Source organism: Vibrio minamisatsumaniensis, assembly GCF_050337445.1.
Lineage (GTDB): Bacteria > Pseudomonadota > Gammaproteobacteria > Enterobacterales > Vibrionaceae > Vibrio > Vibrio artabrorum.
The window spans coordinates 1-41,051 of sequence record NZ_JAKJSY010000039.1; the positions used below are offsets into that span (position 1 = coordinate 1).

37 protein-coding genes, 4 tRNA genes and 3 pseudogenes are annotated in these 41,051 nt (G+C 44.2%); 15 read left to right on the plus strand and 29 right to left on the minus strand.

What is annotated here, in order from left to right; translation table 11 throughout:
- A pseudogene (locus L4B77_RS10330) lies at positions 1–189 on the minus strand (IS91 family transposase); the annotation flags it as partial.
- A gap of 97 nt (positions 190–286) precedes the next feature.
- Positions 287–929 (minus strand): annotated as a pseudogene (locus L4B77_RS10335) (outer membrane protein OmpK); the annotation flags it as partial.
- A 300-nt stretch (positions 930–1,229) separates the two neighbouring features.
- On the opposite strand from L4B77_RS10335, the pseudogene L4B77_RS10340 reads away from it, so the two are divergent.
- Positions 1,230–1,490: pseudogene (locus L4B77_RS10340) on the plus strand (DUF4397 domain-containing protein); the annotation flags it as partial.
- A 95-nt stretch (positions 1,491–1,585) separates the two neighbouring features.
- Here the strand turns inward: L4B77_RS10340 and L4B77_RS10345 are convergent.
- The 4 genes from L4B77_RS10345 to L4B77_RS10360 form a co-directional block, all read right to left on the minus strand.
- Positions 1,586–2,944 (minus strand): AmpG family muropeptide MFS transporter, encoded by a 1,359-nt coding sequence (locus tag L4B77_RS10345; protein ID WP_261839059.1) that lies wholly within the window; start codon positions 2,942–2,944, stop codon positions 1,586–1,588.
- A gap of 54 nt (positions 2,945–2,998) precedes the next feature.
- A complete protein-coding gene (locus L4B77_RS10350; RefSeq protein WP_261839060.1) occupies positions 2,999–3,547 on the minus strand; it encodes a peptidylprolyl isomerase in 549 nt (182 codons plus the stop codon).
- A complete protein-coding gene (locus L4B77_RS10355; RefSeq protein WP_261839061.1) occupies positions 3,547–4,116 on the minus strand; it encodes a YajG family lipoprotein in 570 nt (189 codons plus the stop codon). The genes L4B77_RS10350 and L4B77_RS10355 overlap by 1 nt, the downstream gene beginning before the upstream one ends.
- Before the next feature lie 65 nt (positions 4,117–4,181).
- Positions 4,182–5,333 carry a methyltransferase gene (locus L4B77_RS10360; RefSeq protein ID WP_429750283.1) on the minus strand — a complete coding sequence of 384 codons (1,152 nt, stop codon included), beginning with the start codon at positions 5,331–5,333 and terminating at the stop codon, positions 4,182–4,184.
- A 173-nt stretch (positions 5,334–5,506) separates the two neighbouring features.
- On the opposite strand from L4B77_RS10360, the gene L4B77_RS10365 reads away from it, so the two are divergent.
- The 10 genes from L4B77_RS10365 (at position 5,507) to dinB (ending at position 14,897) form a co-directional block, all read left to right on the plus strand.
- The gene (locus L4B77_RS10365; protein ID WP_429750285.1) at positions 5,507–5,818 is read left to right on the plus strand and encodes a BolA family protein; all 312 of its coding nucleotides are present in this window, start codon (positions 5,507–5,509) and stop codon (positions 5,816–5,818) included.
- Between the two features lie 519 nt (positions 5,819–6,337).
- Complete coding sequence (locus L4B77_RS10370; protein ID WP_372092836.1) at positions 6,338–7,678, plus strand: Na(+)-translocating NADH-quinone reductase subunit A; 1,341 nt, start codon at positions 6,338–6,340, stop codon at positions 7,676–7,678.
- A 5-nt stretch (positions 7,679–7,683) separates the two neighbouring features.
- Entirely contained in the window at positions 7,684–8,931 is a 1,248-nt protein-coding gene (locus L4B77_RS10375) for an NADH:ubiquinone reductase (Na(+)-transporting) subunit B (protein WP_261839065.1), read from the plus strand.
- Positions 8,918–9,685, plus strand: coding sequence for a Na(+)-translocating NADH-quinone reductase subunit C (locus tag L4B77_RS10380; protein WP_429750288.1), 768 nt, complete (start codon positions 8,918–8,920; stop codon positions 9,683–9,685). The genes L4B77_RS10375 and L4B77_RS10380 overlap by 14 nt, the downstream gene beginning before the upstream one ends.
- On the plus strand, positions 9,685–10,317 hold the full coding sequence (locus tag L4B77_RS10385) for an NADH:ubiquinone reductase (Na(+)-transporting) subunit D (protein ID WP_261839067.1): 633 nt from the start codon (positions 9,685–9,687) through the stop codon (positions 10,315–10,317). The genes L4B77_RS10380 and L4B77_RS10385 overlap by 1 nt, the downstream gene beginning before the upstream one ends.
- Before the next feature lie 7 nt (positions 10,318–10,324).
- Positions 10,325–10,921, plus strand: coding sequence for an NADH:ubiquinone reductase (Na(+)-transporting) subunit E (nqrE, locus tag L4B77_RS10390; protein WP_009848375.1), 597 nt, complete (start codon positions 10,325–10,327; stop codon positions 10,919–10,921).
- Positions 10,922–10,950: 29 nt separating this feature from the next.
- Positions 10,951–12,177, plus strand: a complete 1,227-nt coding sequence (gene nqrF / locus L4B77_RS10395; protein ID WP_429750292.1) for an NADH:ubiquinone reductase (Na(+)-transporting) subunit F — start codon at positions 10,951–10,953, stop codon at positions 12,175–12,177.
- A 172-nt stretch (positions 12,178–12,349) separates the two neighbouring features.
- On the plus strand, positions 12,350–13,354 hold the full coding sequence (locus L4B77_RS10400; RefSeq protein WP_261839068.1) for an FAD:protein FMN transferase: 1,005 nt from the start codon (positions 12,350–12,352) through the stop codon (positions 13,352–13,354).
- Between the two features lie 16 nt (positions 13,355–13,370).
- Positions 13,371–13,625, plus strand: a complete 255-nt coding sequence (gene nqrM / locus L4B77_RS10405) for a (Na+)-NQR maturation NqrM (RefSeq protein ID WP_261839069.1) — start codon at positions 13,371–13,373, stop codon at positions 13,623–13,625.
- Positions 13,626–13,838: 213 nt separating this feature from the next.
- Entirely contained in the window at positions 13,839–14,897 is a 1,059-nt protein-coding gene (gene dinB / locus L4B77_RS10410) for a DNA polymerase IV (RefSeq protein ID WP_429750295.1), read from the plus strand.
- Positions 14,898–14,905: 8 nt separating this feature from the next.
- On the opposite strand, the gene L4B77_RS10415 is transcribed toward dinB, so the two are convergent.
- A complete protein-coding gene (locus L4B77_RS10415) occupies positions 14,906–16,840 on the minus strand; it encodes a RecQ family ATP-dependent DNA helicase (protein ID WP_429750297.1) in 1,935 nt (644 codons plus the stop codon).
- Positions 16,841–16,985: 145 nt separating this feature from the next.
- On the opposite strand from L4B77_RS10415, the gene L4B77_RS10420 reads away from it, so the two are divergent.
- Both L4B77_RS10420 and L4B77_RS10425 read left to right on the plus strand, forming a co-directional pair.
- Complete coding sequence (locus L4B77_RS10420; protein WP_372067862.1) at positions 16,986–17,459, plus strand: GreA/GreB family elongation factor; 474 nt, start codon at positions 16,986–16,988, stop codon at positions 17,457–17,459.
- Positions 17,460–17,539: 80 nt separating this feature from the next.
- Complete coding sequence (locus tag L4B77_RS10425) at positions 17,540–18,316, plus strand: YggN family protein (protein WP_429750299.1); 777 nt, start codon at positions 17,540–17,542, stop codon at positions 18,314–18,316.
- Positions 18,317–18,400: 84 nt separating this feature from the next.
- Here L4B77_RS10425 and lipA read toward each other — a convergent pair whose 3' ends face one another.
- The 12 genes from lipA to leuS form a co-directional block, all read right to left on the minus strand.
- A complete protein-coding gene (gene lipA / locus L4B77_RS10430; protein WP_429750301.1) occupies positions 18,401–19,366 on the minus strand; it encodes a lipoyl synthase in 966 nt (321 codons plus the stop codon).
- A 4-nt stretch (positions 19,367–19,370) separates the two neighbouring features.
- Positions 19,371–20,030 carry a lipoyl(octanoyl) transferase LipB gene (gene lipB / locus L4B77_RS10435; protein WP_429750303.1) on the minus strand — a complete coding sequence of 220 codons (660 nt, stop codon included), beginning with the start codon at positions 20,028–20,030 and terminating at the stop codon, positions 19,371–19,373.
- A 195-nt stretch (positions 20,031–20,225) separates the two neighbouring features.
- On the minus strand, positions 20,226–20,504 hold the full coding sequence (ybeD, locus tag L4B77_RS10440) for a DUF493 family protein YbeD (RefSeq protein ID WP_029223108.1): 279 nt from the start codon (positions 20,502–20,504) through the stop codon (positions 20,226–20,228).
- A 232-nt stretch (positions 20,505–20,736) separates the two neighbouring features.
- Positions 20,737–21,918, minus strand: coding sequence for a serine hydrolase (locus tag L4B77_RS10445; protein WP_429750305.1), 1,182 nt, complete (start codon positions 21,916–21,918; stop codon positions 20,737–20,739).
- Between the two features lie 93 nt (positions 21,919–22,011).
- A complete protein-coding gene (locus tag L4B77_RS10450; RefSeq protein ID WP_372067868.1) occupies positions 22,012–22,851 on the minus strand; it encodes a septal ring lytic transglycosylase RlpA family protein in 840 nt (279 codons plus the stop codon).
- 3 nt (positions 22,852–22,854) lie between these two features.
- The gene (rodA, locus tag L4B77_RS10455; RefSeq protein WP_429750307.1) at positions 22,855–23,976 is read right to left on the minus strand and encodes a rod shape-determining protein RodA; all 1,122 of its coding nucleotides are present in this window, start codon (positions 23,974–23,976) and stop codon (positions 22,855–22,857) included.
- Positions 23,976–25,868, minus strand: a complete 1,893-nt coding sequence (gene mrdA / locus L4B77_RS10460) for a penicillin-binding protein 2 (protein ID WP_429750309.1) — start codon at positions 25,866–25,868, stop codon at positions 23,976–23,978. The genes rodA and mrdA overlap by 1 nt, the downstream gene beginning before the upstream one ends.
- A gap of 7 nt (positions 25,869–25,875) precedes the next feature.
- Positions 25,876–26,346, minus strand: coding sequence for a 23S rRNA (pseudouridine(1915)-N(3))-methyltransferase RlmH (rlmH, locus tag L4B77_RS10465; RefSeq protein ID WP_261839080.1), 471 nt, complete (start codon positions 26,344–26,346; stop codon positions 25,876–25,878).
- 3 nt (positions 26,347–26,349) lie between these two features.
- Complete coding sequence (rsfS, locus tag L4B77_RS10470; protein WP_004735247.1) at positions 26,350–26,667, minus strand: ribosome silencing factor; 318 nt, start codon at positions 26,665–26,667, stop codon at positions 26,350–26,352.
- A 66-nt stretch (positions 26,668–26,733) separates the two neighbouring features.
- Positions 26,734–27,759 carry a DNA polymerase III subunit delta gene (gene holA / locus L4B77_RS10475; protein WP_429750312.1) on the minus strand — a complete coding sequence of 342 codons (1,026 nt, stop codon included), beginning with the start codon at positions 27,757–27,759 and terminating at the stop codon, positions 26,734–26,736.
- 12 nt (positions 27,760–27,771) lie between these two features.
- Positions 27,772–28,425 (minus strand): LPS-assembly lipoprotein LptE, encoded by a 654-nt coding sequence (locus tag L4B77_RS10480; protein ID WP_429750314.1) that lies wholly within the window; start codon positions 28,423–28,425, stop codon positions 27,772–27,774.
- A 179-nt stretch (positions 28,426–28,604) separates the two neighbouring features.
- Positions 28,605–31,181, minus strand: coding sequence for a leucine--tRNA ligase (gene leuS, locus L4B77_RS10485; protein ID WP_429750316.1), 2,577 nt, complete (start codon positions 31,179–31,181; stop codon positions 28,605–28,607).
- Between the two features lie 227 nt (positions 31,182–31,408).
- On the opposite strand from leuS, the gene L4B77_RS10490 reads away from it, so the two are divergent.
- Positions 31,409–31,879: a zinc ribbon-containing protein gene (locus tag L4B77_RS10490; protein WP_261839084.1), complete on the plus strand. Its 471-nt coding sequence runs from the start codon at positions 31,409–31,411 to the stop codon at positions 31,877–31,879.
- A 97-nt stretch (positions 31,880–31,976) separates the two neighbouring features.
- Here L4B77_RS10490 and lnt read toward each other — a convergent pair whose 3' ends face one another.
- The 5 genes from lnt to miaB all read right to left on the minus strand — a co-directional run bounded on the left by lnt (position 31,977) and on the right by miaB (position 37,708).
- Positions 31,977–33,494 (minus strand): apolipoprotein N-acyltransferase, encoded by a 1,518-nt coding sequence (lnt, locus tag L4B77_RS10495; RefSeq protein ID WP_429750319.1) that lies wholly within the window; start codon positions 33,492–33,494, stop codon positions 31,977–31,979.
- A gap of 32 nt (positions 33,495–33,526) precedes the next feature.
- A complete protein-coding gene (gene corC / locus L4B77_RS10500) occupies positions 33,527–34,417 on the minus strand; it encodes a CNNM family magnesium/cobalt transport protein CorC (RefSeq protein ID WP_261839086.1) in 891 nt (296 codons plus the stop codon).
- 120 nt (positions 34,418–34,537) lie between these two features.
- On the minus strand, positions 34,538–34,999 hold the full coding sequence (gene ybeY / locus L4B77_RS10505; RefSeq protein WP_261839087.1) for an rRNA maturation RNase YbeY: 462 nt from the start codon (positions 34,997–34,999) through the stop codon (positions 34,538–34,540).
- A complete protein-coding gene (locus L4B77_RS10510) occupies positions 35,000–36,121 on the minus strand; it encodes a PhoH family protein (protein ID WP_261839088.1) in 1,122 nt (373 codons plus the stop codon).
- 162 nt (positions 36,122–36,283) lie between these two features.
- Entirely contained in the window at positions 36,284–37,708 is a 1,425-nt protein-coding gene (gene miaB / locus L4B77_RS10515; RefSeq protein ID WP_261839089.1) for a tRNA (N6-isopentenyl adenosine(37)-C2)-methylthiotransferase MiaB, read from the minus strand.
- Positions 37,709–38,013: 305 nt separating this feature from the next.
- Between miaB and L4B77_RS10520 the strand changes: the two genes are divergently transcribed.
- Complete coding sequence (locus tag L4B77_RS10520; protein WP_261839090.1) at positions 38,014–39,189, plus strand: 2-octaprenyl-3-methyl-6-methoxy-1,4-benzoquinol hydroxylase; 1,176 nt, start codon at positions 38,014–38,016, stop codon at positions 39,187–39,189.
- A gap of 69 nt (positions 39,190–39,258) precedes the next feature.
- Here L4B77_RS10520 and L4B77_RS10525 read toward each other — a convergent pair whose 3' ends face one another.
- The 5 genes from L4B77_RS10525 to L4B77_RS10545 form a co-directional block, all read right to left on the minus strand.
- On the minus strand, positions 39,259–40,305 hold the full coding sequence (locus L4B77_RS10525) for a lactonase family protein (RefSeq protein WP_429750323.1): 1,047 nt from the start codon (positions 40,303–40,305) through the stop codon (positions 39,259–39,261).
- 157 nt (positions 40,306–40,462) lie between these two features.
- A tRNA-Leu gene (locus tag L4B77_RS10530) sits at positions 40,463–40,547 on the minus strand.
- A 69-nt stretch (positions 40,548–40,616) separates the two neighbouring features.
- Positions 40,617–40,693, minus strand: a tRNA-Met gene (locus L4B77_RS10535).
- A 32-nt stretch (positions 40,694–40,725) separates the two neighbouring features.
- A tRNA-Leu gene (locus L4B77_RS10540) sits at positions 40,726–40,810 on the minus strand.
- A 68-nt stretch (positions 40,811–40,878) separates the two neighbouring features.
- A tRNA-Gln gene (locus L4B77_RS10545) sits at positions 40,879–40,953 on the minus strand.
- Positions 40,954–41,051: the final 98 nt, after the last annotated feature.

Below are 41,051 nucleotides of genomic sequence, written 5' to 3' on the forward strand. Positions count from 1 at the left end.
GTGCAGTTGGGTGCAGTTGGCCTGACAGCATCGATACTCTTTAGAGCCAAAAGCGGCGGTACTGCAAGCGAGCATCTTGGTGACATTTTCAATGACGACGGTTCGGAGCGTTTTCCGATGTTTATTGAGGTAGTTTAGCCAATTATCGTTGGCATTGAAGAGTTGTTTGATGGGCTTATTCGGATGCATGACCTATAGGATAAACGATTCATGTAAAACGACCTAGTAGGATGAGTCTCTTTGTTTTCGGCCGTAGGCCGCTCAGGCGACAACGTCGCCGGTTCAACCAGTTTGTCGAAATTTGGAAACCGTTCCAATCTTTCTTGTTTGAGTCGTATGTACCGTAAAAGTTTAGACCCATTTTACCGAACCATGGAACCATCACGTCAGAACCAAGACCAACTTTTTGTGTGTTAACACCTGGGCTACCATCGATACAGCCTGTTGCATCACAGTTAGTAGCACCACCGCCACCCCATTCCATAAGAGTAGCAACGTATAGCTCTTGTACTGGGCCAAAAGAAAGGTCTTTGCCTGTTAGGCCATCAATCGACATGCGTGGCGCAAACTTCATGAACATCTTTTCAGATTTCGCTTTATCGCTGCTTGAGTCTGACATTAGGTTGAATACATCAACATAGCCATAAAGGTCAAAGATACCATTACGACCACCAAACTCCATCTCTAGGTAATCATGAGTAGACTCAGAAACACCTTTTTCGTTAAAAGCACCCATCAAGTTAAATTGTAGGAACTTGTAATCGTTCTTATGGATGTCGCCGTCAGAATAATCTGCTGCCATTACTGGAGTCGATGCCGCTGCAAGTAGGCCAAGAGTTAAAAGTGATTTACGCATAATGGAACTCTCTATGTTTGAAATAAGTAACCCGCTAATTTGTGCGTGTTGTATATGTCCGAATGCCGAGCATAATAGCGATTTTGTTCTCAAATAAAAGTGAGACAGAGTGAAAAATACAATTATTAAGGTGAGTGTGATCACACTAATAACCTAAAGAACGGAACTATTACGTGGCACTGCATACTGATGCACCACGAATTTTATTGATTTTGTGAAATCAGAATAATTTATAGTTAAATAGCTGAATTATCGATCTACGCAAACGATTTCACTAAATGTCGTGATATATGTAGCAAAATCAACAGTATTTCTTCCCAAGCGTTTTATTGCAAAAAATGGGGGGAATCGTCTGTCTTGTTTTCTTTGTTGCGATCTATTCTTGACTGAAAACGTGGGTATCTCTGGTAGCACGCCTGCGCTGAGTGATGTGAAATTTAAAGATTACGCGAATGGTATTTATGTTGCTGCAGGGTCTTACTACGTGACGATAACGGTGGCAGGCCAACCATCGGTTGTAGCCATTGATTCTGCCCCTGCTACCTTGGCTGATGGTGTTGTTTATCAAGTGGTGGCGATTGACGATTCGATGGGAACTGGGTTTGACCTCATTGTGAGTGAAACGACAGATTAGCTCTGATGTCTCTGAAGATAGAAAGTAAAAGAGGGCAACTCAGTGCTGCCCTTTTACTATTATTCTTGATCTTACTCTTATCCTTGATCTTACTATTACTCTTGATTGTGTTTGGCTTTTTCGAGTAAATCCGTGAAAAAATGGCGTAACGAATAGAGCATGATCAAGCTTGGAATGACCATCAATGAAGTCAGTATAAAGAAGGTTGACCAATCATTGAGATAATCGACAAGCTCTCCACTCAAAGAAGCTAATGTAGTTCGGCCTAAGTTTCCCAGTGATGCAAGCAGTGCGTATTGGGTGGCAGAGAATGCTTGGCCTGTCACCATTGTAAGAAAAGAGACGAACGCGACCGTAGAGAAGGCAGACGTAAAGTTATCAACCATCAGAGTAGCCAAGAACAAGTGTTCATTTGGGCCAACATGAGCGATCCAAGCAAACATCAGATTACTTGCCGACATCGCTATACCACCGATCATGAGCCCTCGAACAATGCCAAACTTCACGTTGACCATACTGCCCATCAGCGTAAATAACATGGTGAGCCCCCAACCGATTAATTTTGAATAGTAACCGATCTGCTCATTGGAAAAGCCAACCTCTTTATAAAAGGTGATAGACATTCTTCCCAAGAAGGCTTCACCTATCTTAAATAAAAATACGAAAAGGATTAACGTTAAAGCGACTCTAAATCCATTACGCTTGAAGAAATCAAGGAAAGGTTCTGCAACGGTAACGGTAAGCCAGACAAGAATAGGGTTGCCTACGATCTTACTATGACGACGTTCAGCTTCTGCTTGTAAGCGATCTCGTTTTGTTTTTGGTTCCCCAACCAATACTGTGAACAGCATTAGAAGCGCAACAATGCCAGCCATCCCGTAATAGACACCATTCCAACCAATAACATCGGCGTTAACAAAGGCGAGATAGCCAGGTAGTGAATAACCTGTCCACCAGCCGATGACCGCCATAGCTGAGGCTTGAGGGAGTTTCGATGTGTCAGATTTTGGAAACGTGTCAATCCGAAAGGCGTCGATTGCGATATCTTGAGTTGATGATGCAATCGCGATACCCAATGCCAACATTGAGGCTAGAACAAGGTCATTAGCTGGGTTTACCCCGGCAATGAAAAGCGTACAGATCAAGACTAAGCTTTGGCAGAGGAAAATCCAACTGCGTCGTTGGCCTAACATCGCATGCAGGATTGGCAGTTTTACGCGGTCTACTAATGGTGCCCATAAAAAGTTAATGGCATAGACCGCGAATACGCTACCAAAATAACCAATAGCTGTGCGAGTTAAGCCTGCATCTTTTAGCCAACCAGACATGTTGGATCCGATCAGAACCCACGGGAAGCCACTCGAACAACCTAGCATAAACACCCAAAGTAAGCGTTTATCGAGGTAACTACGAAAAGTCTGCATCCACGTAAGAGAGGGAGTGCCTGATGACATAGGGCGTCCTTGTATAGAAAAACACCCTTAAGGAGTTAAGGGCGTTTAATAAGATTACTTAAGAAGGGTTACTTTGGTGATGACAATTGGGGCGACAGGGATATCTGACATACGACCCATGCGCTTGGTTGGTATGGTGGCCATTTTTTGAACAACATCAAAGCCCTCAGTGACTGTGCCAAACACTGCGTAACCTGGGTTATTGCCTTTTGCGTTTAAAAAATCGTTATCAACCAAGTTAATGAAGAACTGACGAGTTGCAGAATCAGGCGCATTGGTACGAGCCATTGCCACTGTTGCAGTGTTGTTCTTCAGACCATTGCGGCCTTCATTCTTGATTGGAGCATAAGTCGACTGTTGATTCATCTCTTGATCGAAGCCGCCACCCTGTGCCATAAAGCCAGGAATAACACGGTGGAAGATGGTGCCTTCGTAGCTGCCGTCTGCCACGTATTTTAGGAAGTTCTCAGTCGTAACCGGAGCTTGCTCTTGGTTAAGCTCAATAGTGAAGTTGCCTAATGTTGTTTCCACATTCACTTTAGGCCCCGCCCAAACGCTTAGGCTCACAAGCATTAATGCTATAGACGATAAAATACGGCCCATTAGAAACGTTCCTTCATGTAATTTTGTAGCTCTTCATCGTTAGCGATTTCAGTCAGAACTAGGTTAATCACGTCATTAAGAACCTTAGAGATATCATCATTTGATGCGCTCAATGCCCCCGTACGCGTTGCCGTACCTTTGAATGTTTTTACTAGCTTACCTTGCGGGGTTTCAGCCGTGACTTGAAGTGTCACTTTGCCGTCCATTTGGTTTTCTAGTATGGTGTGATTAACAGTAACAAGTGCCTCTTGAATCTCTAAAACAACGGAGTTTTCACTGTTGACGCTTGCACGATAACCTTGAGATTCCAGTTGTTTTGCGAGAGTGTTTTCGAGTGAAATGCGCATGTTTCTTTTAGCGTGAATCGGCTGAATATTAGAATGACCACTATCAACTAACGCGACATATTGAGCTGCGCGAACATCTTTACTGGTTAGCGTATAGGTTTTGTCTTGCACAAGGTTACTTGAGCTTAGTGAAGCTTCTGGCATTACGTCGATCTGTTCTTGCTTAGGAGCTGAACATGCAGTCAAAGCCATAATAGAGGCCACCAAAATCAGTTTTTTCATTCCTTTATCCTTTCTAAATTCACACCAGAAGCTCGGTATCTTAAATTTTTAAAACAGTCTACTGCCTATTTGTTAAAATTAGCAGGTTCTCTTGTTGCTTGTAATATCTCAAATTTTTGGTTTAGTTCAAGCGTTTCAACGTTCGCTTCACCAAATAGTCTTGCTAGTTTGACATCGTATCCGAGGTGTCGGTTGCCAATAACGATTAATTTCCCCCCATTACTGAGAACATGCTTTGCATCACAGAACATTTGCCACGCAATGTGATCGGTAATCGCTTGTTGCTGATGAAATGGAGGATTACACATGACGAGGTAAGTGCTGTTTTTCTTAAAACCATCTAAACAGTTGTTGGCGATAAACTGGAAGTTGCCTTCTTCACCAAGGTTATCCTTGACGTTTTGGCGCGCTGATTCCACGGCCATAAAGCTTTCATCCACACAAGTAATACGAGCTTGTGGGTTCAATTGTCCTGCTTTGACACTCAATACACCGTTGCCACACCCAAGATCAATGATATGACGTAGTTCGGGATCTTGAGGGATATGATCTAGCATATAGCGAGCACCTTGATCGAGTGCTTCCCCTGAGTAAACATTGGGTAAATTTTTCAGGCGGATATCTTCTCCGTCTACATCCCATTCAACAAAGGGTTCTACTGTTTGAATTGGCTGGCAGTTTGGAGAAGAGAATACAAGGCGGTGCTTTTTCTTAGCCAGAGAGGTTTTGGTTTCACCGAGATACTTTTCAAACAGATTAAGCGTTGAAGTGTGGATTTCTTTGACTTTATTGACACCGATAACTTGGCAACCTTCAGGCAACGCTTGGCGCAATTGGCTCAATTGCCAGATCAGGTGACGATTGGTCTTAGGCAGTTGCATAATCACCAGATCAATTCCGTGTGGGATGTTATCCATTGTGTTCAAGAAATTGACACGATTACTTTGATTGCGCTGTAAGTTTTTTAGTGTACCTCGATGAGAGATAAACGAATCACTCATCATGGTGACATCATGATCTTTCGAGAACCAAGTTGAAAGAGCGCCAAAACTGTCGTTCATGATCAGAATGTGTTTGCCTGGTTCAAGATTCATCTCTTCTACATAGCTAATGATGTATTCGTCGCCCGCATCCCAAGCTTGAAGCGTTTCATTTGAACGTTTAGGAAAACGATGTAAGGTCAAGGTTCTATCGTGAAGGGTAAGTTCGGTTTTCATTACTTGAGATACTTATATTGGAATTGACCAATATATTGTCTCAAATGCGGACAGAACAAGATAGAAAAAACTCCACCAAGCCGATGCGGTTCGCTATGTAACACTCAGACAGTTGACTCTTTAGGGGGTATACTCAGTTAATAGTAAGGCCAATATGTTATTAAGGAATCATAATGATCCAAGAAGTTATCGAAACAAAATTGCAAAGTGAGTTTTCACCAAGTCATTTGAAAGTGGTAAACGAAAGCTTTATGCACAATGTTCCGGCCGGTTCTGAGAGTCATTTTAAAGTGATCGTTGTCAGTGATGTGTTTGAAGGTTTACGCCTTATTGCTTGTCATCGAGCGGTAAATAAAGCACTTTCAGAAGAGCTAGCGAACCATATTCATGCATTATCCATTCACACTTATACACAAGATGAATGGAGTAAGCAGTTAAATAATGTGCCAGATAGCCCAATGTGTATGGGTGGTAGTAAGTCATAAAGCGAACGCATATCGAGAAGGTGGATATACCACCTTTTTTGTTGTCAAAGTAATACATTTTCCGTTCTTATATCATCGAGAATGATGGTCAAATTAAATCGCATTAAATACCTACAATAAGTGATGTTTCTATTAACAGTGTTTCAACATAACTCATAAAATATGAGTTTGTGACAGAGTATTAATCTCTTGTTTAAAACACGATTCAAAAGCTATTTTATCTGTGCGGCTCGTCAAATTTATACATATTTGAGAGGCCATATACTTCAAATCTTGCCAAATAAAGACCGCATTCAAGTTATTGATCATGGCGTCAAGTTGTCAAAAAATGCTAGAATACCGCACCTGATAAATCTCTCATGATTCTAGTGATGAGTTTATTAAGATAATGTTGCGATTTTGGTATCTCAAATTTACCAAAACCCGACACTCTAATGTCGTGTCTAAGGGCGATTTTTAAACGCCCTGAATTTACGCAATTAAAAGAATCTTTTTCCCGATAAAGTAGTGCAAGTGCGTATGATTACAATAAAGAAGGGTTTGGATCTTCCTATCGCAGGAACTCCATCCCAGGTGATTAATGATGGTAAGTCCATCACTAAAGTCGCCTTGCTTGGCGAAGAGTACGTTGGTATGCGTCCTACGATGCATGCTCGCGTTGGTGATGAAGTGAAGAAAGGCCAAGTTCTTTTTGCAGATAAAAAGAACCCAGGTGTTGTATTTACTTCTCCAGCAAGCGGTAAAGTTATTGAAGTGAACCGTGGTGCTAAGCGTGTTCTTCAATCCGTCGTGATTGAAGTCGCAGGCAATGAGCAAATCACGTTCAATAGCTATGAAGCTAACCAATTAACCAGTCTTGACCGTGAAACGGTTAAAACTCAGTTAGTTGAGTCTGGCGCATGGACCGCTTTGCGTACTCGTCCGTTCAGCAAGGTTCCAGCCATTGATTCTGAAACTCAGGCTATTTTCGTTACTGCTATGGATACCAATCCGTTAGCAGCTGAGCCAGAATTAATCATTAATGAGCAATCTGATGCTTTCGTTGCTGGTTTAGATCTTCTTTCAACTCTGACTAACGGTAAAGTGTACGTTTGTAAAAAAGGTACGAGTTTACCTCGTTCAGGTCAGTCTAACGTTGAAGAACATGTTTTTGATGGCCCACACCCTGCAGGTCTTGCAGGCACGCATATGCATTTCCTATACCCAGTAAATGCACAAAATGTAGCGTGGAGCATTAACTATCAAGACGTTATCGCATTCGGTAAACTTTTCCTAACGGGAGAAATTTACTCTGAGCGTGTTGTTTCTCTGGCAGGTCCAGTGGTGAATAACCCACGTCTAGTTCGTACTCAAATTGGTGCTAGCCTTGAAGAGTTAACGGACAATGAGTTAATGCCAGGTGAAGTTCGTCTTATTTCTGGTTCTGTGTTATCTGGTGTTCATGCATCAGGTCCCCATGCTTACCTTGGCCGTTACCATCAGCAGGTTTCCGTTCTTCGTGAAGGTCGTGATAAAGAGCTATTCGGCTGGGCTATGCCGGGCAAGAACAAGTTCTCTGTTACTCGGTCATTCCTTGGTCACATGTTTAAAGGTCAGTTGTTCAACATGACAACGACAACAAACGGCAGTGATCGCGCGATGGTTCCAATTGGTAACTACGAGAAGGTCATGCCATTAGATATGGAGCCGACTTTGCTGCTTCGTGATCTATGCGCTGGTGACGTTGATAGTGCGCAAGCACTTGGTGCACTAGAGCTAGATGAAGAAGATTTAGCACTGTGTACCTTTGTATGTCCAGGTAAGTACGAGTACGGTCAGCTACTTCGTGAATGCCTAGATACAATTGTGAAGGAAGGGTAATTTTCATGGGCCTTAAAAAGTTTATTGAAGACATCGAGCATCATTTTGAACCCGGTGGTAAGCATGAAACGTGGTTTGCGCTTTACGAAGCTGCAGCAACACTTTTCTACACACCAGGTACTGTTACAAAGAAAAGCTCGCATGTCCGTGATAGCGTCGACTTAAAACGTATCATGATCATGGTTTGGCTTGCGGTATTCCCAGCAATGTTCTGGGGTATGTACAACGCAGGCGGACAAGCTATCGCCGCACTAAACCACATGTATTCCGGTGCTGAACTGGTTTCTATCATTGATGGTAACTGGCACTACTGGTTCACCGAAATGCTAGGAGCCACCTTAGGTTCCGATGCAGGTTGGGGCAGTAAGATGCTCTTGGGTGCGACTTACTTCCTACCTATCTATGCAACGGTATTTCTCGTTGGTGGTTTCTGGGAAGTACTGTTTTGTATGGTGCGTAAGCATGAAGTCAACGAAGGTTTCTTTGTTACTTCTATCTTATTTGCGCTTATTGTTCCGCCAACGCTTCCTCTTTGGCAAGCGGCTCTGGGTATTACTTTCGGTGTTGTTGTTGCCAAAGAGATCTTTGGTGGCACGGGTCGTAACTTCTTGAACCCTGCGCTTGCCGGTCGTGCGTTCCTATTCTTTGCATACCCTGCACAGATTTCAGGTGACGTAGTTTGGACTGCTGCTGACGGTTTCTCTGGTGCAACGGCTCTTAGCCAATGGGCTCAAGGCGGTGGTAGTGCACTAATGAACGTAACATCGGGTGAAGCAATCACTTGGATGGATGCATTCGTTGGTAACATTCCTGGTTCTATCGGTGAAGTTTCAACGCTTGCACTTATGATTGGTGCAGCAATGATCGTTTACATGGGCATTGCTTCATGGCGCATCATTGCGGGTGTTATGGTCGGTATGATTGCAGTATCAACACTATTTAACGTGATTGGTTCTGACACGAACGCAATGTTTAGCATGCCTTGGCATTGGCACCTAGTTTTAGGTGGCTTCGCATTCGGTATGTTCTTCATGGCGACTGACCCAGTATCGGCTTCATTTACCAATAAAGGTAAGTGGTGGTACGGCATCCTCATCGGCGCAATGTGTGTAATGATTCGTGTCGTTAACCCGGCATATCCAGAAGGCATGATGCTTGCGATTCTATTCGCAAACCTATTTGCTCCTCTGTTTGACCACGTTGTAATCGAGAAGAACATTAAGCGGAGACTAGCGCGCTATGGCAAGCAATAACGATAGCATTAAAAAGACGCTGTTTGTTGTTATCGCATTGAGCTTAGTGTGCTCAATTATCGTTTCAACAGCTGCAGTTGTTCTTAAACCTAAGCAACAAGCTAACGCAGTTCTGGATCAGCAAACTAAGATCCTTGAAGTTGCGGGTATCGAACTTGATGGTGATATTCCAGAGTTGTACGCAGAGAACATCGAACCACGTTTAGTTGATCTTGCGACGGGTGATTTCATTGATGGTGATGCTGCTGCATACGACCAACGTAAAGCGGCAAAAGATCCAGCTCAGTCAATCAAGCTTTCAGCTGGAGATGACGTTGCTAAGATCATTCGCCGTGCTAACACGGGTACGGTATACCTAGTGAAAGATGGTGCTGAGACGTCTAAAGTTATCATCCCTATCCATGGTAACGGTCTTTGGTCAATGATGTACGCATTCGTTGCGGTAGAAACTGATGGCAACACAGTTGCTGGTATCACTTACTACGAGCAAGGTGAAACTCCTGGGCTTGGTGGTGAAGTTGAAAACCCAACTTGGCGTGCTCAATTCGTTGGTAAGAAACTGTTTGATGAAAACCACAAACCCGCTATTAAGATAGTTAAAGGTGGCGCTCCTCAAGGTTCTGAGCACGGTGTTGATGGCCTTTCAGGTGCAACATTGACCAGCGTTGGCGTTCAACATACATTTGACTTCTGGTTAGGTGATATGGGCTTTGGTCCGTTCCTAGCAAAAGTTCGTGACGGAGGTCTGAACTAATGTCTAGTGCAAAAGAAATTAAAAAGAGCATCTTAGCGCCTGTGTTGGACAACAACCCAATCGCGTTACAGGTTCTTGGTGTGTGTTCTGCTCTGGCGGTAACCACTAAATTAGAAACAGCTTTTGTTATGACTATCGCGGTAATGTTCGTTACTGCTTTGTCGAACTTCTTCGTTTCTTTGATCCGTAATCACATTCCTAACAGTGTGCGTATCATCGTTCAGATGGCAATTATCGCATCATTAGTAATCGTGGTAGACCAAGTGCTTAAAGCATACCTATACGATATCTCTAAGCAGTTATCTGTATTCGTAGGCCTAATCATTACTAACTGTATTGTTATGGGACGCGCGGAAGCATTCGCCATGAAGTCTGCACCAATCCCATCTTTTATTGATGGTATTGGTAACGGCCTTGGTTATGGTTTCGTTCTGATCACTGTTGGTTTCTTCCGTGAGCTTCTAGGCTCTGGCAAACTATTTGGTATGGAAGTATTACCTCTAGTGAGCAACGGTGGTTGGTATCAGCCAAACGGCTTGATGCTTCTAGCACCTTCTGCGTTCTTCCTAATTGGTTTCATGATTTGGGCAATTCGTGTGTTCAAACCAGAACAAGTAGAAGCGAAGGGGTAAGGTAGTCATGGAACATTATATTAGTCTGCTGGTTAAATCGATTTTCATCGAAAACATGGCGCTTTCTTTCTTCCTAGGTATGTGTACATTCCTAGCGGTATCTAAGAAAGTTAAAACTTCTTTTGGTCTTGGTGTTGCGGTCGTTGTCGTACTTACCATCGCTGTGCCTGTAAACAACCTTGTTTACACACACATCCTGAAAGAAAACGCGCTTGTTGAAGGTGTCGATTTAAGTTTCCTTAATTTCATCGCATTCATCGGTGTTATCGCAGCACTTGTACAAATCCTAGAGATGGTTCTAGACCGTTTCTTCCCACCTTTGTACAACGCACTGGGTATCTTCCTGCCACTGATCACAGTTAACTGTGCAATCTTTGGTGGTGTATCTTTCATGGTAACGCGTGATTACAACTTTGCTGAATCCGTTGTTTACGGCTTCGGTTCTGGTGTCGGTTGGATGTTAGCTATCGTTGCTCTTGCGGGTATCCGTGAGAAGATGAAGTACTCTGACGTACCTCCAGGTCTACGTGGCCTTGGTATCACGTTCATTACTGTTGGTCTGATGGCGTTAGGCTTTATGTCTTTCTCTGGTGTTCAACTGTAGGGTAAGCACCCAGTAATAAGGAATAACAAATGCAAAGCATTATTCTTGGCGTAGCGATGTTTACCATTATTGTATTGGCTTTAGTACTAGTGATTCTGTTCGCTAAGTCTAAGCTAGTACCATCAGGTGACATCACTATTTCAGTAAACGGCGACCCTGAAAAGGCGATCGTTACTCAACCTGGTAGCAAGCTACTTGGTGCCCTTGCTGGCGCTGGTATCTTCGTATCGTCTGCTTGTGGTGGCGGTGGCTCTTGTGGTCAGTGTCGTGTGAAAGTTAAGTCTGGTGGTGGCGACATCCTTCCGACTGAACTTGATCACATCACAAAAGGCGAAGCTCGCGAAGGCGAACGTCTTGCATGTCAAGTTGCGATGAAAACGGACATGGAGATTGGACTAGACGAAGATATCTTTGGTGTTAAAAAGTGGGAATGTACTGTTATCTCGAATAACAACGAAGCGACTTTCATCAAAGAATTGGCTCTAGCGATCCCTGAAGGTGAAGAAGTACCTTTCCGCGCGGGTGGTTACATTCAGATTGAAGCTGAACCACATCACGTGAAATACGCAGATTACGATATTCCTGAGGAATACCGTGGTGACTGGGATAAGTTCAACCTATTCCGTTACGAGTCTATCGTTAAAGAACATTCAATCCGTGCTTACTCAATGGCTTCATACCCAGAAGAGAAAGGCATCATCAAGTTGAACGTTCGTATCGCGACTCCGCCGCCAAACAACCCAGACGTAGCTCCAGGTGTGATGTCTTCATACATCTGGTCTCTTAAGCCTGGTGACAAGTGTACTATTTCTGGTCCATTTGGTGAGTTCTTCGCTAAAGACACAGACAACGAAATGGTATTCATCGGTGGTGGTGCAGGTATGGCGCCTATGCGTTCTCATATCTTCGACCAACTTAAGCGTCTTAACTCTACTCGTAAGATGTCTTACTGGTACGGCGCACGTTCTAAGCGTGAGATGTTCTACATTGAAGATTTCGATGGCCTAGCGGCTGCAAACGAAAACTTCGTGTGGCACTGTGCACTGTCTGATCCTCAACCAGAGGACAACTGGGACGGTTACACAGGTTTCATCCATAACGTATTGTACGAAAACTACCTGAAGGATCATGAAGCTCCTGAAGATTGTGAGTACTACATGTGTGGTCCACCAATGATGAACGCAGCTGTTATCGGCATGCTGAAAGATCTTGGTGTAGAAGATGAAAACATCCTATTAGATGACTTTGGTGGTTAATCCATTTAAGTGATTGATATTATGGCTGACTCTTACGAGTCAGCCATTTGTTTTTCTAAGACTTTCTTTAACAATACAATGGCTTATATAAGAAAGAGTAAGACGTTAAAATGTCCGTATTTACTCTTATTTTTTGTTATATAAACCCTCAACATTAGACAGGAGTAAGCAAGTGAGAATTTGGCTTGTTGCATTCACTTCTTTGATTTTTCTTGCTGGCTGCGAAAAGCCAATAGAGCAAGTACATTTAAGTGGCCCAACGATGGGTACCAGTTATAATATTAAGTACATCAATAGTGATGAGTTACCTGAATCTAAAGAGATTCATACCGAGATTGATCGCATACTTGAAGATGTTAACGATAAGATGTCAACATATCGCGATGACTCAGAGTTAAGTCGCTTTAATCAATACAAAGGTTCGGACGCATTCAAAGTGTCTGAGCAAATGGCGACTGTCGTGAAAGAAGCGATTCGTTTGAACGGTCTTACTCAAGGTGCATTGGATGTGACTGTGGGCCCTTTGGTCAATCTGTGGGGCTTTGGCCCTGAAGCACGTCGAGACATCGTTCCAACAGAAGAAGAGCTTGCCGCTCGTAAAGCAAGAGTGGGGATTCAGCACTTAAGCATTAAGGGCAATATGCTGAGTAAGGATCTACCAGATCTGTATGTTGATCTTTCGACTATTGCTAAAGGTTGGGGAGTTGATGTGGTTGCTGACTACCTTGATTCCATTGGGATTCATGACTATATGGTTGAAGTTGGTGGTGAAATTCGCTTAAAAGGTCTTAACCGTGACGGTGTCGGTTGGCGTATCGCCATTGAAAAACCCACTGTAGATAAGCGTACTGTTCAAGAAATCATCGAACCGGGCGATATGGCGATTGCCACATCTGGTGATTACCGTAACTATTTTGAACGTGACGGTGTTCGATATTCGCACATCATCAATCCAGAAACCGGTAATCCAATTCGTCACAAAGTGGTTTCTGTTACTGTTTTAAATTCGTCGTCAATGACAGCGGACGGTTTATCGACTGGTCTTATGGTCTTAGGCGAGAAGAAAGGAATGGAAGTTGCTAATCAATATGGCATCCCTGCATTCATGATCGTAAAAACAGCCGATGGCTTTAAAGAAATGGCTTCAGAAGCCTTTAAGCCATATTTAGGTAAATAAGGTAAGCGAGATAATTATGAATACATTTCTGATTACATTTGGTGTTTTTCTTGCTGTCATCGCAGCGATGTCCATTGGCTATATTATCCAAAAGAAAGTGGTGAAAGGGAGCTGTGGTGGTTTAGGAGCGGTCGGCATCGATAAAGTATGCAACTGTCCTGAACCTTGTGATGCGCGTAAAAAGCGCGAAGCACGTGAAGCATACCGTGAAGAGAGACTGGCGGAACGCCAACAGAAAGAAGCATCTTGGAATAAAGACCGTATTGCTTAACTGACGAATGCTGAGCCGATGTTATCGAGCTCCTCAAAATGCAAAGAGCTCAAAACCTAGTGTTTGAGCTCTTTTTCATTTAGGCCGTGATGACGGTTTTCTGTTACTGGGATTTGGAGAAGTTCTCGGTGAGGAGGATGTAGGCTATTCACTGGTACTTTCCCCCCAATTTGTTAATCGCTATACTGTATGTAACAACAGTCATGGTGGTTTATGACAACGAAAATCATTCATGTAGATCTTGATTGCTACTATGCAGCAGTAGAGGCGAGAGACAATCCCTCTCTACGAGGTATACCACTCGCTATCGGCGGCTCTCAATATGGTCGAGGGGTACTTTCAACATGTAATTATGAAGCCAGAAAATTTGGAATTCGCTCCGCAATGCCGACGGGACAAGCGCTTAAGTTATGCCCTAATTTAACGGTTGTTCCAGGTGACATGGAAAAATACAAATCGGTGTCTAAGCAAATACAGGCTATTTTTTTGCGTTATACGGATGTAATTGAGCCTTTATCGTTAGATGAAGCCTACTTAGATGTGACGGGTTCCCCTTACTTCAATGGGTCTGCAACCTTAATTGCGCAAGATATAAGGAAGACGATTGAGACGGAGTTACAGTTGACGGCTAGTGCTGGGGTTGCTCCGATTAAATTTGTCGCGAAAATCGCCTCTGACATTAACAAGCCGAATGGTATTTGTGTGATTCCCCCGGATCAAATAGAGAGCTTTGTTGAGGAGCTTTCGTTAGGTAAGATCCCCGGCGTTGGGAAAGTAACGCTGGAAAAACTTAATAAGTTAGGCCTTTATAAAGGGAGGGATGTAAAAGCGTACGATCAGAGCTTGTTACTCAAGCAGTTTGGTAAGTTTGGCCAATCTTTATGGGAAAAGTGTCACGGGATTGATAACAGAGAAATAGAAACATCAAGAGTGTGGAAGTCTGTTGGGGTTGAAAAAACATTCAATACGGATATTTTTACTCAACAAGAGTGTCATAGTGCTATCGAGCGTTTATACCCATCTTTATTAAGCCGGCTTGAAAAGGCATCCCCAGAGAAAAAGATCATAAAACAAGGAATGAAATTAAAGTTTGATGATTTTAAACAAACCACCGTCGAGCATAAAAAAAACACTTTAGATAAAGTGTTTTTCAATGAATTGTTGGAAGAGGCATTAAAACGACAGAAAGGCCGAGGGATTCGTCTCATCGGATTGAGCGTGGGGTTAGACACGGAACAAAAAAACAAAGAGCAAATGAGTTTTGATTGGTAGAGGGAGCCTTATCTTGGTAGACGTTTCACTAATGCTAGAGTGTCACTGAATGGCTGCTGTTCGAGCTTTCCGTAACCGACCATTTTGCTGGCTTTTAGTTTTGTTGAAAGCGGAGTGGCTATCCCACATAAAAAGCGAGTAATAGCTTCATCGGTAATCAACGGTTGGCTCTTTGCTGCAAATTCATGAATCCACGCCAGCACGGTTTTATCATCTACGGGTTCAATATCGACGGTAGGTAATATCGCAATTTCTCCTCGACATACCGAGCAATGACCACAGTTTTTTGGGGCTTGGTCATCGGCAAAATAGCTCGCAAGGCGTGAGCTTAGGCAAGTATCCGCCTCAAAGAAATTCAGCATTTGGTTAAGGCGGTTTATCTCACTGTGCTCTTTTGCTTTAAATAACTCAGTAAGGCGCTCTGACAGTTGCATCATATCTTCAGAAGTATTGTGGATCGCGTAGACATCGGTGATCTGCTTGCTCTCCAGTTCAATCCAACCTTGTTCATTGAAGTAGTCGATAGCCGCAATCACACGCTGACGATCGGCTTGGAAGTGCGTCCAAAGCGCATCAAAATCGACTTGGCACCACACTCTTGCTTGAGGAGAGCATTGGAAAATCGCTTCGACAAATTGACGACGTTCACTTTGAAATTGCTCTGTGATCTGCTGTTTCGGGCGAATGAACTTAAATTTGTAGTCTGCGAAGTAGCTGTACTTCGGCTCGATCACGCCTTCAATTTCCAGATACACCAGTAGTGTTTTTAGCGGTAATTGACGAATGTTGGATTCACGTGACAGCTGGTTAAGCATGATCTCCCATTGATTCGAGCCAGAAGCGCCAATGTTTTGATTTTCGTAGATCTCTTTTAACACCGCTTGGATCGATATGTTGTCTGGCGTATCACCAAAAACGAAGTTCTCGAGTGTGCTTAAACCATGTTTGTTAGCGAGTAAAATACATTCAGACGCTTGCCCATCTCGACCTGCTCGCCCAATTTCTTGCGAGTAGTTCTCTATCGATTTTGGTAAGTCAAAGTGAATAACTCTACGAATATTGGATTTGTCGACCCCCATACCAAACGCAATCGTGGCGACAATACAATTGACATCATCGGTCATAAATTGGTGTTGAATGGCATCTCTATTTTCTGGCTTAAGACCCGCATGATAAGCCACAGCATTAACGCCAGCATTACGAAGTTGTTGAGCGACCATCTCTGCCGTTTGTTGAAGGGTGACATAAACAATAGTCGGAGCGAGAGAAGCTTGGTTAACGACATTGCACAAGGTTTCTAGCTTGCTGGTTTGTTCACAAGGTTGAATCGACAGGTCGAGGTTTTGACGATAGAAACCCGTCACCACAACGCGCTCTTCATCAATTTCAAACTTTGACTTCATGTCTTGGATAACCGAGGTGGTTGCGGTGGCTGTCAGTAGCAGAACCTGAGGAATATTGAGCTGTTTTTGGTACTGAGGAAGCTTCAGGTAATCGGGTCTGAAGTTGTGTCCCCACTCTGAAATACAGTGCGCTTCATCGACCACAAGCAGTGAGATCGGCACTTGGGAGATAAACTGACGAAAGCGTTCGTTCTTCAAACGTTCAACGGAAATCATTAGGATCTTAGTGTCGCCGTTACGTACAGACTGCATTACCTGTTGAGTGGTTTGTCTATCTTGGCTTGATTCGATGGCGGCAGCACTGATGCCTTTACTGTGCAAGAAGCTAAGTTGGTCTTTCATTAATGCCAACAGGGGCGATATCACCAAGGTTAAGTGTGGTAACTCTAAGGCGGGTAATTGATAGCAAAGCGATTTACCTGAGCCCGTCGGGAATATCGCAGCAGTGGAGTGCCCCGATAGAACATTATCAATGACTTGCTTTTGCCCATGACGTAGTGAGTCGAATCCGAATACTTGTTTTAGCTTCTGCTCAATCATTTATGTTCTACCTGAATTATGAAGTATCGTTTGGGTGCTAAAGCGGGTGCTTATCTAAGATAGCATCACTTAACGGATCAAATGCCTTGCACCTGATTGTACCTAATTCTATTCTGTAGCTCCTATAGAAAAGCACGCCAAAAGTATGATTAAGTCTGAGCTTCGCCAAATAATTTTAGAGCAACTCGAATCCCGATTACGTATCGCACAATCTGCGACTCAACGCGCGATTGATGCGGCGACCGATGAAGAGACTGTGCCTGAGCATAAGTACGATACATTGGCACTAGAAGCATCGTATCTTGCACATGGTCAAGCGATGAGAGTGCAAGAGTGTGAAGAGGATATTCAGTGTTATCGTCACTTAGTGCTGCGTGATAGTGAAAAGGTCACAGTGAGCAGTTATGTCGTGGTCATTGACGAACATGATCAATATAAACACTTTTTTATGGGACCAAGAGTCGGAGGACTTTCTGTTGTGTGGAATCATCATGACGTTGTTATCGTAACGGAAAATGCCCCATTTGGTCAGGCTCTAATGGGAAAAAGCGTTGGTGACGAGGTTGAATTTATGGTCGCTGAAAAACAGTTTTACTATGAAGTGATATCTGTCGAGTGATCTTGAGATATTAGACGTTTCTCTGACAAAGAGCGATGAACCAAGGGTATAGTAATTCGTCAGATTGATGAGAGAATGTTATGAAAAGCAATGTATTTATGAAAAACAGTGTATTAATCGCATCGTTAACAGCAGCCATCGCTGTTGTGAGTCTGCCTACTTATGCGGCGCAATGTCGAATTGATTTAAAAAATGAATTACACATCGATGACAATAAAGTCGAAATTCATCAGGTCAATGGTGATACCGCCATTTTTGATGGTAATAATGACTTGTATATTCATGGCGAAAAGGTTGAGCTTGACGCTAACCAACAAGCCGCTATCGAAAAGTACCGCGAGACCATGAGTGAATACCTACCTCGAGCCAAAAAAATGGCTAACGATAGCCTAGCATTAGCCGATGACGTTATTGATGAGATTGCCGCCGGTTTAGATGCCCCAGAATCGTTTGATAACGTAAAAGAATCAATGAAAAAGTATATGACTGAACTCGAAGCCCGTTATTACAAAGGTGGCGAGTTAGTGCTGCCTGCCGATAGTTTTGACTCGATGGCGAGTGGTTGGTCTGAAGATTTTAAAAAGGCTAAGGAGATCTTTAATCGCGAGTTTATCGCCAGTGCTTTTAATGTGATGTCAGAAAAGATGAAGCAAGAGGGCGGGCTAAACTTTTCTGAACTGGCGGACAAAATGGCTGAATTAAAGCTAAAAGTTCAAGAGCGAATGAAAGAACACTCTCAACAAGTCGAAGAGGAAGCGAATGATTTCTGTGATTCTCTGGATGAGATGGCAGAGCAAGAGCAAGAGTTACATAAGATCGTTCCGAATCTAAAAGACTACCAAGTATTCACGATCTAATTTGAGTTTTGTTATGAATGAAAAAGGCGCTCAACCAATGGGGAGAGCGCCTTTTTTTCATTTAGAATGAGCGTTAGATATCGATTACTTGATTTCCATACCTTGAGCTTGTAGGTCTGCATGGTAAGACGAACGTACAAACGGCCCACACGCTGCGTGAGTAAAGCCTAGCTCTAATGCTATCTCTTTTAGCTCATCAAACTCTGAAGGCGGTACATAGCGTTCTACGGGCAAGTGGTGGCGGCTTGGTGCTAGGTATTGGCCTAGTGTCAGCATGGTTACGCCATGTTCGCGAAGGTCTTTGAGTACTTGGATGATCTCTTCTTTGGTCTCACCAAGCCCCATCATTACCCCTGATTTTGTAGGAATATCAGGATGCTGCTCTTTGAATTTCTTCAGTAGATTCAGTGACCACTTGTAGTTCGCACCTGGACGCGCTTTACGGTATAGACGTGGCGCTGTCTCTAGGTTGTGGTTGAAAACATCGGGTGGGTTGTCTTTCAGTAGTTCAAGCGCCACGTCCATACGACCACGGAAGTCTGGCACTAATGTTTCGATGCGAATATTTGGGTTTAGCGCACGGATCTCACGATTACAGTCAGCGAAGTGCTGAGCCCCCCCATCACGCAAGTCATCACGGTCAACGGAAGTGATGACGACATACTTCAGTTTCATGTCTTCAATCGTCTTAGCCAGTTTCTTCGGCTCTTCCGCTTCAGGAGCGACAGGACGACCATGGGCAACATCACAGAACGGGCAGCGACGAGTACAGATAGCACCAAGAATCATAAACGTTGCCGTACCGTGGTTGAAACACTCGGCTAGGTTAGGGCAAGACGCTTCTTCACATACGGAGTGTAGGTTGTTTTTGCGCATTGCTGATTTGATCTCTTGAATACGATGGCTGTCGGAAGGAAGTTTAATCTTCATCCATTCCGGCTTACGTAGTACTTCTTTCTGTTCAGCAGGCATATTCTTTACGGGAATTAATGCCATTTTGTCAGCGTCACGATATTTAACGCCTTTTTCCATTTGGATTGGTTTGCTCATGATTTTATGCTTCTGCTGTAATGTTACTGGTGGCTTGAATATCTACTTGGTCATAGCCGAGCAGCTCTACGAGCTCTTCTATTAACTGTTGCTCAACGTTCTCTAATTCACTAGGCCCGCCGAGTTGGCTTACCTGCGCCATTTCCATACCTTGATAACCACATGGGTTAATACGTAGGAATGGAGACAGGTCCATATCGACGTTGAGTGCTAGCCCATGGAACGAGCAGCCACGTCGAATACGTAATCCGAGTGAACAGATTTTCTTGCCATTGACATACACACCCGGAGCGTCAGGTCGGGCTGTAGAATCTATATTGTAAGCGTTCAGAGTATTGATTACGAGATTCTCAATATGAGTCACTAAATCACGCACTCCGAATTTTTTGCGGCGGATGTTAATCAGAAAGTAAGCCACTAATTGGCCAGGGCCATGGTAAGTCACTTGGCCACCGCGATCGCTTTGAATGACAGGGATATCACCGGCGTTGAGTATGTGCTCAGCTTTGCCTGCTTGTCCTTGAGTAAAGACAGGGTTGTGTTCAACCAACCAAACTTGGTCTACATCTTCATCCGTGCGTTCGTCTGTGAACCTATGCATGGCTTTCCATACTGGTTCGTAATCCTGACGGCCTAATTTTTTTACGATTAGCTTATTTTGCAAAATTGCACTCCCTCAAGGATTAATAAAGTGAACGCATTATAAACGCGAAACAGGTTTCTAACTACAGACGGACTGCAAGGTTTTTCAACTTTCTTTGTATTTATTGAAAATTCAGTTGAATGAATTTGACGTCAATAGGGGGCTTTAAACAAAAACAGCGGCAATAAGCCGCTGTTTTTCATGTGTCATCGGAGATTACAGTACCATACGAACGATTTCGATCTCACCGAGTTCTTTATACAGCGTTTCGACTTGCTCAATTGATGTCGCAGTAATATTGATAGAAACTGAGTGGTAGTTGCCTTTTGCACTCGGTTTTAGCGTTGGGCTGTAGTCACCAGGAGCATGACGCTGGATCACTTCTAGTACTAACTCAGTCAGCTCTGGTTTAGCGTAGCCCATTACTTTGTAAGTGAATGAACAAGGGAACTCTAAGAGGTCTTTTAGTTTTGCATCAGAATTGATGTTCATGATTAGCTCCAAAAGGCTAGACTCTCGCAAATTGGCGAAATGTCGATAAAAAGCGTGTTCGGTCAACAGACACGAGTAATAAGGCGGAATATTACGTGTAAATATCACCGAACTCAAGATCAACAAAAGCCGCACATGGCGGCTTTTGTTTAACTGAAGAGTAAATTATGAGCTTACTCATCCAGTTAGTTTTGCAATAAGCGAGTCTATTGCTTAGAACAAACTTTTGACTTATTTAGAATAAACCTTTGAACAGCAGTACTAGGTAGTCCCATAGGCGGCTAAATAGGCTACCTTGGTCTACATCTTCAAGTGCGAGCAGTGGGTATTCTGCAACGTCTTCACCATCTACTTGGTAGAACAGCTTACCGACAACATCGCCCTTACTGATTGGTGCTTCTAGCTCTTTATCAAGAACGAAGCTTGCTTTTAGGTTCTTGGCTTGGCCACGAGGTAGAGTCACGAACGTATCTTCATCCACACCTAAAGCAACCGTGTCTTGGCTACCCATCCAAATTTTCTCATCAACGAAAGTTTCACCCGCTTTATGTGGTGCAACTGTTTCGAAGAAACGGAAACCATAGCTCAGTAGTTTCTTGCTTTCTGTTTTACGAGCGTTAGCACTTTTCGTGCCCATCACCACGGCAACTAGGCGCATTTTACCTTCTGTTGCTGAGCTTACTAGGTTAAATCCAGCATGGCTGGTATGGCCTGTCTTAATGCCATCCACGTTCATGCTTTTATCCCACAACAAACCATTTCGGTTGTATTGGGTAATACCGTTGTAAGTGAATTTTTTCTGTGAATAGATTCGATACTCGTCAGGGACGTCACGAATTAGGGCTTGACCCAGTAGCGCCATATCATAAGGCGTTGAGCGTAGGTTTGGGTTATCTAGACCATGAACATTTACAAAGTGCGTGTTGTCCATACCGATAGAGCTTGCCCAAGCGTTCATTAGGTCAACGAACGCATCTTCAGAGCCTGCAATATGCTCAGCCATCGCCACACAGGCGTCGTTACCCGATTGGATGATAATGCCTTGGTTCAACTCTTTAACTTTAACCGTTGTACCAACTTCGATGAACATCTTAGATGAGTCTGGGAAATTTTTAGCCCAAGCGTTTTCACTGATCACTACATCGTCGTCTGAGGTGATGTTGCCACGTTTTAGCTCTTGGCCAATGACGTAGCTTGTCATCATCTTGGTTAAACTTGCTGGAGAAAGTTGAGTGTTCATCTCTTTCTCTGCTAGTACTTTGCCCGAATGGTAATCCATCAAAACAAAACCCTTAGCGGCGATTTGTGGTGCATCAGGTACAACAATTGGATCGGCGAATGACGATGTCGCTATCGTTGCTGAAAGTGCAACAGAAGTAGCAAAAATCGATTTAACAAGTTTATTAGATTTTATCATTTTGAATGCAATTATTTGGTGAACTATTGGTATATTAACAGAATCACTCTGTCACACCAGAGCGTTGATTACCAGAAGTAACTTTTAAGTTAATTAGCGATTTAGCGTCTGTTTTTTTATATAAGCTGACGGGTAACCCATTAACTTAACTTGTTTTAACTTCTCTTGAGTCAGAGCATAGTCATGAAATGGCCCAAGCATTAATCGGTAGTTGTCGTCATTTGACTGCAAGAAGGTGGCTACTGCTAGTTTTTCACCGAGATCTTTGGCTAACTTCTCTGTTCTATCTTTATAAGAAGACGTGGCGACCTGAATAATAAATTGCGGTAAAGTGGCCTTTTTATTTACGTCGTTTGGCATCGCAACAGTGATGACCTCAATCTCGACATTTGCAGTGCCTGTTCTCAATACATCGAGTTTGTAAGCTGCCGCATAACTAAGATCAATGATTCGCCCTTCATGAAATGGGCCGCGGTCATTGATACGAACAATTGTCGTTTTGTTGTTATCGGTGTTGGTTACTTTTACATAGCTTGGAATAGGCAATGTTTTGTGCGCTGCCGACATGGAATACATGTCGTAGATCTCGCCATTTGAGGTTAAGTGGCCATGAAATTTTTTACCGTACCAGGATGCTTTGCCTCGCTCTTTAAACCCTTCCGCTTTTTTGACTATTTTATAGTCTTTACCCCGCAGAGTGTAATCACTATTCCCCCCTAAACTGTATGGTTCATATTGAGGGTGAGCATCCTCTATGTGCTCCACTGAAATAGGAGAATCGGGCGCAATATCAGCGTCGATATCATAGCGACCGCTGGGCTTATTTGAAGAACAACCATTGATGAAAATAGCAAGGCCAACAATAGAGACTATTTTTTTGATTGGCAGTTTATCAGCCAAGATGTTTTTTTTGGGAGACGTTAAAGTAGACATCGATTAGGTCGCCTTTGAGAATGCTTTTCTGTGTGTATGAATTGACATTAAAATACCAAAGCCCGCCATCAAGGTAACCATTGAAGTACCGCCATAACTGACTAGAGGAAGAGGGACGCCCACGACGGGCAGAATGCCACTCACCATGCCAATGTTTACGAAAATATAGACAAAGAAACTCAGTACAATACTGCCGCCCATCATTCGACCAAATGCGGTTTGAGCTTGGCTGGCAAGTACTAAACCGCGTCCAATAATGAACAGGTAGATGGCGAGTAAGCACAAAATGCCGATCATGCCCCATTCTTCAGCAATCACGGCAAAAATAAAGTCAGTGTGTCGTTCTGGAATGAACTCCAATTGAGATTGAGTGCCCTGTAGCCAGCCTTTTCCTGAGATACCCCCGGAGCCTATCGCTATTTTACTCTGGATAATGTGGTAACCCGCTCCTAATGGATCGGACTCAGGATTAAAAAGGGTTCTTACGCGTACTTTTTGATATTCGCGCATCAAGAAAAACCACAAAATGGGAATAAACCCACCCAGTGCAATTGCCGCACTGGCGATGATCTTCCAGCTAATACCTGCAAGGAATATCACGAATATACCGGACGCAGCGATAAGGATAGAGGTGCCTAAATCAGGTTGCTTTGCGATTAAAATCGTCGGTACAAACACCATCACGAGAGAGATCGCTAACGTTTGGAAAGTCGGTGGAAGCGAGCGCTTACCGATAAATCGCGCCAACATTAAAGGTACGGCTAGCTTTAATAACTCGGAAGGTTGAAATCGAACAAAGCCGAAATTCAGCCAGCGCTGAGCGCCTTTAGAGGCTTCACCAAAGAACAGTACGCCGAGTAGCAAAATGACCCCTCCAGTAAATAATAAGGGAGCTAAGCTTTCATAGGTTCGCGGTGAGATTTGAGCCAAGAAGATCATCACACCGAGAGACAGAGCCATGCGCATCGCCTGACGATCCATCATTACAAGGCTTTTTCCGCTTGCGCTGTACATGATCAGTAGGGCAAAGCCCATTAAAACCAGAATGCCAAGCAAGAGTGGTAGGTCGATATGCAGCCTTTCAAATAGAGCTCTATTTCGTCCAGTTGATGGATCAAGTTTCATTATTTTATTGCCTTACTTTCATAATCATCTGCAAGGATAATATGGTCTAAAATTCTTCTTACTACCGGGCCGCCATTTGACGAACCGCCACCGGCGTTCTCTAGAACGATAGTCACAACCGCTTCAGGAGCTTCAAAAGGTGCATAACCGGTAAAGAGAGCGTGATCGCGTAAGTGCTCCGCGATTTCGTCTGCGTTGTACTCTTCATCTTCTTTTAGGCCGAATACCTGTGCTGTACCGGATTTACCTGCAGTTTGGTAAGACATCTTCTGGAATGAGCGCCTTGCCGTACCTTTCTTACCATGGTTAGCCCGTCGCATGCCTTCCTGAGCGATTTCCCAATACTTTTTCTTAACGCCGGTCAGCGGTGGGTAAGTTTCAATGTCCGACATGACTTGTTCATCGAACGGGCGACTGTTATCTATGGTTGCACGCAATAGATGAGGGGCTCTGACTTCCCCTTCATTAACTAATACAGATGTGGCTTTTGCAATCTGCATAGGGGTCGCAGTCCAGTAACCTTGACCAATGCCAACGGGGATGGTGTCACCTTGGTACCAAGGCTCACGGTGTCTTGCCATCTTCCAATCACGGGTTGGCATATTAGCTTTACTCTCTTCATAGATATCGATGCCAGTATAATCACCAAATCCGAACATCATCATCCATTTAGATATGCGATCAATACCAAGATCGTAAGCTATTTGGTAAAAGAAAGTATCCACCGACTCTTCAATCGCTTTTTCTATATCAACCACGCCGTGTCCCCAGCGTAGCCAATCACGGAATGGTCTTGTTTTTGAGTTAGGGATCTTCCAATAACCTGGGTCATTACGCGTTGTCTTCGGTGTAATAACGCCTTCTTGCAAAGCTGCCACAGCAATGAAGGGTTTGATCGTCGAAGCTGGTGGATAAATTCCTAACGTCGCACGGTTAACCAAAGGTCGGTCTTTGTCTTGAAGCAGCGCGTTATAACCTTTAGACGAAATACCATGTACGAATGCATTTGGGTCGTAGCTTGGACTCGACACCATGGCTAATACGCCATTGTCTTTCGGGTCGAGAACAATGGCTGAACCACGGCGGTTATCCAGTAATTTATGTACATACAGCTGCAGTTTGATATCTAAATTGAGCACGATATCTTTACCCGGAACTGAAGGGACAAACTTCAGGGTGCGGATCACTCGTCCACGGCTGTTGACTTCGACTTCTTGATAGCCCGCGGTACCGTGAAGTATGTCTTCGTAGTAGCGCTCAATGCCAAGTTTACCGATGTCGCGAGTCGCTTGGTAATTGGCGTCTTTTTCTTCTCTCGCTAAGCGTTGTATATCACGATCATTGATGCGAGATACGTAGCCGATTACATGAGTCAGCACATCACCATAAGGGTAGAAACGTTTCAATGTTCCTGTTACTTCAACGCCAGGAAATTTGTGTTGATTTGCAGAAAAGACGGCCACTTGCTCTTCGGTCAGCTGATTTAAAATCGGGACTGATTTAAAGCGTCGTGAATTAAGACGCTCACGATTAAAGCGTTCGATACGTTCTGGTGGGATCTCGATTAACGCTTGTAAGCGACGCAGCGTCCCCTCCATATCTTGAATTTTTTCAGGTATGATTTCCAGGTTGAAAACAGGGCGGTTTTCGGCCAAAAGCACCCCATTTCGGTCGTAAATTAAACCTCGGGTAGGGGCTATTGGAACGACCTTGATTCGGTTATCGTTCGATCGCGTTTTATAGTCCTGATATTGATTGATCTGGATATGGTACAGGTTAGCCACCAATATCGACATCATCACAATGATCCCTATAAACGCAACAAAAGCACGGCCAGTAAATAGTCGTGCTTCTGCTTTGTAATCACGGATTTGGCTACGTTTACGTAACATTAACAGCTTATTCTCGATGATAAGGGTGGTTAGCTGTGATACTCCAAGCTCGATATAAGCTTTCGGCCATGATCACGCGTACTAATGGGTGAGGAAGCGTCAGTGCTGATAAAGACCAGCTCTGATCTGCTGCCGATTTACAAGCTGGTGCTAATCCTTCAGGGCCCCCAATAAGGATAGACACATCACGTCCATCCAACTTCCAACTTTCTAGCTGCTCAGCCAGTTGAGGGGTATCCCACTTTCTACCTGGGATATCAAGCGTGACAATGCGGTTACCTTTTGGAACCGCAGCCAGCATGGCTTCGCCTTCTTTTTGAAGAATGCGTGCAATGTCGGCATTTTTACCGCGCTTTCCTGCCGTGATCTCAACGAGCTCTAATGGCATATCGTGAGGGAAGCGGCGTTTGTATTCTTGAAACCCTTCTTCAACCCACTTTGGCATTTTTGTACCAACTGCGATTAACTGGATCTTCAAAGCTTAGCCCCAAAGTTTTTCGAGTTGGTACAGTTCACGATGCTCTTCTTGCATAACGTGAAGCATACTTGTGCCCATATCTAGAACAACCCATTCACCTTCTTGCTGGCCGTCCATACCGAGTGGTTGCATACCCGCTTTACGCACTTCATCAGCAACATGCTGTGCAATAGAGGCAACATGGCGTTTCGAGGTGCCAGTACAAACAATCATGTAATCAGTCACACTTGATTTACCTTCGACATCGATAGTCACAATCGATTCTGCTTTCATGTCGTCGGCTTTGTCGGCAAGAAAATCTTTTAATTCTTCACGTAACACGGGGTGTTCCTTTAATCTGAATTTAGCTTTGTTTAGGATCTATTGACCCTAGAATATAACACGCTTTTATACGTGAGATGGTATTGAAGCTGAAGGGAGACAAAACTCCACACTCAACTGATGAATTAGTGGCCAAGGCGACTGCTCATACTGGGTTTTTGTGATCAATTCAGCTTGAGTAAGCAATGCAAACAGGGAGTGTAATTGAGACATTGAAACTCTGGTTAGCGCCGCGTTATAAAGAGGCTTCTTTGATTGCCAGATACGCTGTTTCTCGAAGACCTGACCAATCGGCATCTGCTGCATTTGTTGCTGCATTTGTAATAGCAAAACAAGCTCACGTTGTACGCTACGCAGTAAAATAACGGGCTCAATACCTTCCGCTTCCAATTGTCTTAGAATTCGTTGTGCTCGATTCCCTTTACCTGCCAGTAAGGCGTCACTCCAATGGAATGGAGTAAAATGGTTGTGTCGGCTTAGTGACTCTTGAAGGCGGACTAATGTGAGCTTTCCATCGGGATACTGAAGCGCCAATTTTTCTAAGCTTTGTGTCAGAGCAAAAAGATTGCCTTCGTGCCATTGCGCGAGCATCTGAATGGCTTCAGGATCGGGTGATAAACCGATTTTACGGCAGCGTGCTTGGACAAACTGAGGTAATCGACCGACATCTGGCGTTAAACAGCTTACCCAATGCCCTTGGTTCGAGAGTGCCTTAAACCATTTAGCATTCTCCTGAGCCTTCGTCAGTTTCGTTCCTATTAATATCAATAAGATATCGTTGTGGATATGCTCAGAAATCACGAGTAATTCTTTCGCTATCGCCGCATTAACCCCAGATTCCGGCAGCTCAAGCTCGATGATCTGGCGACTTGAAAATAGGCTCAGTGCTTGAGTACAGTCGTAGACTTGATTCCAATCTAGACTGCTATCAATTGCAAAACGGTGACGTTCTTCGAAGCCTTGTTGTTTTGCCGCTTGTTGAATCGCTTCTCGGCTCTCTTGCAGCAGTAGTGGCTCGTTACCAAAAATGAGGTAAACATTACTCAACTGTTTAGCGAGTTGCTCAGACAAGCGGTCAGCAAAAATACGCATCAAATAGACCTATTATTCAACAGATTCAATTGATTGTGATTGATCGGTTGAGCTTGAAGTGCTCTCAACGTCGTCAATTTCGATGTTCTTGATGTCATACTGCTGCTCAAGGTCTTTCACTTGTACGTTTTCCAAAGCTTCATGCTCCATGCTCCCTGCCGCAATCGTGGCTTTCAATCGAGCCATCTGACGAAGGATCTGGCTTGTCGCAAGTTTTCGCATTTCATCTTCGATCATGTCTCGTTCAACCGATTTCGCGAGTGCGGTTAACGGGTTATCAAGATAACTACGGGTTACACTGGTTGAGAATGTTTTTGAGCCAATTTCAGGAATCGTTACTCGATATGAAGCTCGAAATGTTAGTTCTTTCTCTGCTGCACGAGTGTTTTGGTAGAGAGACAGCGTTCGTTCAGCAACGCTCTCACTAATAATATGCAGGTTAGGGGTGTTCTCAGTCGGTGGCACAATTTCAACATTATTCAGACGCAGTTGACCTTTCATCATACGCGTAAACGTACTGTATTGGTCGTAACTGGTTACTGAGATCTTGTTAAGCTCTTCAGGCACTGAGTAATCACCACGTAGGTGGAAACCACACGCACTTAATAGGCTAACGGTTAAAACAACAACAGTAACTTTCAATGAAGATAGTGAAATCAGGCGCATTATTGGATGGCTCTCATGACGGTAGAATACTTATTTAAAGGCTTTAGTTCGTTTGAGTGGTTAGGCTCAAGTCTAAAGCGCTTAAATAAGTAGACAGGGTAATTAGTTACCCTGTCTACAGACTGCTTTTGATGAATTAAGTTCGTTAATTCTTTAGCAATGGCATGGTGCTAACGAAATTAGTTAGCAACGATGTTTAGAAGCTTACCAGGTACGAAGATAACTTTACGAATCGTTAAGCTATCTAGGAACTTCTTAGCGTTCTCATCGTTTAGACCAAGCTCACGAACTTGCTCTTCTGTGGCATCTGCAGCAACCGTTAGTTTCGCACGTAGCTTACCGTTGATCATGACAACGATAGTTTTCTCGTCTTCAACTAGCGCTTTCTCATCGAAAGTTGGCCATGTTGCTGAGTCTACGTTTGATTCACCAAGCGCAATCCACATTTCGTATGAGATGTGTGGAGTCATTGGGTAAAGCATGCGAACCACGGCTTTAAGTGCTTCGTCAAGAATGGCACGGTCTTGTGCTGATTCTTGTGGCGCTTTCGCTAGCTTGTTCATCAGTTCCATGATCGCAGCGATTGCTGTGTTGAACGTTTGGCGTCGGCCAATATCGTCCGTTACTTTCGCGATAGTCTTGTGGACATCACGACGCAGTGCTTTTTGGTCGCCAGATAGCGCAGAAGCGTCAACCGATTCAGCCGCACCTTTAGAAGAGTGAGCGTGAACCAGTTTCCATACACGTTTAAGGAAGCGGTTTGCCCCTTCAACACCAGATTCTTGCCATTCAAGCGTCATATCAGCAGGTGATGCAAACATCATGAATAGACGCACTGTATCTGCACCGTACTTGTCGACCATCTCTTGTGGGTCGATACCGTTATTCTTAGACTTAGACATTTTGATCATGCCTGAGTGCTCTACGTCACGGCCTTGGTTGTCGACGGCTTTTTCAATGCGACCTTTTGCGTCACGTTCAACTGTGACATCTGTCGGTGCAATCCACTCTTTAGTGCCTTTGTCGTTTTCGTGATAGAACGCGTCAGCCAGAACCATGCCTTGACATAGCAGTTGCTTGAACGGTTCGTCAGACGTTACGTAACCCGCATCACGCAGAAGCTTGTGGAAGAAACGAGAGTAAAGCAGGTGCATACAAGCGTGTTCGATACCACCAACGTATTGGTCAACGGGTAGCCAGTAGTTTGCTTTTTCAGGATCTAGAATGTCGTCAGCTTGTGGTGAACAGTAACGTGCGTAGTACCATGAAGACTCCATGAACGTATCGAACGTATCCGTCTCACGTAGCGCAGGTTCGCCATTGAATGTGGTTTCAGCCCAAGACTTGTCTGCCTTGATAGGGCTCGTTACGCCATCCATTACCACGTCTTCAGGTAGAATAACGGGCAGTTGGTCCGCGGGTACTGGGTGAACTTGACCGTCTTCAGTGGTGACCATTGGGATTGGCGCACCCCAGTAACGCTGACGAGAAACGCCCCAGTCACGTAGACGGAAGTTTACTGTCTTCTTACCTTTGCCTTCAGCTTCAAGCTTCGCAGCAATTGCATCGAATGCTTCTTGGAACGCAAGACCATCGAATTCACCAGAGTCGAACAGGACACCTTTTTCAGTGTAAGCCGCTTCAGACACATCCAGTTCAGAACCGTCTTCAGGTTTGATGACTGGGATGATATCGATGCCGTACTTAGTTGCGAACTCGTAGTCACGTTGATCGTGAGCAGGAACCGCCATTACCGCACCTGTGCCGTAATCCATAAGTACGAAGTTTGCTACGTATACAGGAACAACACGACCGTTAAGAGGGTGGATAGCCGTTAGGCCTGTATCCATACCTTTCTTTTCCATCGTTGCAAGTTCAGCTTCAGCGACTTTAGTGTTACGACACTCTTCAACGAAGGCCGCAAGTTCTGGGTTGCTCTTCGCTGCTTTCTCTGCCAGAGGGTGACCAGCTGCGATACCTACGTAAGTGACGCCCATCAGTGTATCTGGACGTGTTGTGTAGACTTCTAATGGTGTTTCTTCGCCGTTAACAGCGAAAGATAGCTCAACACCTTCAGAGCGACCGATCCAGTTGCGCTGCATGGTCTTAACCATTTCAGGCCAACCTTCAAGGTTGTCTAGATCGTCGAGTAGCTCTTGAGCGTATTCAGTGATTTTAATGAACCACTGTGGAATTTTCTTTTGCTCTACCGGCGTATCACAACGCCAGCAGCAACCATCTTCTACTTGCTCATTTGCCAGAACCGTTTGGTCATTTGGGCACCAGTTCACAGAAGAAGTCTTCTTGTAAACGAGGCCTTGTTGGTAAAGCTTAGTGAAGAACTCTTGCTCCCAACGGTAGTACTCAGGCGTACAGGTTGCGAATTCACGGTTCCAGTCGTAACCAAAGCCTAGAAGTTTAAGCTGGTTCTTCATGTACTCAATATTTTCGTAAGTCCATGGTGCCGGCGCCGTGTTGTTTTTAACTGCTGCGTTTTCAGCAGGCAGGCCGAACGCATCCCAACCAATTGGTTGCATTACGTTTTTGCCTTGTAGACGTTGAAAGCGAGATACCACATCACCGATGGTGTAGTTACGCACGTGGCCCATGTGCAGTCGGCCACTTGGGTAAGGGAACATAGAAAGACAGTAGAATTTTTCTTTGTTTGGGTCTTCACTTACAACGAAAGTCTCGCTGTTATCCCAGTGTTGTTGAACCTTTTGTTCAATCTCTTGCGGGTTATATTGTTCTTGCATCGATGGTATCCGGTTATCTTGGAATTTGTGAGTTCGGTTAGAACAGAATCTTACAGATCATCATAGAATACCTAAAGGAGCTGAGTACAACAATAGTTATACCCTGCATACTTGCAGTTGTAGTCTGGTTGATGGCCTAAATTTCATCTAATTGCTAAGAAGAGCTATGCTAAAAGGTATGAATTACATTTGTTTGTTAAAGGTTTGTAATCTTAAGGAGGTCGTTTATGTCGATAAAAAAAACGCTCTATGAAGACGTCGTTGAAGAGGTCATTGAAACGCTGAAGCATAGTCCTGAAGAGCTCAACCACAAAATTGAAACGTCAGGTAAATTCGCCCAAGCCGCCAATGACATGACAAAAGATGAGCTTGCATTAATTTCCGCTTACGTAAAGTCGGATTTAAAAGAGTTCTCCGAAAGCTATGAAGAGAGTAAGAGTAGTCCATTTTATTTGATGATTACGGACTCTATTTGGCAGGGGTTACTCGATATTACTGATCGTACTAAGGTGGAGTGGGTTGAATTATTTCAAGATCTGGAGCAACAAGGGTTATACCAAGCAAATGAGGTTATTGGACTCGGCACCCTGATATGTGATGATTGTGGGCATCAAACTGAATACAACCATCCAACGACGATCATTCCATGCATTAAATGTGGTTCTAAAGGGTTTAGTCGAAAAGCCCTTAAGCCGTAAGCTCCTGAACCATAGCGTATCAAGGTAAAACAACAGTAATAAAAAAGGGTTGACCCAGCCAGTCAACCCTCAAATCACTTTTCTACGAATGTCTAATCTAGCTTTGTGGCTTTCTTATTACCCAACCAATCACCAAGCTGAGCATCGCCCAGATATACAGTGGCCAAGTACCGACTGTGTGGTAAGGCGTTTGACCATCTGTTGAAATGAGTTCAGCTTTCAGTACTGCCGTTTCAAACTGAGGTATTTGCCTGATGATGTTGCCTTTGTAATCGGTTACGGCCGTCACCCCATTGTTGGTCGAGCGAATAACAGGCTTACCAAGCTCCAGAGCGCGCATCTGTGCGATCTCCATATGTTGCAATGGCCCTATCGAATGTCCAAACCACGCATCGTTAGAGAGCGTTAAAATAAAGTCAGTCTCATCGGTTACGTTCTGTCTAACTTGATCATTAAAGACTATCTCGTAACACAACGCAGGCGCTAAGTGACGACCATTTGCTACGATGTTTGGTTGAACAAAGTCGCCACGGCTGAATGATGACATCGGCAAATTAAAGAAAGGCGCTAATGGGCGTAAGATATCTTCAAACGGCACAAACTCACCAAACGGCAATAGGTGATGTTTATGGTAGCGTTCGTCTGGATCGTAGCTGTATTCACCGTATGGATTCACACCGAGAGAAAGAATACTGTTGTAGTATTTCTTATCTTCAGACTGATTAAGCACACCTGTGATGATCGAGCTGTTGTTCATCTTCGCTGCACTATCTAAGTTACGTAGGAAAGATGGGATCTCGACTTCAAACGCGGGAATTGCAGCTTCAGGCCAGATGATGATATCCGCGTCCCAGTTTTCTCTGCTTAGGTCGGTATATTTCATTATGGTTGGCCAGCGATGACTTGGTAACCATTTACTGTCTTGATCGATGTTGCCTTGTATTAAAACGACAGACGTAGTTTTCTCAGGGTTTGGCGTGACCCAATCGATATTTCGAATACCAAAACCGGCACTAAATACGACTGCAGGGATGAGGCCAACACTCCATCGTTTGTTGATCATCATATAGGCAAGTGCAGAGGCGGAAACAATCACAGCCAGAGTCACTAACTCGACGCCGCCAAGCGGTGCAAATGACCCCAAAGGCGAATCGATTTGGCTGTAGCCTAACCAAAGCCAAGGGAAGCCCGTCATGACCCATCCGCGTAACCAATCACTGATTAGCCACAGGGCTGGAGCTGCTAGGAAAAAGCGGCTTAAGTTATTGGTCGGGAAGTACTTGTTCAAGCTCCAGGTAAACAGACCAGAATAAACGGCTAGGTAGCCAATGAGCAATGCCATCAAAAAGAGGTTGGCGGCCAGGGGCATACCGCCAAAATGTTCAATACTGACGTAAACCCAACTGACGCCCGTTGTAAATTGACCTAAACCCCAAGCGTAACCAATCCAAAGTGCGTGTTTAGGCGAACGGTTATGGATCAGTAGCAGCAGTAATGCGGGGCTGAGAATCGCAAGAGGCCATATTGAGTATGGTGCGAATGAAAGAGTGGTTATAGCGCCAACAAAAACGGCCGCAAGCGGCCGTAATAGGCGATGAATAAAGGTATTAGTCATCTGATTTCTGTCATCTCTTTAGAGAGAAGTTGTTATTCTTCGATAGTCGGAAGAGGCTGCTCGTCAGGAATGGTTACCTGAAGCTGAATCACACGACGGTTATCTGCGGATGTTATTTTGAAATGGTAGTTATCGATTTCTACAATTTCGCCACGAACCGGCAAGTGACCGAGTGCTGTCATGACCATCCCACCGATTGTATCCACTTCGTCATCATTGAAGGCTGTGTTAAACGTATCGTTGAACTCTTCAATGGTTGTTAAAGCTTTAACAGAGAAAGTATGCTTACTCAGCTTACGAATATCTAGCTCTTCCTCATCGTCGAACTCGTCTTCAATTTCACCAACGATTTCTTCGAGGATATCTTCAATGGTTACTAGGCCAGAGACACCGCCAAACTCATCGACAACGATAGACATGTGATAACGCTCTTCTTGGAACTCCTTCAGTAGGCGATCAACACGCTTACTTTCAGGAACAACAACAACAGGGCGAATCACTTGTTCGATGTCAAATGGAGCACTGTCTGAACCTAAGTACTTAAGTAGGTCCTTCGCTAATAGAATGCCTTCAACATGGTCTTTGTCTTCACTGATCACTGGGTAGCGAGAGTGTTGAGCATCAGTAATCAGCGCAATCAATGTGTCTAAGTCATCGGTGCGTTCAACTGTAACCATTTGAGATCGAGGCAGCATAATATCGCGGACTCGCATCTCTGAAATTTCCATAACACCCTCGAGCATGTCGCGCGTGTCGTGGTCAATTAGGTCATTGATTTCTGAGTCGCGGATTACATCGACGAGCTCTTGGCGATCTTTCATCTCACCTTGAAATAGTTGGCCTAGGCGTTCAAAGAAGGACTTTCTACTCGGACCTTCAGATTTTTTACTTCCCTCAGAAGTGGGGGGGTTACCTTCGTTCATGATTTCTCAAAAAATAACGCTATCAGAAGTGTGATAGCACACATCACAACTCAGATTCCTGTAAAAATAACAGGTTCGATGAGTTATTGTTTCTCTGCAATCTACTTAACTAGAATCAATTTATTTTTCTAGAATATAAGGGTCTTCAAACCCCATAGCTTGCATGATTTCTGTTTCGAGTGACTCCATCTCTTCAGCTTCATCATCTTCGATATGATCATAACCTAGCAGATGCAGGCTGCCATGTACAACCATATGAGCCCAGTGTGCTAGCAGAGGCTTATTTTGCTCTTCTGCTTCTTTTTCGACAACTTGGCGGCAGATAATAAGGTCGCCCAGTAGATCTAAATCGATCCCTGGAGGAGCCTCGAATGGAAAAGACAGCACGTTAGTTGGCTTGTCTTTTCCACGATATTCATGGTTGAGTTGGTGGCTTTCTTTGGTATCTACGATACGAACCGTCAACTCGGCGTTCTCTTGAAACTGAGGAATTGTCTTGTTTAGCCAAAGCTGAATATCCTGTTTGGTTGGAAGACCTTGCTCATTTTCGACCGCTAATTGTAGGTCTAGTTCAATAGACATCTATTTATCACCTTGCTCTGTAATTACAGAGCTATTTTGTGTTGCTAATTGTGTCGTAACCGCCTGCTGAGCCTCAAGAAGTTTAGCTTCGCGCTCTTCACGTTTGCGCTTTTCAAACTCTTTACGCTCTTTTTGGTCTTTTGCTTCCCATTTTTCGTACGCATTGACGATACGAGCTACTACAGGGTGGCGAACGACGTCTTCGGACATGAAGAAGTTAAAGCTAATGTCATCCACTTCGCTCAGTACTTCTGTTGCATGACGTAAGCCTGATTTAGCCCCACGAGGCAAATCGATTTGCGTGATATCACCGGTGATCACGGCTCGTGAGTTAAAGCCAATACGGGTTAAGAACATTTTCATCTGTTCTACTGTGGTGTTTTGGCTCTCATCAAGAATGATAAACGCATCATTCAATGTTCGACCACGCATGTAAGCCAGTGGCGCGACTTCAATTACGTTACGCTCAATCAGCTTTTCAACACGCTCAAAGCCGAGCATTTCAAACAGTGCATCGTACAGTGGACGCAAATAGGGGTCGACTTTCTGGCTTAAATCACCCGGCAAGAAACCAAGCTTCTCACCAGCTTCAACAGCAGGACGAGTGAGTAGGATTCGGCGAACCTCTTGGCGTTCAAGTGCATCAACGGCTGCCGCAACAGCTAAGTACGTTTTACCGGTACCTGCCGGCCCAATACCAAAGGTGATGTCATGGGTGACCATGTTCATTAGGTATTGGGCTTGGTTTGGGGTACGAGGTTTGATGATGCCTTTCTTGGTCTTAATCGTCACTTCTTTGCCATAGTCAATTTCCGACTCGGCATGCTGTTCCAAAATACCAGATTCTGTGATCGCCAGATGCACTTGCTCGGGTTCGATATCAATTATCTTGCCTTTAACTGGAGCCGTTTCCACATAGAGGTGTTTGATGATGTCTAAAGCCGCGGCTGTCGTATGAGGTTTACCAACCATCGTGAAGAAGTTGCTGCGGTAATTAATCTCAACACCTAGGCGACGCTCAAGATGCTTGATGTTGTCGTCGAATGGGCCACACAAACTTGCTAAACGTTGGTTGTCGGCAGGTTCTAGATTGATCTCTAAAGTAACGATTTTATTGCTCAAATTAGCCTCTCATTTTGTACCACTTGCTCTTAAATAAGAAAAAGAGCAAGAAGCCCGATTTAGACCGGGCTTCTGATGGTGATTCCCTATTTCTAAGATGGTCACTCAGTTAGGTAATTTCAAGCTTTGTGTTTGCACTTTGTGCTCAAACCGTAGTATTGCCTATGGCGTAAATGTCGCGACACCTAGGTCGTCTTCACGTTTTGTTTTTTCCATCATTTCTGCAGGAGTCATTACAACGCGTAAGCCCATGTCTTTTTCGGTACGGACTAATTCACCGCGTAGTGAGTTGGTGTAAACCTCAGTGATCTTCACGTCGACGAATTGACCGATAAGATCAGCCGAACCTTCGAAGTTCACAACACGGCTGTTTTCAGTTCGGCCACGCAGTTCCATTAGGTTCTTTCTTGATGGACCTTCAACAAGAATACGTTGTTCAGTGCCTAACATTAGACGAGAAAAACGCATCGCTTGTGTGTTTATCGTTTGCTGCAGTTCGTACAGACGCTCTTTCTTCTCTTGTTCTGGTACATCACATGGGTAGTCTGCTGCCGGTGTTCCTGGGCGAGGAGAGAAAACAAAACTGAAGCTCATATCGAAATCCACTTCTTTAATCAGTTTCATCGTATCTTGGAAGTCTTGCTTAGTTTCACCAGGGAAGCCAACAATAAAGTCCGAGCTGATCTGAATGTCAGGGCGAGCTTTACGCAGTTTACGGATGATAGATTTGTATTCGATTGCAGTGTGTGGACGCTTCATCATCGTGAGAATACGGTCACTACCACTTTGAACTGGTAAGTGTAAGAAACTCACCAGTTCAGGCGTGTCTTTATACACCTCAATGATGTCGTCACCAAATTCGAGTGGGTGGCTTGTCGTGAAACGAATGCGGTCGATACCATCGATAGAAGCCACAAGGCGAAGAAGCTCAGCAAATGAACAGATCTCACCCTCATGAGTTGGGCCACGGTATGCGTTGACGTTCTGTCCAAGTAGGTTTACTTCACGTACGCCTTGCTCGGCAAGTTGTGCGATTTCGAACAAAACGTCATCCATCGGACGGCTCACTTCTTCACCACGTGTGTATGGTACAACGCAGTAAGTGCAGTATTTAGAACAGCCTTCCATAATAGACACGAATGCCGTCGCTCCGTCTGCTTTTGGCTCCGGCAGGTTATCGAATTTTTCGATCTCTGGGAACGAGATGTCCATTACTGGCTTTTCGTTAGACAGTGATGATTTAATCATCTCTGGCAGACGGTGTAATGTTTGTGGACCAAAGATAACGTCGACATAAGGTGCACGTTGGCGAATATGATCGCCTTCTTGAGTTGCTACACAGCCACCCACACCGATCACGACACCTTCTTTTTTATCCTTTAGCGTTTTCCAACGACCAAGCTGGTGGAATACTTTTTCTTGTGCTTTTTCGCGAATAGAACAAGTATTCAATAGGAGTACGTCTGCTTCCTCAGGTACATCTGTTAGCTCATAGCCATTTGCAGCGTTAAGCAGGTCGGCCATTTTTGATGAATCGTATTCATTCATCTGACAGCCCCAAGTTTTAATTAGCAGTTTCTTACTCATTTTTTGTTCGCTCGATCGTTAGTTTAATTTAAGGGAGCAAATCGCCCAGTTTTTATCCGCAAGCCTGTTTGCCATCGTCAGGTATTGATTTTATGACGGCTCTAGCGGCAAGCGGCGTATTGTACTGGTTTAAAAACCGACTGACTAGTGGTCTGATTAAATCTCTTCGCAAGTGGTTTCTATTATCGTTGGCGCTATACCCTATAAGGGATCGCGCTTTTTTCAAATAAGGTTTTTGGTTACAAGGTAGTTATGAAAAAGTACAATCAAAAACAGTCAAAGAATCAAATCGATAAGTACAAAATATGAACAATTATGACGTTGTGGTCGTCGGTGGTGGCATGATTGGTGCGGCAACGGCGATTGGTCTTGCTAAACAAGGGTTGCGTGTTGCGGTCATTGAAGGCTTTTCTCCGGAAGCTTTCCATCAGTCACAAGCGATGGATATCCGTGTATCTGCGATTTCTCAAGCATCCGCTGATTTGCTCGAAGAGCTCGGTGCGTGGCAGAGTATTGCTGCAATGCGTATTTGTTCTTATAAGCGCTTAGAAACGTGGGAGCACTCTGAGTGTCGCACTCGGTTTAATGCCGAATCTCTTGATTTACCTCGTTTGGGTTACATCATTGAGAATCGATTAATTCAATTGGGTTTATGGGCTCAGTTTGATACCTACGACAATTTAACGCTGTTGTGCCCAGAGAAGTTAGACACTATCGAGTTTGGTAAAACCAACATCGTCAAACTTCAATCCGGTTTGCAAGTATCAGCACAGTGGGTGGTTGGTGCGGATGGTGCAAATTCCAAAGTTCGACAGCAAGCCGGGATAGGAATTACGGCTTGGGATTACCGACAACACTGTATGCTTATCAATGTCGCAACGACGTTACCGCAGCAAGACATTACTTGGCAGCAGTTTTTACCAAGTGGCCCTCGCTCATTCCTGCCATTGTGTTCGCTCATGTCTGAAGGTAAAGAGGTGGGGCAAGGGTCTTTAGTATGGTATGACTCACCGTCTCGCATTCAGCAACTTTCTGCGATGAGCCCAGAAAAATTACGGGATGAAGTCCTCGCTCATTTTCCTTCTGAGTTGGGGGATATCAAAGTGTTGAATGCAGGTTCATTCCCTCTAACGCGACGTCATGCTCAATCCTATTCGAAGAATAACTGTATTCTTGTCGGGGACTCTGCACATACGATTAACCCTCTAGCAGGACAGGGGGTTAACTTAGGCTTTAAAGATGTGGCAGCACTATTGGATATCAGCAAAGAGAAAGGTGAATTGAGTCAATCGGTGACGAGGCGCTATGAAGTGATGAGAAGAGGCGACAATCTACTTATGCAAAGCGGAATGGACTTTTTCTACAAAGCCTTTAGTAATGACATTGGCCCACTCAAGTTTGTACGTAATGCCGCGCTAAAACTTGCAGAGAACTCTGGGCCGATTAAAGCTCAAGTCTTGAAATACGCCTTGGGGCTGTGATTGATTCGTTCAAATGACTGAGCGATACAAAAGAAGGAGAGCAGAGGCTCTCCTTTTTTATTGGGGTGCTTATGGTTGCTGAGTGACACAAACGGGCACATCAATCTCTAAAGAGTAGCCCGTATAGATGAGAGAGCCATCTTGAATATTTCGTCTGAATGAAGTGAGGTTATTGGAGTGCTGGTTGGCGGCGATAAGCCATTTCCCATCGTCAGTTATATGGAAGTCTCTTGGGAATTTACCTTCAGTGTCGTAGCTATCAATGAAAGTCAGCTTTTGAGTCTCAGAATCGACTTTGAAGCTGCTGATTCTTGATTGGTGTCGACATGACACATAAAGGAATTGCTCATCAGGCGATAGCTTAATCGCAGCTGCGGCTTCTCCCTTCTCCATATTAGGCAATGCATCAATCTCTTCCACTACATTCCAAATGCCTAAAACCTTGTCCAAAATCAGTAATGTTTCAGAGAGTTCACAGACCACATAGGCTCTGTCTTCAGCTTTGTTAAAGATTAAATGGCGAGGTCCATTGCCGGATGGCACTTTGATGGACTGCATTGGCTCATCAAGGAACTCCTCTTGCTCTTCGTCAAAGCAATAGAAGTTGATGCGATCGGTGCCGAGATCGACGGTCACAAATTGTGGTGAGTTTTTTAAGAACAGGCATTGATGAGCGTGTGGGCTGGTTTGCCTCTCTTTGTTCGGTCCTGAACCAAGCATCTTGATTGTTTTAAGTCGTCTATCGATATTGCCATTGATATTTAAGCTAAAGATATCGAATGTCCCTGTTGAATATTGCGATGTAATAGCAAACTTATTGTGGGGATCTATCGCAATATGGCAGGGGTGCTCGCCTGAAATTAGCCCGCTATTGGGTGCTACTTTTGAATCAGTATTAGGTATATGGATTAGCTGTGGTTGTCTATTCTGGTCTACTTCTGAAGCGGTATAGATCCCAAGCTTTGTCGTGGTAACAAACGAGGGATTAGAACATGCAACGATAAGCTCTAAAGGTAACAGCGCTCCCGTTTCTCGATCTAACTGAGTTTGATATACACCTTGGCTGTTACTTGGAGAATCTGTGTAGCAACCGATCATTAAAGGGAGATATTTCATAGGTCGTCATACTCGGTTAGAAAATAGAGCAGACATTGTCTAATAAAATTACAGAAAAAGTGAGGCTATAGAAGAGAATACTTGGTGACTTGGCTTGCAGATTTACATCTTTCAGATAAAACAAAACCCAGCTAAAAAGCCGGGTTCTATTAAATAATGGTGCGGTCGGAGAGACTTGAACTCTCACACCTCTCGGCGCCAGAACCTAAATCTGGTGCGTCTACCAATTCCGCCACGACCGCAGCAAATCTTTATAGTCATATCAATATTGGTGRTTCRATATRACGTTGTCTTCTTATTTAAAGAAARARTGGTGGCTACTGCGGGATTTGAACCTGCGACCCCATCATTATGAGTGATGTGCTCTAACCAACTGAGCTAAGTAGCCATAATAAATCGAATAGATTCATTATTAAATAATGGTGCGGTCGGAGAGACTTGAACTCTCACACCTCTCGGCGCCAGAACCTAAATCTGGTGCGTCTACCAATTCCGCCACGACCGCAGCAAAGCTTTTACTCTAGCGAAGAGTATAGTTAAGAAGACTTATGGTTTGTCTAAGTAACGTTGTAGTGGCTGGGCTACCTGGATTCGAACCAGGGAATGCTGGCATCAAAAGCCAGTGCCTTACCGCTTGGCGATAGCCCAACAATGATATCAATTAAGACATCTAAATAATGGTGCGGTCGGAGAGACTTGAACTCTCACACCTCTCGGCGCCAGAACCTAAATCTGGTGCGTCTACC

Coding starts and splice junctions, on each gene's coding strand:
- rodA (WP_429750307.1), bottom strand. CDS start 23,976: ATGAAACTTGATCCATCAACTGGACGAAATAGAGCTCTATTTGAAAGG.
- holA (WP_429750312.1), bottom strand. CDS start 27,759: ATGCGTATTTTTGCTGACCGCTTGTCTGAGCAACTCGCTAAACAGTTG.
- L4B77_RS10450 (WP_372067868.1), bottom strand. CDS start 22,851: ATGTCTACTTTAACGTCTCCCAAAAAAAACATCTTGGCTGATAAACTG.
- L4B77_RS10365 (WP_429750285.1), top strand. CDS start 5,507: ATGATCCAAGAAGTTATCGAAACAAAATTGCAAAGTGAGTTTTCACCA.
- L4B77_RS10425 (WP_429750299.1), top strand. CDS start 17,540: ATGAAAAGCAATGTATTTATGAAAAACAGTGTATTAATCGCATCGTTA.
- nqrM (WP_261839069.1), top strand. CDS start 13,371: ATGAATACATTTCTGATTACATTTGGTGTTTTTCTTGCTGTCATCGCA.
- L4B77_RS10360 (WP_429750283.1), bottom strand. CDS start 5,333: ATGAAAACCGAACTTACCCTTCACGATAGAACCTTGACCTTACATCGT.
- L4B77_RS10480 (WP_429750314.1), bottom strand. CDS start 28,425: ATGCGCCTGATTTCACTATCTTCATTGAAAGTTACTGTTGTTGTTTTA.
- L4B77_RS10350 (WP_261839060.1), bottom strand. CDS start 3,547: ATGGGCCGTATTTTATCGTCTATAGCATTAATGCTTGTGAGCCTAAGC.
- L4B77_RS10420 (WP_372067862.1), top strand. CDS start 16,986: ATGATTAAGTCTGAGCTTCGCCAAATAATTTTAGAGCAACTCGAATCC.
- L4B77_RS10370 (WP_372092836.1), top strand. CDS start 6,338: ATGATTACAATAAAGAAGGGTTTGGATCTTCCTATCGCAGGAACTCCA.
- L4B77_RS10380 (WP_429750288.1), top strand. CDS start 8,918: ATGGCAAGCAATAACGATAGCATTAAAAAGACGCTGTTTGTTGTTATC.
- L4B77_RS10415 (WP_429750297.1), bottom strand. CDS start 16,840: ATGATTGAGCAGAAGCTAAAACAAGTATTCGGATTCGACTCACTACGT.
- L4B77_RS10525 (WP_429750323.1), bottom strand. CDS start 40,305: ATGAAATATCTCCCTTTAATGATCGGTTGCTACACAGATTCTCCAAGT.
- miaB (WP_261839089.1), bottom strand. CDS start 37,708: ATGAGTAAGAAACTGCTAATTAAAACTTGGGGCTGTCAGATGAATGAA.
- L4B77_RS10345 (WP_261839059.1), bottom strand. CDS start 2,944: ATGTCATCAGGCACTCCCTCTCTTACGTGGATGCAGACTTTTCGTAGT.
- dinB (WP_429750295.1), top strand. CDS start 13,839: ATGACAACGAAAATCATTCATGTAGATCTTGATTGCTACTATGCAGCA.
- leuS (WP_429750316.1), bottom strand. CDS start 31,181: ATGCAAGAACAATATAACCCGCAAGAGATTGAACAAAAGGTTCAACAA.
- lipA (WP_429750301.1), bottom strand. CDS start 19,366: ATGAGCAAACCAATCCAAATGGAAAAAGGCGTTAAATATCGTGACGCT.
- L4B77_RS10375 (WP_261839065.1), top strand. CDS start 7,684: ATGGGCCTTAAAAAGTTTATTGAAGACATCGAGCATCATTTTGAACCC.
- L4B77_RS10520 (WP_261839090.1), top strand. CDS start 38,014: ATGAACAATTATGACGTTGTGGTCGTCGGTGGTGGCATGATTGGTGCG.
- ybeY (WP_261839087.1), bottom strand. CDS start 34,999: ATGTCTATTGAACTAGACCTACAATTAGCGGTCGAAAATGAGCAAGGT.
- mrdA (WP_429750309.1), bottom strand. CDS start 25,868: ATGTTACGTAAACGTAGCCAAATCCGTGATTACAAAGCAGAAGCACGA.
- L4B77_RS10355 (WP_261839061.1), bottom strand. CDS start 4,116: ATGAAAAAACTGATTTTGGTGGCCTCTATTATGGCTTTGACTGCATGT.
- lnt (WP_429750319.1), bottom strand. CDS start 33,494: ATGACTAATACCTTTATTCATCGCCTATTACGGCCGCTTGCGGCCGTT.
- nqrF (WP_429750292.1), top strand. CDS start 10,951: ATGCAAAGCATTATTCTTGGCGTAGCGATGTTTACCATTATTGTATTG.
- nqrE (WP_009848375.1), top strand. CDS start 10,325: ATGGAACATTATATTAGTCTGCTGGTTAAATCGATTTTCATCGAAAAC.
- corC (WP_261839086.1), bottom strand. CDS start 34,417: ATGAACGAAGGTAACCCCCCCACTTCTGAGGGAAGTAAAAAATCTGAA.
- L4B77_RS10445 (WP_429750305.1), bottom strand. CDS start 21,918: ATGATAAAATCTAATAAACTTGTTAAATCGATTTTTGCTACTTCTGTT.
- L4B77_RS10490 (WP_261839084.1), top strand. CDS start 31,409: ATGTCGATAAAAAAAACGCTCTATGAAGACGTCGTTGAAGAGGTCATT.
- L4B77_RS10385 (WP_261839067.1), top strand. CDS start 9,685: ATGTCTAGTGCAAAAGAAATTAAAAAGAGCATCTTAGCGCCTGTGTTG.